We start from the raw sequence: 40,683 nt of genomic DNA on the forward strand, positions 1-40,683 counted from the left end.
GGACAAAATCGGGACCCCGGATGAAAAAATTTTCCTATAGAGTCACTTATGGACAAAATCAGCCTCCGTGACTAGAAAAAAGTCCTCGACCACCAAAAGTTTTCCCCAAGCAATAAAACCTTCTTAAACGAGGTCGTTTAAGAAGGTTTTATTTTTAACACTCTTCCGGCGTACCGGCATTTGTTGCTGTGCGGAAAGAAGAACCACAGCCGCATGAAGCGATAGCGTTCGGGTTGTCGATCGTGAAGCCCCCGCCCATCATGTTCTGTTTAAAATCAATCGTCGTTCCTTTTAATATTTTCGCGCTGTCTTGATCAATTACAACTTTAAGACCGTCAAAATCTTCCTCATGGTCCCCTTCATGGATTTCTTTATCGAATCCCATGCCATATGATAATCCGCTGCAACCTCCTCCTTTTACGCCTACACGGAGAAATAGCCCGTTTTCCTCTTCAGCCGCCATCATTTCTTTCACTCGGCTTACTGCCGCTTCTGTTAAATTGACAATCATGATTTTCACTCCTTCATTGAAGGTTTCCCTTATTTTTAGTATACAAAGCATCTCATTAATCCACAAGTTATTGAACTTCTTACCATATAATTAGTTTTTCTTTACGGTAAAAATAAATGCCAAAACCTTGAAATAAGGTTCATTCCTTGTCGTCCTCTAAAATTGGGCTTATAATATAGGAAGCATTTTGCCGTATAAGGAGGCATTTTCACTTTATAAATTGCGTTATGCAAGTTTCACTTGATAGAGCGTATGATTAGAAACGGGGGAAGAGAGCATGTCTATAATAACAAAAGACACAAAAATGGAAGAGATTGCCGAAAAAGTTCGACACGGAGAGCGGTTGTCGATAGAAGACGGTTTATACTTATATGAAACACCTGACCTTTTAAGCGTAGCCCAGCTGGCAAACGAAGTAAATTTACGCAAAAACGGGGATAACGTTTATTTCATTGAAAACCTGTACATTAACCCGACGAACGTCTGTGAGGCAACATGTAGCTTTTGTGGTTTTAAGCGTAAGCCAGGAGAAGAGGGCGCTTATACGATGAACGATGAGCAACTTCTTGAGTATGTAGAAAAACGCTGGAATGATAACATACGCGAGTTCCATATCGTTGGCGGCCATAACAATGAAGTTCCATTCGATTATTATGTCAATACCGTTCGTTTGCTTAAAAAGCATTATCCGAATGTGACCGTTAAAGCATATACCGGTGCCGAAATTGAATTTTTCTCACGTCTTGCCGGCATATCAATGAAAGAAGTATTGGAAGAGTTAATTAAAGCAGGGCTAAGCTCATTAACTGGAGGCGGAGCGGAAATTCTTACAGAGCGCTATCGCGAGAAAATGAGTCCGGATAAAGCGTCTACCGACCAATGGCTTGAAGCACACGAAACAGCCCATAGCCTCGGACTTAGGACTCACTCGACTATGTTATACGGTTCGATCGAAACGAAGGAAGAACGGCTAATTCACATGGACCGTGTTCGCCAGCTTCAAGACCGGACGAATGGCTTTATGGTGTTTATTCCACTCGCCATGCAACCGCGTTCAATTAATGCCGGTTTAAATCGCCGGACATCAGCCTATGATGATTTACGAACAATTGCCATTAGCCGACTCATGCTTGATAATTTTGATCATATTAAAGCATATTGGATCAACATCGGTGTTCAATTGACGCAAATGGCTTTGACATTTGGTTCCGATGATATTCACGGCACGCTTGTGGAAGAACGCATTTCACACTCCGTTGGTGCACTATCCTCACAGGGGATTACACGGAAAGAATTGATTCATTTAATCAAAACCGCCGGCAAAAAACCGGTAGAGCGTGACACGTTCTATAACATTATTAAAGAATATTAATCCTTTTTGGTCAGACATTTTTAGGTGTCTGACCATTTTTCGTATTTTTAAGCCCTTTTGTTGTGCATGTACATATATATAAAGTATACGCATAACGTTTGGAGGGAAATGCGATATCAAATAGTATTCTTACTTTTCTTGCTGCCTTATTTGCCGGCTACTTTTTATTAAATCTTCCGTTAGGCGGCACTTTTCTTGCCATCTTTGCCCCTGCCCTTAAAATTATTGCAATCATCGTAGTCATTGTTTTTGCCGCTGTCCTCATCTACAAAGGACTCTTAGCAATATTGGGCAAAGGTTAAAAAAATCCCCTTTAGAGGGGATTTTTTTAATAGTAAAATTTTCCTTCGCATATCACTTCCGCAGGTCCTGTCATAAAGACTTCCCCTTCATCCGTCCAATTAATGATCAGGTCACCTCCAGCCAGGTGAACGGTAATTTCTTCATTTCTTCTTGCTTTCTCATTAAGAATGGCTGCAACAACGGCCGCGCATGCTCCCGTTCCACATGCTTGTGTCACACCCGAACCCCTTTCCCATACGCGGAAATGAAGTTCATTGCTGCTGACCATCTCAATAAATTCTACATTCACTCCTTCAGGAAACATGTTATCTTTTTCTATAATCGGTCCTAGTGTCGTTAATGGAGCATCTTCAATATGATCGACAAAAAAGACGGCATGAGGGTTCCCCATTGAAACGGCTGTCATATACAGTTTTTCATTTGCAAAAGTAACCGGTTGATGGATAAACGGCTGATCCGAACCATTTAATAAAGGGATCTCTTTTTGTGCAAGATGCGGTTCTCCCATATTAACGGTTACCGTACGGACGGTTCCTCCTTCCACATGAACGGTTGCTGTCACAAGACCACCAAGTGTTTCAATCAAGAACGTCGTATCCTTTACCAGCCCATTTTCATAAGCGTATTTGGCTACACAGCGCAGGCCATTTCCGCAATTTTTTGCCTCTGATCCATCGTTGTTAAAAATGCGCATTTTGACAGGCGCGGCTTTAGACGGACAAATTAAAATCAATCCGTCTGATCCAATGCCTGTATGAACATTGGCGACTTTCACTGCCAGTTCGGACAAGCGTTCCTCTTCAATGTTTTCATTAAACGCATTTACATAAATATAGTTGTTCCCAAGACCGTGCATTTTTGTAAAACGAAATGATCCCATATCCGCTTCCCCTATCTTTCTCTTAATTTTTCTTCTGTCCAAAAATAATCGTCATCCGCTTTTAAGATCACCAGTTTTTCGCGGCAACATGGCATAACAAGCAGACGTTTAATCCCTTCTTTCGCAAGTTCAAGATCTTCTTGCTTCATATTGGTCAATACGTTTCCACTTTTGCAAAAAGGGCATTCATTAATATAAATATCATCCATCATCTTCTCGTAAGGCCATGTATATTCGAACGTAGACATAACGTTTCTCCCATCATATATGTGTTTTTGTTCACATTTTTTATTTTATCAAGTATAATGAATTTTGTAATCAAATACAATTTAGCGATTCATCTTCAGGGCGGGGTGAAATTCCCCACCGGCGGTAATTGAAGATTCCCTCTTCATCAGCCCGCGACCCAAGTAGTTTAGTGATTACTTGGCTGATCTGGTGAAATTCCAGAGCCGACAGTATAGTCTGGATGGGAGAAGATGTCGGTGCATCAGCTTTTGTTTTTCTTTAAATAAAAGCCTTTGTTTAGTATTGCATTTTTTAATTAAAATGTTTATTGATGATGCCTACAAGAAACTCCCTTAGCGCCCATTGCTAAGGGAGTTTCTTTACCTGGGATGCACTGCATACTTGAAATCAAAGATGGCGCTTAAATGCACAAAGGAGAGATTTCAAACATGCACAAAGGGAAAGTGTACCGAATGATCGCCGTTTCGATGTTAAGCGGCATCGCCTATGTCTTAATGGCATTTGATTTTCCATTGCCTGGTTTTCCAAAATACTTGCAAATTGATTTCAGCGAGGTACCCGCCTTGCTTGCGGCCGTACTTTTTGGACCAGGATCAGGCATTGTAGTTGAAGCAATCAAAAACTTGCTTCATTATTGTCTTCAAAACAGCCTGACAGGAGTGCCCATCGATCAAATGGCAAATTTCATTGCGGGTACAGCATTTATCGTTCCGGCTAGCTTTTTATTTAAGAAAAATAGAACGACAAAAAGTTTGTCAATGGGACTCGTAACAGGCACGATTTTAATGACGCTTTTAATGGGAATTCTCAATTATGCCGTCATCCTTCCGGCTTATACGTGGTTCTTGCATGCGCCGCAAATGTCATCACAGGCGATGCTAAATTTAGTTCTTGTGGGCATTGCGCCATTTAATATTATAAAAGGGCTCCTCATTACGATCTTATTCGTTCTGTTATATACACGACTTCGCCCAATGCTTAAAAGATACTCATATTAAATATGAATAAAAGCATCATCGATTTCGTTCGATGATGCTTTTTAAAACATCGGGTTTTCTTCCAAATATTGATATATATTTTCAATGAGCTGATCAGCCGTATCGCCTCGAACCACTTCGCCATTGACAAGAGCAAACAACGAACGTGCGCATTGGCCGCAATAGCCGAGACAACCGTACTCAATCACATCTAAATCGTAATCTTGCTCCAATTTTTCTAATGCTTTTTGTGAGCCATTGGCCAAATTGCTGACACAAAATTCAATAATCGGCTTCATCTTTTTCACCTCTTCACTTAACTTATCCTATCCTTTCAAATTTCAGCAGTCAACTAAAATATATTTTTATCACGCCATGGGAATTTTTGTGTTCCAGCAAATTTTCGACAAAAACGTTTTGTGAAAAGGGGTGAAAGTGCTATACTATGAATGAATAATTGCGAAATGGTTTCCTTATCTTAAATAGAAGAGGAGACTTATTTAAGTGCGGATTTTTATTTAGGTTGGGATTTTGCCCCCTGAATGATTTTTGATCCATCAAAGAGAAGGGGAAATGACACATGAAACACTTAGTTTTACTTGGCGGCGGATATGGCAATATGCGTATTTTAAAGCGCCTATTTCAAGCATCTGATTTGCCGGATGATCTGCAAATAACATTGATTGACCGACTGCCTTACCATTGTTTAAAGACAGAGTATTATGCTCTTGCTGCTGGTACCATCTCAGATCATCATATTCGTATTCCCTTCCCTGAACATTCGAAGTTAAACGTTGTTTATGGGGAGATTACTGGAATTGACTTAGAGAATAAGCAAGTCCATGTGGAAGGCCAGGCGCCGATATCTTACGATGATTTAGTTATTGGTCTCGGCTGTGAGGATAAGTATCATAACGTTCCTGGAGCGGATGAATATACATTAAGCATCCAAACCGTGGACAATGCCCGTCAGACGTACCAGGTGTTGAACAATCTGCCGCCGAAATCCATTGTCGGAGTGGTAGGCGCCGGACTTAGCGGCGTAGAAATAGCGAGTGAGCTTCGCGAAAGCCGGCCTGACTTGCACATCAAATTATATGACAGAGGCGAAATCATTCTTTCCGCTTTCAAAAAGAAAATGAGCCATTATGTTCAAAATTGGTTTATTGAACATGGAGTTGAAGTCATTAATAACTCCAACATTACAAAAGTCGAAAAAAATACGCTTTACAACCATGATGAGCCTACTCATTGTGATGCCATCGTTTGGACGGCAGGCATTCAGCCAAATAAGCTTGTTCGCGCCCTTGATGTTGAAAAAGATAATAGCGGCCGTGTAATTTTATCGCCCCATCACCATTTGCCAAATGACGAGCATGTATATGTCGTAGGGGATTGTGCGAGCCTCCCATTTTCACCTAGCGCTCAACTTGCTGAGGTACAGGGGGAACAAATTGCACTCGTTTTGCAAAAGAAATGGAAGAATGAACCGATCCCAGAATTGCCTGAATTTAAGCTAAAAGGGATCATGGGATCTCTCGGTAAAAAAAGCGGATTTGGAAGCATGGGAAATACAGCTCTTATTGGACGAGTCCCGCGGCTTTTAAAATCTGGAATCTTATGGTTGTATAAATACCAAAATTAAAAAGCCCATACCGGGCTTTTTAATTTTGGGAAATATATCCGTTTTGTTCCATTATGCTGTAGATGCTTTTCAATCGCGGATTTCCTTCGGCTACGATTTCACCATCAATCAAAACGACAGGATAAAATAAGTCTTCTTCCATTATGCGTTCAACAAATTGCCGGTCTTCTCCTTGCTGCGGTTCCTCGATATCAATATAGTGGATTGAAAACGGTTGATCGGGAAATTTCCTGGAGATGGCTGCCTCCAGCCATTCCATCGTTTCTTTCGATGAAGGTAAATTTACACAGCTTGGACATTTTTGTTCAGCACCATAAATTTTAATTGTTACTTCTTTACGCTCCACATTTTTCACCTCTAACTTTTGCGCCTTCTTAATAACTATTGTAGCCGATCTTCGTGAAGGATGGAAAGGAAGAAATTCAGGCAAGGACGTGGATTTTTTGAAGTATAATCAGTATAATATAAGTAAGTTGTGAAAGAAAAGGAGCGATAAAATGTCAGATACAACAATGCGTGAACAAGTTGAAGAAGTTCTTGATAAATTGCGTCCGTTCCTTCTTCGTGATGGAGGAGACGTTGAATTAGTGGATATTGAAGATGGAGTGGTTAAAGTCCGTTTAATGGGTGCATGCGGTAGCTGCCCGAGTTCCACAATTACACTTAAAGCTGGTATCGAGCGTGCCCTTCTTGAAGAAGTGCCGGGCGTAGTCGAGTTAGAACAAGTATTCTAAGGAAAAACGAGGTGGAGTAAATCCGCCTCGTTTTTTTATATTAAATCGATTTAGAAAGCAAATAATTTTGATCTTGAACAGAAACTCCTTGTTTATCCGGCACAACGATTAACGGCGTAAAGTCAGGAAATTGTTGTTTAAATTGCTGGCTCACTTTTGCCAAGATTTCACCAGGAGCAAAACAAACAATTGACGGGCCTGCGCCGCTAATTGCAACCCCGTAACATCCTAATTCTTTTCCTCTTTTTCGAATTTGATGAAAATGAGGGATTAAATTTTCTCGATACGGTTGGTGAAATTGATCCTGGTCCATCATTCGCCCTGCTTTTTTCCAATCATCTTGTAAAATCGCAGCGATCAAGACATTGCTTACTGCACTTGCCTTAACAGCCTCTTGAAACTTCAACTCTTTAGGCAGCAAGCTGCGCGCGTGCTCCGTATTAAGCGGATGTTTCGGAACCATTAGTATCATCCCTGCGGAAGGGGTAGGAACATGGACAATTTCCGTCTCCAGTCCATCATACAGGGCAATGATCAACCCGCCGTAAACAGAGGCGGCTACATTATCAGGATGGCCTTCAATCATCGATGCATAATGGGCTTTTTCCTTTTTGGCAAGCGAAAGTGCCAGTAGCGTATTAGCAATTTCAATGCCGCCAACGATGGCTGCGGCACTGCTTCCCATTCCTCTCTCAAGCGGCAATTCGCTTGACATTTCAACATGGAAAAATGGAAGTTCTTTTTTGAATTTTTTTGCCACAAATGACGCGGCTTGATAAACAAGATTATCTTCCCCCTGCGGAATTTGTTCAAGCCCATCGGAAACCCCTTTAAATTTAAATTCATTTGCAGGGGATACATGCATGGTTAAATACCGATTAATCGCAAGACCAACCGAATCAAACCCTGGCCCTAAATTTGCGGTGCTCCCCGGAACTTTGACTGTAAATGGAGAGAAACTCATTGGAGCACTCCTCTTCTAATGGTTTCTTTCAACACTTTTTCATCATTTGGAAGAATAACAGGATCAATTTTTACGCTATCGAGGGCGACATTTGGATCTTTTAAGCCGTTTCCGGTTAAGACAGCGACTACTGTTGCGCCTTTCGGAATTACACCGTTTTTTACTTGCTTCATGATCCCGGCAATGGAAGCGCATGAAGCGGGTTCTGCAAATACTCCTTCAGTTCTGGCTAAGAGCTGGTAAGCTTCCAAAATCTCTTCATCCGTTACGCTTTCAAAACGACCATCTGATTCTTTTGCAGCATCAACAGCTAAATGCCAACTTGCTGGATTTCCAATGCGGATAGCTGTTGCGATCGTTTCCGGATTTTCAATGACTTCGTTTCGAACGATTGCTGCTGATCCTTCAGCCTGAAACCCATGCATTTTCGGTAGTCCCGATTGCAGGTGGCTGTTATATTCTTTAAAGCCTTTCCAATAAGCAGAAATATTTCCCGCATTGCCGACCGGAATCGCAAGTATATCCGGCGCTTTGCCAAGAACATCCACAATTTCAAAAGCTGCTGTTTTTTGACCTTCGAGCCGAAAAGGATTGACTGAATTAACCAGGGTTAACGGTTCTGTTTCGCTTATGGCTCGAACCATTTTTAACGCATCATCAAAATTCCCTTTAATCGCAAAAATTTCTGCGCCGTACATTTTCGCCTGAGCCAGCTTGCCTAAAGCGATCTTTCCATCCGGAATGACGATCATACAGCGGAGGCCGGCTCTTGCCGCGTACGCAGCTGCAGCCGCGGAAGTATTTCCAGTAGATGCACAAATAATCGTATCGCTTCCTTCTTCGATCGCCTTCGCTACGGCCATGACCATCCCCCGGTCTTTAAATGAACCTGTAGGATTGGCTCCTTCATATTTGACATAAGCGTCAATTCCCCATTCGTTCGATAAAGACTTTAATTGAATAAGAGGAGTATTTCCTTCATGAAGGGAAAGTTCAGGTGTTTGTTCAGTGATTGGCAAAAAGTTTTTGTATTGTTTCAATAATCCTTTCCAGCTCATTGTCTTATTCTCCTTCTACCCGATAGTGGCTTTTAATTTCATGAACGACTGATAAATCCCGTAAGCGGTTATAAACGGCTTCATCATCCTTCTTACTAGCTTGATGTGTAATAATGACGATCTCCGCCAAGCCTTCTTTTGGAAGCTGATTTTGCAATAATTGCTTAAGGCTTAAATTATATTCAGCAAATAGCGTCGTAATTTGTGAAAGCGCGCCTTGCTCATCCTTAACATGAATACGATAGAAAAATTTGGATTTCATTTCCTCTGGCGATTTTAAGCTTTTGTCAAACTGTGGTGTAATAGAATGTTTCCCATTGACGCCAAGCCTCATGTTTTGAATGGATGCGACGAGGTCGGAAACAACTGCAGTAGCTGTAGGAAGCTGTCCGGCTCCCGGTCCGTAAAACATCGTCTCGCCAACTGCCTCGCCATAAACGTACACTGCATTGTATTCGTTATTGACGGAGGCCAGCGGATGAGATTTTGGAATAAATGTCGGCCCGACACTTACCTCCACTTTCCCATTGTCTTTTTGCGCCAGTCCAACGAGCTTCATTTTATAGCCGAACTGGTTACCGTATTCAATATCTTCTCTTGTGACCCCCGATATTCCTTCAACCGAAACATCTTCTAAATTGATTTTCATTGAAAAGCCAAGCGTCGAAAGTATTGCCATTTTCCGGGCCGCATCCAGCCCTTCTACATCAGAGGTCGGGTCAGCTTCGGCAAAACCTAACGCCTGTGCTTCCTGCAATACGTCATTGTAATCGCGGCCTTCTTGATCCATTTTAGTTAAAATATAATTTGTCGTACCATTAACAATCCCCATTAATTTTTTAATCCGGTCTGAAGCAAGACCGTCGACAAGGGATCTAATAATTGGAATGCCTCCGGCAACGCTCGCTTCATAAAACAAATCACAGCCATTTTCTAACGCCGCCTCTAATAATTCCCCGCCATACAATGCCATTAAATCTTTGTTCGCCGTAACGACATGTTTTTTATTTTTTAAAGCTTGTAAAATATATTTTTTCGTTTCTTCGATTCCGCCCATAACTTCGATGACAATATCAACATTTGGATTGTTTACGATATCATCGACTTGATCCGTTAATAACGAGCGGTTAATGGGGACAAGCCGCTCTTTATTGAGGCTCTGAACCAACACCTTTTCTATATGAACGGGACAGCCAACGCGGTGTTGCAGTTCTTCTTGATGGCCTTCAATCATTCGAATAACTCCGCTTCCAACTGTTCCAAGTCCTAAAAGTCCAACAGAAACGCTCTCTCTCATCTCTCTCCATCCCCTTTGTCTACTTAGAAAATACATTTGTTTTTATATAATGGACATTATAGACCTAAACTGTTTTTTAAACAAGGGGTTATTAAAAAAAAAATAAAAACAGGCGGACTGCGCCTGTTTTCGTATTCTTGATTTAAAGCAATTCATCGTTGACGACTGCCTTCGGTTTTTTATTTTGCAAGATTGCAGCAATATTATTAGCCGCCAGTTCCGCCATTTGCAAGCGTGTTTCCATGCTCGCGCTTCCGATATGCGGCAGGGCAACCACGTTGTGAAATTTCAAGAGTGGATGGTCGAAGGAAATCGGTTCTTTCTCAAATACGTCAAGTCCTGCTCCGGCGATTCTTCCCTGTTCTAACGCTTCGATAAGAGCCTTTTCATCGACAATCGCTCCCCGGCTTGCATTAATAAAAAAGGAGCTTTTTTTCATTAATGTGAATGCCCTTGAATTGAAAAGATGCTTCGTTTCATTAGACAGTGGCGTTAAATTCACAACAAAATCACTTTCAGAAAGCAAGTCTTCAAATGATCGATACTCTGCGCCAAGTTTTTCTTCAACGTCAGGTTTTCGGTTACGGTTATGGTAAAGAACTTTCATCTCAAAGCCTTTCGCCCGCCTTGCCACAGCTTCACCAATTCTCCCCATTCCAACGATGCCCATCGTTTTATGATGAATATCGGTACCGGCAAGAAGAAGCGGGCTCCAGCTCACCCATTTTCCATTCTTGATATAATCTGCCGCTTCCATCAATCTTCGTCCAACAGCCATCATTAAAGCAAATGTTAAATCGGCGGTCGTATCGGTAAGCACATCTGGAGTGTTGCAAATCACCACATTATGCCTTGTTGCCGCTTTTACATCGATATTGTCAAAACCAACTGCCATATTTGCAACAACCTTTAAGTTTTCAGCCTGCTTTAGCACCTCTTCATCAATTCGATCAGAGACCATTGTCAACAAACCATCTGCCTTTTTTGCTTCAGAAAGAAGAATCTCTTCTGGTACCGCTTCATCATCTTTTTCCCACATTTTAATTTCCGCTACTTCTTTTAACGTATGTAAGGCTTGTTCGGGAATTTTTCGCGTAATAAATACATATGGCTTCATCGTAGTCCCTCCCGTTTTTTCTTTTATTCTCTCATGTAAACCCTTTATATACAAAAAAAACGCGCTTTTTATGTTGAAAGCGCGGGATCGATCAACCAATCGACTACAGGAATATTCAATTGATCAACAGGCAAGCCAATCGTTGGGAAAAAAGAGCGAAGAAATCGTTCATTTCGGTCTTCGGCATTTATATACTCGAAAAATCGCTGCATATAAAGTTCTTTGCCGATGTCTCGTTCATTATTGTAATGCGCTTCAATCATTTCATAATAATGAACCGGGAAAAGTAGCCTTCCATAAAGCAACCGCCATGATTCTTTCGTAATCGGACTGATTCGTTCATAATCATCTAAAAACTGAAGCAAGCTCTCTGAACGATAGTCTTGATCATAGATGCGCGAACGAATATATTCTGCTAAATCTCTCATCGGGTGATCCACTACCCAGCTCGTAGGAAGTTTTACAAAACCACTTTCAGCCTCCTCAAGCGGAATCCACGACTGCTCAGTAAAACGGTCATGGCAAATGGAAGGTGCACTTAAACTGAATGGCCCGTTATCAATGTGATGATCAACCATATATTGAATCGCATTTTCGGAAAGGCCTTCGTAATAAGGAAAAGTAGTTAAAAAAAGCTCATCAAAATCATTTTTCTCTGTTTTTTCCTTAACCTGGTTATATCGGGCTTTTGTCTCTTCCACCCGTTTCATCCAGAGCTCTGCCCATTGACCAAAAAGAAAACTTTCTGTGGAATAAGCCGGGTACTCTTTTCCCCTCTCATGAAAGTTCGCCAATTCTATCCCTAAAGAAGCATGTTTTCTTGATCCTGAAGTGGATTTTGGAATTCGAAAAAGCAAAACAGGATCACCTTCAATATAGGCATTTGGCTGACTAGTTAACGTCGGATAAAGTTCCGCGATGCCTTCTTCCCCAACGTATTTCAAAAATTCGCTCATATGAATAATTTCTTGAATCCGGTTTTGCGTTATAGCTCTTTGCGGGACAATAAGATAGTGTTCACCATTTGAAATAAACGATCGAAATCCTCTTATCATTTGTGTCTCTTCACAATATAACTGGTAATGATGAAAAATATCCCTCTCTAACATGACATCACCCCAAATCTTCAATTACTACAGTCTATGACTTGAACGCCTTTCTTGTTATACTTAGTTTTACATTAAAAAAAGGTGTTGTTCATATCTTTTAAGGTATTTCATATACTATACAAAATTAAGACGATAAAGGAGATCAAGCAATGGAACAAAAAAGAGTGGCAAAAATAGAGGAGGCCGCCCGCAAACTCCTTGTGGAACGTGGCGTAACAATTGATGATATTGCAGAACTTGTCTATTTCCTTCAAGTAGCCTATCACCCTGATCTTACGATGGATGTATGTCGTGAAAATGTGGAAAGAGTCATTGCAAAACGTGAAGTCCAAAACGCAATCCTTACGGGAGTTCAATTAGATGTTCTGGCAGAACAAAAAAAATTGCCCGATCCTTTGCAAGCCATTCTCGAAAAAGATGAAGGTTTGTACGGAATTGACGAAACGATCGCGTTATCGATCGTCAACATTTACGGATCGATTGGGTTTACAAACTATGGTTTTATCGATAAACAAAAACCCGGAATTTTAGAGAAGTTAAATGATAAATCGACGGGCAAAGTCCATACCTTCCTTGATGACATTGTTGGCGCCATTGCGGCGGCCGCATCTAGCCGGCTTGCTCATCGCGCGGCGAAAGATGAAATATGACGGGAGACCCTTACTTGCGGGTTTCCCGTTATTCTAATTTTGTTTTTATAGTGCCCAATCATCTAAGCTGTCGACCACATACGTTGGATGTACTTCAACTTTTTCAAGATGTTGTTTGGTCGTTACACCAGTATGTACGAGCAATGTATCCAGCCCCGAGTTGATACCGGCCAAAATATCCGTTTGATAATTGTCCCCAATCATCAATGTCTCCTCTTTATTCGTGCCAATCTTTTCTAATGCCATTTCCATGATAATCGGTTCCGGTTTTCCTATAAACGTTGGCTTGACTTCGGTTGAAACAGCAACCACCGATGTCAAAGAACCATTCCCTGGCAACAATCCACGTTCGGTTGGAAGGGCAATATCGCCATTCGTTGATAAAAAGGTTGCTCCTTCTCTTACAGCAAGACAGGCAATGGCGAGCTTCTCGTATGTAATCGAACGATCAATCCCCATGACGACAAATTCGGGATGGTCTTCGGTTAGCTTGAATCCTTTTTCAAGTAACGCTTGCTTGAGCCCTTCTTCCCCAATACAATATACGCGTGCATTTGGATGCTTTTTTTCCATATACTCCGCTGTTGCCATACTGCTCGTAAATACATTGTCTGGTGTTGCCGGGATGCTAAAGCTTGTTAAAGTCTCTGTCACTTGTTCTTTCGTTTTTGAAGAATTGTTCGTCACAAACAAATAAGGCAACCCTCTTTGTTTCAATCTCTTCACAAAATGAACGGCAGCCTCAATCCTTTCCTTTCCGCGATACATCGTACCATCTAAATCAATTAAATAGCCTTTATATGATTTCATATTTCACTACCCCTTCTTATTAACTCTAGCTATTGTACCAAAAACCATTCATAAATTTCGAATTTTCTCTTTACAAATTGTCACCTTCTTTTTAATATATGAATATATAATCATATATTAAATATTAATCTGTTTTCCTGCTACCAATGGAAGGGAATGAAGTAAAATGCTACACAAAAAAGATAAGCCTTTGCATCAAGATACAAATGATCAAATTTACCGAATCGAAGGGATGGATTGTTCCTCATGCGCTGCATCATTAGAAAAGCATATGGCGAATCTCCCTTCTGTCCAAAAGGTTCAAGTTCACTTTTCTACAGGAAAAATGAAAATTGCCCATAGTTTACCGCCAGAATCCATTCAAAAGGAAATTAAAAAAGCAGGGTATACCGGCCAATTGCTTACAGGTCAAAAATCACTGCCTTCCACTTCAACTGCAAAAGGTAATGTTGCGGCTTTATTGGCAGGTCTTTTCATTGCATGTGGTTATATTTTATCCCATACAGGTTTATCTCAATTTACAACGGACATTTTTTACGGGCTTGCAATCGTAATCAGCGGTGCAAAACCTGCAAAAAGCGCTTATTATGCATTAAAAAGCCGTTCACTCGATATGAATGTCTTGATGGCAATCGCTGCTATAGGGGCAGCAATTCTAGGTGAGTGGTTAGAAGGAGCGTCGATCGTCTGGTTGTTTGCCATTGGCAATATATTGCAAAACAAATCCATTGATAAAACACGCTCATCTATTCGTGACTTAATGGACCTCACTCCACCACAAGCCTGGCTGAAAACAGCAAGAGGACTTGTTCAACAATCGATTGAAGCGATTAAAGTCGGGGAAACGATCGTCGTTAAACCAGGTGAACGGATTCCTCTTGACGGAACCATTCTTAATGGAGAATCGAGCGTTAATCAAGCGCCTATTACGGGTGAATCCGTTCCAGTCGATAAAAAAGAAGGAGATGCCGTATATGCTGGAACCGTAAATGAAAGCGGTGCGCTCGAAGTAAAAGTGATTTCATCAGCAAATGATACGACTTTATCACGGATCATCCATTTAGTTGAAGAAGCACAGGAGAAAAAAGCAAAATCACAAGCTTTTGTTGACCGGTTTGCTGCCATTTATACTCCAATTGTATTTCTGCTAGCCATCTTTACGATGATCATCCCTCCTTTATTGAACGTTGGTTCATGGAATGAGTGGCTTTATAAAGGGCTGGAGCTATTGGTTATCGCTTGTCCTTGCGCTCTTGTAATATCCACTCCGGTTGCGATCGTTTCTGCCATCGGAAATGCGGCAAAGAAAGGGATATTAATAAAAGGCGGAACCGCTCTTGAAACTGCCGGTAAGTTAAATGTTGTCGCTTTTGACAAAACCGGAACATTAACGAAAGGCAAGCCGACAGTTTGTTCCGTCAACGTATTGGCGGAAGTGGCAGAAAAAGATTTGCTTTCGATTGCACGGACCATCGAGGAACAATCGAAACACCCGATTGCAAAAGCAATTATTGAACATGCGGAAAAACGAAATATCATCGGTTTAAGAGGTGAGGCGTATCAAGCGATTCCAGGAAAAGGTGCAACGGCAACCATCAATGGTATTGACTATTTTGCCGGAAATGAAAAGCTTTTTGCAGAAATGAACCTTTCTCTCCAAAATGTTAAAGTCCTTTTTGAAGAATTCCAGCAAGAAGGCCATACTGTTGTCCTTATCGGTACCCGAACGAAAATTCTCGGGCTTATCGCTGTATCAGACCAAGTCAGGGAAAGTTCAGCTTATGCCTTAAAGCGGTTAAAAGAAATAGGCATGGCGGAAATCGTGATGCTAACCGGGGATAATGAAGGAACGGCGAAAAAAATCGCTAAAGAGGCACTAGTGAACCGATATTTTGCTGAATTACTGCCTGAGGATAAAGTAGCAAAGATCAATCAACTAAGAAAAGATGGAACAGTTGTCGGAATGGTTGGAGATGGGATTAATGATGCTCCCGCTCTTGCAACTGCTGACCTCGGAATCGCTATGGGCGGAGCCGGGACCGATACAGCCATTGAAACAGCAGACATTGTTCTAATGGCTGACCATTTAGAAAAACTGCCTCATGCGATTCAATTAAGCAGAAAAGCGATGACGATCATCAAGCAAAACATCTGGTTTTCACTTTTCACTAAGCTTACCGCCTTAGCCCTCATTTACCCGGATTATCTCACGTTATGGATTGCAGTATTGAGCGATACCGGAGCAGCCCTTATTGTCATTTTAAACAGTATGCGTCTTCTGCGATTTAAAGCCTAAATGAAAGATAGCCCTTGAATCTAAGCCAAGGGCCTTTTTTCTTTTCTTATTTCAAATAGAAATGGAATAAGCAAATACAAAACATAAGCAAAAATCATCCAAATGATAAATGAAATGAATTGCCCTTCCGATAAATGGGGAAAGAAAATATTGTGATTCCACACTGTGAAAGTATCTAGAAATAAACCTATAACCGTTCCAAAAATTCCAAACTTAATGCCTGCATATGAAGTTTTATCAAGTTTTTTGTAAATCAAAACGACTGTTGCTAACAGAAACGCCGTAATAGCTTCAAGAATGACGAACCGGGTTAGAAAACGCTTATCTTCAATTATTACGAGAACTGAATCACCGAAAAAGAGAAAAAAAAGGGTAGCACCAAACCAAACCATCAATGAAAATAAAACCGCTAATCCAAGTTTTTGTGTAAACATATGCCTTCCTCCCTTTAATTTTTTTTACCCAATAAATAACTCCCGCAAAATTAGTTCTAATTCGTTATAAATATCCTCTTCAGAAAAATGGTTTGATGTTAACGCTTGTATCGCAAGTCCATCAATTAAAGCATTGAGCAGAATTGCCCATGTTTTTATTGAAACTCCTTCAATTGGAGACTTTAATTGCCGGTCCATAAAAATACTTTCAATAGATTGATTTTCATAATCCAGTAGCTCTCCAAGTTCGGTTTTAATTTTTTCATTGGTAAAGCTTTTTACAATTAAAGAAAGAAATAACTGATGATAGAAAGAATTAGCTGTAGTTCTACTTCGGGCTGATTTTAAGGATTCGGTTATTAAATTTTGTTTAGACTGATTGGTTTTGTCTAACGATTCCCAGGAAGATTTACAAACATCTCGAACAATTTCAAGCAATAATTGTTCCTTTGATCGAAAATGATAATAAACAGTCCCCTGGGTTACATTAGCTCCGTTAGCAACCGCTTTTAACGTGAGTTTTTCAATTCCCATTTTAACAATGCATTCTTTTGCCGAGTTAATCAGGTCTTTCTTTGAAACAACATTTGGTTTCCCCATAAAGCTTCTCCCTTCAAGTTAGTTGGTTGAATAACTTACTTTTATTTATACAAAAATAGGTATAAATTGTCAACCAAAAAAGAACTGAAGGCTTAAAAAAGCCGTCAGTTCTTTTTAATCATGATTCACATGATGGATCATTTGATTTAATAGTGTAATGACATGTTCATCGTCAATAGAATAATAAAGGCTTGTTCCTTCTCTTCTGAATTTCACTAACCGTAAATTTTTTAAAAAACGAAGCTGATGGGAAACCGTTGATTGCATCAATGATAGTTCTCCGGTTATCTCATTGACCGAACACTCTCTCGTCGACAAGAGGTGCAAAATGCGGATTCGCGTTGGATCAGAGAGGGCTTTAAAGGTTTGTGAAACCATAAATAATGTTTCTTCATCAAGCCCTTTATAATGGTTGCATTCATTTTGCTCTTTATGCTCCACTTTCAACACCTCGTTTATATATGAGTATGTATTCATATTAAATAGTGTCGCTCTCATTGTCAAATAGATAAAGACAATTTTTAGAAAAATTTATTTTTTTTAATTGACAACTTAGATGTTTACCTCATAAAATGAATATAAACTAAAAGTTGCACTGAGGCAAAATAATCGACTAGAAACAAAACAATAGGGGGTATAAAACTATTATGGGCTTATCTAACAGCATTCCCTTATCTCAAGTGAAAACAGGTGAAATGTTTCAAATAAACAAAATTCAGTTAGAAGGTCCTTTAAAAAGGCGATTGCTGGACCTCGGGTTTATCCCCGGAGCAGTAGTAGAGGTGCTACAAAAGAGCCCATTAGGTGATCCAGTTGCCTATCGTGTAAGCAATACGACGATCGCATTAAGAAAAGAAGAAAGCCTTTTGATAACCGGATCATTAATCAGGAGTGAAGCGCATGAGTAATTTCAGAATTGCATTAGCCGGAAATCCAAACACCGGAAAAAGTACGTTATTTAATTTGTTAACAGGGCTAAGGCAACATACCGGCAACTGGCCCGGGAAAACGGTTATACATGCTGAAGGGGCATTGGACTATAAAGAAAAACACTACACGCTTATTGATTTACCGGGAACGTATTCCCTTTATTCGAATTCGGCCGATGAGGAAGTCGCCCGCGATCATATCATTTTTGAACGTCCCGATGTAACCATTGTTGTTCTTGATGCAACAGCGCTGGAGCGAAACATGAACTTAGCGCTTCAAGTATTAGAGATGACAAGCCGGGTGATTGTTTGCATTAATTTGATAGATGAAGCAAAGAAAAAAGGGATTGAAATTAACGAAAGAAAATTAGCGAGAAAACTTGGCGTTCCCGTCGTAAAAATTTCAGCCCGAAACAAAACCGGAATTAATGAACTGCTTGAAACGCTTGATCAAATGGCCGACGGAAAGATTGCGACAAACCCAATTCAAGTCACTTACAGTAATGATATCGAAGAAAAAATAGCACAATTAGAGCCTCTTGTTCAACGTGCAGTCGGAGATGCTTTCCCTGCACGTTGGGTGGCCTTACGATTGTTAGATGGTGACAAAAGCTTTCTCAATGCACTAAAGAAACGGCAAAACGGCGTCCAAAAGGAGGTTGCTGTTCATGGATACTCAGCATGCCACTAGTATTGAACAATTGTTTGGATACTCACAAACTTTAACCGATCAGGACGTTCGTGAAGAAATTGTCAGCAGCATTTATCAAACCACCCATTCCATTTGCAAGGATGTCGTCCACTATTCGAATAAAGAAAAACTGCAGCGCTCTGAAAAACTTGATAAAATTTTAACGTCCCCAATTTGGGGATTTCCGATTATGCTGGCAATGCTAGCGGTCGTCATTTATTTAACAATTGCGGGCGCAAACATTCCGTCAGATGCGATCGCCAGCTTTTTCAATTGGATCGAAGGATATTTAACGGCAGGTTTCAAAGCAATCCACGCCCCCGAATGGCTCTATGGCATTCTTGTTTTAGGTTTTTACAGGGGTACGGCATGGGTCGTTAGTGTTATGCTTCCGCCAATGGCCATATTTTTCCCCGTTTTCGCCTTACTTGAAAACTTCGGCTATTTGCCGAGAGTAGCTTTTAACATGGATCGTCTTTTTAAAAAGTCGGGGGCACACGGAAAACAGTCATTAACGATGGCCATGGGATTTGGCTGTAATGCGGCTGCCATCATGTCTACCCGGATTATTGAATCTCCAAGGGAGCGGATGCTTGCGATATTAACAAATAATTTTGTCCCGTGTAACGGAAGATGGCCAACTCTTATTCTCTTATCTTCTCTTTTTATGGCGGCTAGCTTTACAGGAGGGATGAAGACATTCATAACAGCACTTGTGGTTGTCTTAATGGTTGTATTTGGAATCATTGTGACATTAACTGTCTCATGGGTGTTGTCAAAAACGGCGTTAAAAGGCATCCCAACCCATTATACGCTGGAATTGCCTCCTTACCGGAAACCGAAAATTATAAATACGATTGTTCGTGCTACCCTTGATAAATCTTTATACGTTTTAAAACGTGCAGTAATCGTTGCCGCTCCCGCTGGAGTGCTAACATGGGTGCTTGCCAACCTTTATATTGGTGATACGAGTATTTTAATGTATGTTGTTCATTTCCTCGATCCATTTGCAAAAGCGATAGGACTGGATGGATTTATTTTAATGGCATTCATTCTTGGCTTACCTGCAAATGAAGTGGTTCTGCCGACATTATTGATGGGATATCTGGCGACAGGTGCGTTGACAGAAGTGGATAACATGAGCGAGCTAAGCCACATATTTACAAGTCATGGCTGGACGTGGCTTACCGCACTGAACATGATGCTTTTTTCATTGCTTCATTATCCATGCGGTACGACATTGATTAATATTTACAAAGAAACAAAGAGTGTGAAGTGGACGTTCGTCGCATTTATCCTGCCAACATCGTTAGCCATCATTGTCACTTTTTTAGTCAATCAAATCGTTCGTGGGCTCGGGCTCGTATAATATAAAAAGATGCCGAAGTGAAATTCTATTTCCTCCGGCATCTTTATTTCCAAAACAAATTAGTTGTAAATTTTTAAATCATGCCCGAAAATGGTACATAGACTTCATTTCATTAGGGGGCATGAGTCCATTGAATCCTTGGTTAGCAGTTGCAATTACGTTATTGTTTTGGTCTTCATCTTTTGCCGGAATTCGTGCCGGACTATCAGGAGGATATTCTCCTGGAAGCTTAGTATTGCTCCGATATTTAAGCGCATCGGCTTTTTTCATTATTTATGCGCTATTTGCGAAGAAACCTTTCCGAATACCGAATAAAAAAGATTTTCTAAAAATCTTCTTACTCGGCTTTATTGGAATTAGCGTCTACCACACATCACTTGCCTTTGGAGAAAAAACAGTGTCAGCTGGAACGGCAAGTTTATTAATTGGTGCCGCCCCTGTTTTCACAGCCATTATTGCCGCTTTCATATTAAAAGAGAAAATTTTGCCCATCGGCTGGGTCGGTCTGTTGATTGGCTTTGCCGGAATTTCTCTCATTACTTTTGGTGCGAGAGAAACGTCGATTGAAATTTCAAAGGGTGCCCTGTTGGTATTGCTTTCAGCGGTCTCTACATCCATCTTTTTTGTTTTTCAAAAACCGCTTTTTAAGAAATATAGTTCTATCGAATTGACCGCTTATTTTACATGGGCAGGCACGATTCCAATGCTCGTATTTCTGCCACGGCTTTTCTTAGATATGCAGCATGCCAGCGCCCCGGCGACTCTGGCCACGGTCTATATTGGCGTTTTCCCCGCAGCGATCGGATATGTCACCTGGGCGGTAGCTCTATCAAAAGTGAATGCTAGTTCTGTAACAAGTTCGTTGTACATCCAGCCCGTGCTTGCTATCTTTATTGCATGGATTTGGCTCGGCGAATTGCCGGAATGGCTGTCGATTATCGGAGGAGTCATTGCTATATCCGGAGTTATTGTTGTCAATGTTTTTGGAATGAGAAGACCGTCTAACCATAAAAGCTTAACATGACTTTATTGAAATAGTGCGCGATAGACAAATTCAGGTGCCGAGACTTCTGAGACAGGAAAAATGCCCAGCAGATCAGCCCTAAAGGACCATTTCGGGAAACGTGACGGGGAACTGTCCTATAGACCTTTTCTATTGGACAGTTTTGCCTCTCTTCACTTGAATCTTGTCTTATAGAGCGCTTCTATTGCACAGTTTTGCCTCTCCCCACTTAAATTTTGTCTTATAGAGCGCTTCTGTTGAACAGCTTTGACTCCCGTGACGAAAAAATGTCCATTACCGCAAAAAAAGTTTTCCACAAACTTTCCTAAATGCAAAAAGAACACCAACTTCATTTGTGTTGGTGCCTCTTCATCGTCGTTTTATTTTGCCATAACCGCCATAGTGTGTCCGCGGATGGGAGTTTTTCTTCGGATGAAACCATGAACCCCCTCCATCATCAGATTGTGAACGATTGATTTTACCCTTCGATTGATGCCCGGAAGTGCTTGTAGAGCTGCTTCCTGATGAAGTATGGCTTCCTCTTCGAGTGATGGAGCCTTTCTTTGATACAGTAACAGGCGGTGCCTTTTCTTTATCTGCTGCTGTAGGTTTATGATACGATCCGTTCGGTTTGTAAACATCCCTATCCCCATACCCGTGGTACGATCCACCGTGGCTCCCGTAGGAATGATCCAATAAATCAAAGAAATGATCTAAAATTTGCGCGGCAATAAATCCTTTTAGAAAAGAGGAATCATAATTGTTTTTTACAAATTCTTTATTATCGATTTCGATTAACGTATCGTTTGGATTTTTCGGATCCTTTTGAAGATTGTAAAGTTCATCCGAATAAACGATAAACATTTGATCCGAATTTTCTTCAGAAACTTGTTCAGGCTTACGGTCTTCCGTTATTTGTTTGGCTGTCTCCGGGACCGTCTGGTTTTTTGCCCGATAGACGTAAGATGTTTGATCCCCATTATTATTCACCGAGACAAGTGGATATTGGGCTTTGATTTCATCCGATTTTGAGCAGCCGGAAAAAATGCTTAACATTAAAATAGTAGCAATTCCGACCTTTAAAAGCAGGGAGAAACGTTTCAATATCAATTCCTCCTTATTTACGTCGCACGGACGACTTGCACATCCGCACGTATCGTTGGTTCGCCTTCATACATCATAAACCGGCCATCTTGCCATTCAATCCGCAACAACTTTCTTTGATCGGACTGAAATCTCCAGACGAATTGTTCTCCGGCCATTGAAAAAGGCGTTTTCCCCGTGGCGATCACCCGGCCATTGTATTCTTCTTCTAAATAATAATCGACTCCGTCTAATTCAATTGTAGAAGGGACTTCACGAATTGAATCGAGACGGCCATTAATTGTAGAATAGAGGGCAAACGATAATGTTTCCCGATCTTCCATATGCAAATAGCGAAGTTCATTCCCATCTCTCAAGGTTACCATCTGCTCTTTGCGGGCGTGATTTTTCACGGAGCCAATGACTTCATATGTAACTAACGAAACTTCTACCATGTCCCCTTCCCTTAGATCTAGCACAGTACGTTCTGGCTTAGGCGGTTCCGGTTTTGAAACAAGATTTTTGATTCGATTGAACAATCCCATTTTTTTCTCTCCTTAAAAACATTATAAGCCAATCGTGCAAAAAAGTTGAAAGAAAATCCTATGCGAACACAGGATTTTCTTCGTTATTTTTCTATTTTTGGTGTTTTTGCATAAGAGCCGCAAGTTCGTCCTCAATATCTTTATCTTTGTTTAACTCAGCAAATTCATCATCAAGCGATTTCCCTTTTGCATAAAACTCATTGGAGGCATCTGCTTGAGCTTCCATTTGCAATACTTTTTCTTCCATTCTCTTTAGCCCCGACATTGCAGAATCGGCGTTAAATTCAGCCATTGATTTATTGATTTGCGTTTGTGCTTTTGCGGCATTCGCTCTGGCAACAAGCGTTTCCCGCTTGTTTTTCATTTCCGTCACTTGTTTTCTCATTTCATCAAGCTTTTGACGAAGCGTTTCCGCCGTAGCTTTATTTTGTTCATAAGCCGCTTTAAACTCTTCCATTTTTTGCGTTGCAGCTTTCTTATCTTCCAAAGCGCGGCGGGCAAGGTCAAGCTTTTCTGCTTGAACCGCCATCTCTGCTTGTTCTGCACGTTTTTCAACAAGCGCCTTCTGTTCTTCATATTGCAGTTTAAATTTCTTTTCAAGGGCAATTTGGGCAGCAACAGCTTTTTCCGCATCTTCTAAATCTTCTACCATGTCACGAATATATTGATCCAGCATTTTCACAGGATCTTCCGCTTTTTCAATTAGCGCATAAACATTTGAAAGTGTTACATCTCTTAATCGTTTAAATAAACCCATTTAAAAATCCTCCTCAAGGTTTTGTTTCTTTTTTCATTATACAATTACGACTCAAGCGACAAAAAAGTTTCACCGTTAAACAAAAAAACTTTGCCCAAATCGGGACAAAGTTTTAAGCTTCTTTTTCGTTTCTTTTAATAATATAGTGACAATAGTCGCCGCCTTTAGCGAGACATATTTTTCTTTCAATATTGTCCGTGCCAAGCATTTTTTTAAACAGAGATAATTCACAGGAACATGCTTGTTGATACTCTTTTGCAACCATCGCAATCGGACAGTTATATTCTTTCAGTTCAAACGTGCCGTCGTCTTTTTTCTCCCAATCGACCATATAGCCTGCTTCATTTTGAATCGCGGCGAGTTCCGCGACTTTTTCCTCGAACGATTTATGCTCTAATCGTTCTTTATATTTATCATTTAAACGGTGTTCACGGCGGCTGAAGAGCTCATTCACCGTTTCCTCTCCCTTTAAAGCTTCAATGTCTTTAAGAAACTCAACCGTAATGCCTGAATAATTTCTCGGGAACTGTTCATCCCCTAAATCGGTTAAATGGTAGACATTAAGCGGTCTGCCCATTGCCTGGCGAACGAGAGTCGTTTGAACAAGATGGTCGCGTTCCAATGTATTTAAATGACGGCGGACCGCCATTTCTGTTATTCCTAATTGACTTGCCATTTCAGTTACAGTCAAGCGCTTTTGCTTTTTTAGCATATTGATGATTTCATCACGTGTCGAGGTGTTGTTTATCATACGATCACCTTCCTTTCCTTTATTTTAACGTAACTTCCTTAAAAAGTACATTATTAAACAAAAATGTTTAAAAAATAGACAAGTACGAACTTTAGTCGCACTTGCCTATTTTTCGTCCGGCAAAAAGGCTGAAACCGGCCCTAATTCATTTTCAAGATATTCGCGAACGTTTGCCGGGAAACTGGATACTGCATGAAGGTTCTCTTTTAGCGTTTGCATTAATTGACCATGGTCAATCTCACAAAAATCTTGAACTAATAATTTGCGTAAAGCGATGATTTGTTTTAAACTTTTTTCCGCTTGTTCATCAATGACGTTTTCATCATGTAAAATATCTATAATGTCCTCATAACTTCCTGGATCTCTCATAATAAACCCATCAATAATGCCATTGCCGACATCCAGAATACTCTCAATTAACAAATGCCCAATCCGCTCTAACGCTAATTGTTCAAGAGAAGTGCCCACGCTTTCTAAATTGGCGAAATCACCAGTCAATTTTTCAATATATTGGAGTTTTTGTTCAATTTTTTTTCGGTCTACAAAATACATTTTTTTCACCTATCTTTATTGTTCTTATTGTATAGTTTAGCATATTGTTGTAGGAAATGTCGGATTACGCTATGATAAAGTAAGCATTTTTACGTTTGGAGGAGAAGAAAATGACTGAGGAACGTTTCTTTTTGTATGATGATAAAGAAGAGTCCGAAACACGCTTTGTCGGTTTTATGGGGAAAAATAACCGTTTTGATTTAGCCATTGTAAAAACCAACCGCCATTTTGGGAAAAAGCTTGTCCTCAATATCCAGGGAAATCGGTTTGCCATCATTGGCCATGATGACCTTGAAGAAGAGGGCTATTTAGAATATGCATTCGGCATAAGCGAAGAGGATGCCGATGAATTACGACAATTCCTTTATGAAATAATATAAACAGGGACAAGGATCCTTTTTTTAAAAACTGGGCAAAAAAACCAGCGGCCATGATCACCTTTTTGGGCAGTTTAAAAGTAAGGATAATTTTCTCTATCCTTAAAAGCCTAAAGGGGTGATTTTTTGTCTAAAGAACGAAAATATACGGATTTCTCTAATGTGGAAACAGGCAGAACCTATATGATTCAAGAAGAATTTCCGGAAGGCCCGGTTGGCTCGCCCGTGAACATGAAACTCGGGAAATCAACACCGTGGGAAGGAAATGAGCGGCATTATACACCCTTTAACTATGAATACAAAAATCTTCATGAAGGACTCGAACGGCAAATGCCCGGAGCCCATGTTACGCACGATGACCCGGATACACATGTGCAGGAGCCATATGACGATTATCCTAACCCCTAGAATTTCTAGGGGTTTATTTTCTTAAGGACAAAATACGGACAGCCAAAATTGCAATATTCATAAATATACTCACCCAATGTGCTGATTTTCGTGTCAAACGTCGCTTTTTCGTGATGGTCTTCAAAAAATCCGCGTAATCGGAGCTGATTATACCCAATATCTCCAACAATATAATCATATTTATGTAAAATTTCACTGTAACGTGTTTTAAATTGTTCTTCATTAAAGGCGTTTTTTTCATTTTCTACTAGTTCATATACATATTCGCCAATCCGAATCATGAATGTCACCTCTCTTCCCTTTATTTTACCATGTACGACAAAAATTCAGCCAACAATTTCTTGTAAAAGATTGTTTAATTCAGGTCACTCTAACTAAAGAGGAGGTGAAAAGTATTGAAAATCAAAATCATACTAAGTCTGGCTGCTGTTCTTTTATTGTCAGCATGTGGCGGATATGACTGGCGTAACGACAGAGCCACTGAATATAAATTTTCAAGAGTGAACTATAAAGAAGCGAACCAGAGAAACCGAAATTATGCAGATTTTGGTTTTGAAAGGCACGAGCGCAAGGGCGAGCATGCCCGGGCTTTAAAGCAGCATGAAATTCCTTACATTGACAGGCAAAAATTGGCCCATACCGTAACTGATTTAGCGATTCGGATGCCTCAAATTAAAGATGCGGCAACCCTTGTAACTGACAAAGAAGTATTAATTGCTTACGTTACAACGAACAAAGACCGTATGGCTGCAGCCGACATGGTAAAAGATACGGCGATGTCCATTGTCCCGCGTTATTATCATGTCTATGTATCCGATGAAAAAGGGATGATTCCGAAACTGCAGCAATATCAATCGTTTAATACGCATACAGCTAATCGCAGAGTCGTTATCAATCATTTAATTAAAGAAATGAAACGATCTCCTCAAGGCTATCCTGTCGGCACTGAAAATGCAAACGGTGAGAAGCCGGGAGAAATGGAAATGGAGAAAAGCAGAGCCAAATAAAGAGGAAAAACCAGAAGCGAGTGGCATGCTTCTGGTTTTGTCTCTTATTTATTCTGTGCGGCTGCGTTTACTTGTTCGTCAGCATGGTATGAAGACCTTACAAGCGGACCGGATTCACAATGTTTAAAGCCTTTTTCAAGCGCGATTTTCTTGAGTTCTGCAAATTCATCCGGATGATAATACTTTTGTACTTTTAAATGCTTTTTCGTCGGTTGTAAATATTGGCCGATCGTCATAATGTCAACATCATTTGCCCGCAGGTCATCCATTGTCTCCAAAATTTCTTCCCATGTTTCGCCTACTCCGATCATTAAGCTGGATTTTGTAGGGATTCTTGGATTCATTTCTTTCGCTCTACGCAAAAATTCCAATGATCGCTCATATGTAGCACGTGCACGAACTCTAGGTGTTAAACGTCTGACCGTTTCGATATTATGGTTCAAAATGTCAGGCTTTGCATCCATTAGCGTTTTTAAATTTTCATAAACGCCCATCATATCTGAAGGAAGGACTTCGATTGAACAAAACGGATTTCGTTTTCGAACCGCACGAACGGTTTCGGCAAAAACTCCGGCCCCGCCATCTTTTAGATCATCACGTGCTACCGCGGTAATAACAACGTGTTTTAATCCCATTTGCTCAACAGATTCCGCTACGCGTTCCGGCTCTTGTAGATCAAGTTCAGTTGGAAGACCTGTTTTTACCGCACAAAAACGGCAAGCACGGGTACAAATATCGCCTAAAATCATAAAAGTTGCCGTTTTTCTTATTGCCCAGCATTCGTGAATATTAGGGCATTTTGCCTCTTCACAAACGGTGTGCAGCTTTTTCTCCCGCATCATTTTTTTCAAATCTTTATAATTTTCATTTGTGTTTAGTTTTATTTTAAGCCAGTCCGGCTTACGTAGATGTTCTTCTTTTTTTGCCAAATTCCTCAACTCCCATTTCACTTGGCTTCATGTTTGTTAAATTAGCCGTGATGATGAATTGTTTTAACTCCAAATTTTACTTTAACATACTCAATAAAAAAACACCAACCGACGATTTTTTCCAACATTTTGAGTTAATGATTTTCCATTGAAAAACCAAACTATTGATATATGCCCAGAAAGGAGTTGTTTCACTTTCATGAGGAAAGGGTTAATTCTCCTCACTTTGACAGCCTTTCTTTTTTCATTCTTGCCGTGTAAAGAAACAGAGGCCGAAAATTCCTCATTTTCTAAAGAAGAAATAGAGCGCATGGCATTGTATAAAAAAATGGAAGCACTTACGTTGATTCCATGGTATTATTTTGCCGGAGTCGATCAATACGAAAGAAGCGTAAGACGTGCAAGAAAAGATATAGAAAAACAAAAAGGGCTTGTCGGCATTTATTACGCTCCGAGACAATGGGTCGGGCCGTTAAATCCTGACCTCCATGATACAAATCCATCAAGTATTCAATTATTCGGGGGAGTAGGTTTAGATGGAAATCATGACGGAAAGGCGAGTCTTGAAGATGATGAAGATGTTCTTTATACGTTTGCTCATTTTATTCAAAAATATGGTTCCGATCCAGACGATTTTAAAATCGGATTATGGGAGTATTATAAACGCGATAAAGCGGTAGGGATTATTATGGGAAATGCGGCTATATATAAAGCATATGGCACGGTCGCACTTGATAAACATTGTTTCGTCCTGCCTTTAAGAGCAAACTACAGCTTTCGGGACACATGGGGAGACAGGAGAGGATACGGGGGATTACGTATTCATGAGGGAACGGATATTTTTGCCGGATACGGAGTCCCTGTCAGGGCAACATCATACGGTATTGTCGAAATGAAAGGCTGGAATCGTTATGGAGGATGGCGGATTGGGATACGGGATATTAACAATGTATACCATTATTACGCCCATTTAAGCAGCTTTAACAAATCGGTTGAAAAAGGAACGATCGTAGAACCTGGAATGATTGTCGGATATGTCGGAAGTTCCGGATACGGACCGCCGGGAACGTCCGGAAAATTCCCGCCACACCTGCATTACGGAATGTACCGCGACAATGGGATATTTGAGTGGGCATTCGACCCTTATCCTTATTTACGCGCCTGGGAGCGACAGGAACGAATATCCTTAAAAAAGAAATAAACAACGTGCACCATTTCACGTTGTTTATTTCTTTTATTTTTAATGTCCGCCATAAAAGGCCATCTCACCTGGTCACTCGCATTTAACCCGTCTACTCCCACCATTGCTCTTTGATTCCTAACCAAGAGCTTGTTAACCATTAAACCGGCTTCTTCATAATAGCCAGGAATAAAAATAAACGATGGCTTCTCATCTTTAATACGAGTTTCAAAATCCAGTTTATAACATCATTCCTCTTTTTTCTCTTTTGTTTGATTGGACTTTTTAGTTTTTTCAGCATCATACGGAACGGTAGGCTGAATCGGAGTTCCTGATTCGCTATAAAATTGAGGGACTTCTCCAGGGATGAATTTCCCAACGACTAGATAATCCCGATCAACTTCTTTCGTTTTTGTGGCAAATGGAATAACCGTCTGTACATCGACATTTACTTTGATGACCACTTGAATCCAGGTATTGTTAATTCCAACTTTCTTGACCGTTGGTTCTAATTTTGTTTTCACGTCGCCAACCATAACGAACTTTACGGGGATTTTTGGCCCCTCGTTCGCAAGAATTGAATTTTTCATCGCCTGGCCGAGCGGAATATATTCAATGACACCATCGCTTTTTTTATGTGAAGCTTTTTTGTCATTTAATTTCCCTTCCCTTAAATCCTCTACTGAAATTTCGCCATTCGAAATGCTATCTAAATAGCTTTGAACCATTTCGTTAGATTTTCTTTGTATTCGGTTAATGATGAAATAATTTAAATCACTCGATATGATATTCCCGTCTTTATCCTTTTCCAGGCTGACGATATCTTTCATCTCATCAATGCCCACAATCTTTTCCATCACGATTTCATTCAGTGCAAGTGTTGCAACTTCCTCTGTCTTTTTATCTGCTATTAACAGCAATGTCGGTTCAATCCCTTTATCAATAAATTCCAATGCAAGAATGGTTAATCCTATAAAAAGAATGAACGAAATAATAAGCACAGTCCGAAAGCGAAGCGGGCCTTTCCTCAGTTTCATCCTCCGCCGTTTCATCAATGAAAAACCCCCTTTCATGCTATGTTTATGCATGGAAAGGGGGAGCTATTTCACGATTTAGGACATTTTCTTGTCATAGACGATAAAATCATGAGGATATTTATTTTTCTCATCTACCTGTCCGGGAGTTTTTGAAACGATCTTCCATTCTTTTTCATTAAAGTCAGGAAAATACGTATCGCCTTCAAACGTCTCATGGATTTTTGTAATGTACATTCGGTTGACATATGGCATAAAAAGCCTGAAAACTTCCGCTCCGCCGATCACGCAAATCTCCTCATTATCCCGCTTAATAATATCCTCTACTGAATAAATAACCGTGCAGCCTTCCGCTTTATAGTTTCGGTCCCTCGTCAGTACGATATTTTCCCTCCCTGGAAGCGGCTTTCCGATCGATTCATACGTTTTTCTGCCCATTACAATCGGCTTATTCATCGTCACTTTTTTAAAGTATTTTAAATCAGCCGGCAAGTGCCATGGAAGCTTATTTTTACTTCCGATTAAATGGTTCTCGTCCATCGCGACGACATAAGAAATCATACGGATACTTCTCCTTTAATGTGAGGATGGTATTCATAGTTCACGAGCTCGAAGTCTTCGTATTTAAAATCGAAGATTGAAGTTACCGCAGGGTTGATTTTCATCGTCGGCAGCGGCTTCGGCTCGCGTGTCAGCTGCAATTTCACTTGCTCAATATGGTTCTTGTAAATGTGGGCGTCCCCAATCGTATGGATAAATTCACCCGGTTTCAGGCCGCAAACTTGCGCGACCATCATGGTCAGCAGCGCATAAGATGCGATGTTGAACGGGATTCCAAGAAAGCTGTCCGCTGATCTCTGATAAAGCTGGCAGGACAACTTTCCATTTGCGACGTAAAACTGAAACAGCAAATGGCATGGCGGCAGAGCCATCTTCGGCAAATCAGCCGGATTCCATGCCGATACAATGAGCCTGCGGGAATCAGGGTTATGCTTTATGTCATGGATGACGTTGGCAATTTGATCAATCGTCCCTCCATCGGGTTTTGGCCAGGAGCGCCATTGGTGTCCATACACGGGGCCTAAATCGCCGTTCTCATCAGCCCATTCATCCCAGATGCTGACGCCATTTTCTTTTAAGTATTGAATGTTCGTATCTCCTTTTAAAAACCAGAGCAGCTCATGAATAATGGACCGCAAATGCAGCTTTTTCGTAGTGACGACAGGAAATCCTTCTTCAAGATTAAATCTCATTTGACGTCCGAATACAGAAATCGTGCCAGTGCCTGTCCGATCCTCCTTTTCAACTCCGTTTTCAAGGATATCCTTCAGCAAATTCAAATATTGCTTCATCTTACCACCTCTTTTTTACCTTTGCCTTAATGGTATCATACATTTAATCAGAATAATCTTATTTCAATTTTTCATTTTTTCATCCAATTTGGATCATTTCTTGTTATACTAAGAGAGGAGAAAAAATAATAAGAAAAGAGGGAATGTCAATTGGACTTTAAAAAGCTAATCCAGGCCATTTATTATTTACAGATCAGCTTTTTTGTCAGCGGGCTTTACCTCCTTTTAATCTACATTTTCACAAACAATAAAGAGCGTATTCCAATCATGACCGGTGTGCTTTGCATTAATTTCATCGCGTTAAAATTAACACGAGACCGGTTTAAATATTAAAAACCGCACCAATGATGGCGCAGTTTTTATCAAACCATTTTCAAAAGAGCATCCTTCCCAGTCATTCCGACTTTAATCCCGATATTTTCCGCTTCATATGTGATCGATTCTAACGGTGCTTCTAATAGTTGTTCAATCGTCCGGACTCCAACAGCTCTTGCTGCAATAATTTTTCGATCGGCTAATTTTTCGTTTAAGAGCGAAACATCAAGTGCTCCACATGAAATGTATCCTTTTTCATTATAGATTACCATGAAATTTGTTTTGGGCAAGCGCAGTGTTACTGCTGTATATGGATGACCTTCAATAAAAATCGGATTCATTTCCAACATATTCCCACCTCTTTCCCCTATAAGTTTATGTTGTTAATCCAAAAATGCTAACGCAATTTTTTAGAGGCGAGAAGTGGGAATGTATGAACGTTTATGATTTCAATTTCCAGGCTAATAAATCCCGAAGCGTTTCAGGGAGCAAGTATTCTTTATGTTTACTTCTTGCAATCGATGGATAGAGATGCCCGAACGTGAACATATCTATCGTTGCAATTTCATAGATTTTCTCGTCATCTACCGGTACACCTTCAACCATTATTCTTTTCACATGAAAATGTCCGTCCTTCATTCTTTCTTTAATAACATCAATCCCGGAAAAAACCATGCAACCTATCACTTTCCCCCTGAATCCCAGACCTTTAAGCTGCAGATGAATCATTTCGTCTGTCAGACTGTGTCCGATGACTTCTTTTAGTTCATTCCCTTTTAAACGAATGATGCATGGATTGATTGGGTGGGGGCAAATGCGGTGTAAATCGCCCTTTGTGACAGGCCCTGCAGGTAAGCCTTCCAGGAGGACACCGCTATTGACCATTGCTAATTTCGTTTTACACCACTCTTTTAAAGTTTCTGCTAACAGCTTAGCAAACGGGGAAGGCGTTTCCCATGAAATCGTTAATGGCTCCTGTAAATAGGCAATTTCTTTGTTTAATAGGTCTCTCCCCTTTTTTTCAAGAGACATTATTAATTCTGACGTTCCTTCATCAGGTTCCAAAGTATTTGCTGGGATTAAATCAGCTTCAATGTGAATAATGTTTTTCGTCAATGGATGATAATCCACTTTTATCGAGCCCAGGTTATTTCCATATTTTCCAGTTTGGGCGATGAACGTTTTATTAATGATCAATCCTTTTTTCAGCTCATGATGTGTATGAGCCCCGAGAATCATATCGATTCCTTCAACCTCCTGCGCCAATCGCTTATCCTCATTTAACCCTAAATGGGATAAAACAATGACAAGGTCTGCATTTTTTCTTAAGTTTTCTATGATTGGGCGTACAGCGTCAAATGGATCCGTAACCTCCCAACCGAGCGGACTGTAAAAACCGGTAAAAGGGACTGTCACGCCGGTCACACCGATCTTTAAACCGTCTTTTGTTTCATAATAATCATATGGCTTTGCCCAGTATGGCCTCCGCCCTTTTTCATCTAATAAATTCGCGACATAAATAGGAAATTTCGCCTCTTTATAAAGAGCATTTAATTCGCTTTTCGTTAAGGTGATTCCCTCATTATTTCCAATCGTTACTCCACTTACATTGATATCATTAAGTAGTGCCGTATTCCCCTGACCGGCTGTTCCTTCGGTCAAAGGATGAAACTTATCAACATGATCGCCGCAATCAAAATAAAGAACAGATTCGCCCAATGATTCAAAACGTTCTTTTGCCAATTTCACTTCCCGGGCAATGCCGGGCCAATTTTCAAAATGACTATGCAAATCATTCGTATGGTAAATATGTAATGTTGACTTCACGAGATGTACCTCTCTTATAAAAAGATTCCTTTATAAATGAAACGTACCCCGAAACCCATGAGAACGAGAAGAAGGCTAAGAACAACCGTTTTATCTTTCATTTTTGAATGGATATACGTGCCAAACTTAGCGCCAAACCAGGCTCCTGGGACAAGCGCAAGCGCATATAACCAGATGATATTACCGTAATATAGATGAGTCGAAGAACCAACAACACTCGATAAAAAAATCATAAACATGCTTGTCGCAACCGCTATCGATACCGGAAAACCAAAAAGAAGAATCATCGCAGGCATCATTAAAGAACCGCCGCCGATTCCGAACAGCCCGGAAATCATCCCAACGACGAATGAGATAATGACAGCAAGAACAGGTTGATAGGAATACGTGACCGTCTCACCTTCATCATTCATTACCGTTCTTTTAAATCCTTTTTTTGCCGGGATCGGCTTTAATTTATCCCGAATCATCAGTAAGAACGAAACAAATATCATAAATCCGCCGAACAAACAGTAAAATGTACCCTGGCTGACGCCTTCATTTAATGCTGCGCCAATAATCGATCCGGGACCGCTCCCGATAAAAAAGATCAATCCGCTTTTATAATCCACTTTTCCTTTTTTTATGTATGAAAGTGTAGATGACAGGCCTGTGACGATCAATATGATAATCGATGTCCCAACAGCATGTTGAGGTGTAATATTAGGGAAGAGCCCATGTTCACCACCGTATAAAAGAGAAGGCACAACAATTATGCCTCCGCCAAGACCGATAATACTTCCAAATGTACCTGCAAGAAATCCTGTTATGATAAGTATAATCCAAAGCACCCATCTCCCTCGCTTTCTTTATTCATTATGTGTCCAATAAGGAGGTTTCCCGGACCATCCTCTAAAACAAATCTAGTTGTCTCGGAGCCAATCCCTTATATTCTATACCTAAATACTCGATCAATTGTTTCGCATTTTCTGCGGCATCCCCGCCTGAGTTGTTGTTAAACAAGACAACGATTTCTCTTGATTGTTTGGCAAGTTCCTCAATATTCTTCTTCCACTCAAGGAGCTCATCTTTATTGTAGCGATACAAATATCGGACTTCTCTCCAATTAGGCTGGCCATGATTGTTCCAGCCATACACATTTCGCCCGTGCATTCTGACGAGTGTAAGATTAGTATTTGTTGCTTGAAGTACGGTCGGAACCGATCCTGATCCCGCCTGCGGCTCATCACAAACCGAATGGATCCATCCTTCTTCTGTCATGAAGCGTAATGTCTTTTCTTTCATCTCAGGTGAAAACCATGATTGATGCCGGAATTCAAGAGCAACAGGCAGATTGCCCATCAATTCTTTCGTAACCCGCAGAATAGTAACGCTATCTTTCGTGCATTCAAACCAGGGCGGATATTGAAACAATACCATTTTTAATTTATTTGATTCAATTAAAGGTTGGATCGACTCTTTAAACGAATGGAACATTTCTTTTATTGATTTGAATTTCCGCTCTCCTCTTGAGTGACCGGTCATCTCCTGGTACGCTTTGACGACAAAAGAAAAGCATTCGGGCGTGTCTTTTGCCCACTTTACATAATTTTTTTCTGGTTGAATGGCATAGAAAGAAGAATCAATTTCAACAACTGGAAAATGGCCGCTGTATACTTGCAGCTTCTCGCTTGAAGGTGCCCCGTCTGGATACAATATGTCATGATCTCCCCACCCGGTTACTCCAATTAATATCATGAATTTGTCTCCTTATGTAGCTATAAATGTTTTGAACGTATTGCAAAAGCGAACTCACACCCCGAGTTCGCTTTGCAAAAAAGATATTAACCAATTGAGCCTTCCATCTCAAACTTAATGAGACGGTTCATTTCAACTGCATATTCCATTGGAAGTTCTTTTGTGAATGGTTCGATGAAGCCCATAACAATCATTTCTGTCGCTTCTTGTTCAGAAATACCGCGGCTCATCAAATAGAACAATTGATCTTCGGACACTTTCGACACAGTCGCTTCATGCTCAAGCGTGATATTGTTGTTTAAAATTTCATTGTATGGAATCGTATCGGATGTTGATTGATTATCCATAATGAGCGTATCACATTTAATGTTCGATTTAGATCGATCCGATTTGCGTCCAAAGTGGGCGATACCACGATATGTTACTTTACCACCTTGTTTAGAGATCGATTTCGAAACGATAGTTGAAGAGCAATCCGGCGCAAGGTGCAGAACTTTTGCTCCTGCATCCTGGTGTTGTCCCTTACCAGCGATTGCAATGGAAAGAATCGTGCCCTTTGCACCGCGGCCTTTCATAATAACGGCCGGATATTTCATCGTTAAACGTGAACCGATGTTACCGTCAATCCATTCCATTGTCGCATTTTCTTCTGCAACGGCACGTTTCGTTACAAGGTTATAAATGTTGTTCGCCCAGTTTTGAATCGTAGAGTAACGGCAATATGCGTCTTTCTTTACGATAATTTCAACAACCGCACTGTGCAGAGAGTTTGTTGAATATACAGGGGCTGTACAGCCTTCTACATAATGGACGGAACTTCCTTCATCGGCAATGATTAATGTACGTTCGAACTGTCCCATATTTTCCGAGTTAATGCGGAAATAGGCTTGCAACGGAGTGTCGCATTTTACGCCTTTTGGTACATAAATAAACGAACCTCCGGACCATACTGCCGAATTTAAAGCCGCGAATTTGTTATCCGACGGTGGAATAACCGTACCGAAATACTCTTTGAAAATTTCTTCATGTTCTTTTAGCGCTGTATCTGTATCAGTAAATAAAATGCCTAATTCAGCCAGGTCTTCTTTCATGTTATGATATACCACTTCAGACTCATATTGTGCGGATACACCGGCAAGATATTTTTGTTCTGCTTCTGGAATACCAAGTTTATCGAAAGTCGCCTTAATTTCCGGCGGAACCTCATCCCATGATTTCTCTGACTTCTCTGACGGCTTAACATAATACGTAATGTCATCAAAGTTTAGCTCAGATAAATCTCCGCCCCATTGAGGCATTGGCATTTTATAAAATTGTTCTAATGATTTTAAACGGAATTCAAGCATCCATTCAGGCTCATTTTTCATTCGTGAAATTTCTTCGACGATTTCTTTCGTTAACCCGCGTTTTGAACGGAAAATGGATACGTCTTTATCTCTAAAGCCATATTTATACTCGCCGATTTCAGGCATTTTTTTCGCCATCGTTCAGGTCCCTCCTTAAAGGATACGTTCTTGCGCTAATGGCATTTCTTGCATTCATTGTACGTGTTAAAGCACAAATAAACAACCACCTGCGCAAACATGGTAATTATTGTTTTTCTGTCTGGCTCCCTACGCCTTTCTCCATCGCTTTCCAAGCAAGAGTGGCGCATTTAATGCGGGCAGGGAATTTAGAAACACCTTGCAGCGCTTCAATATCACCTAAATCAAAGTTCTCTATTTCATACTCTTTCCCGAGCATCATATTGTAAAAAATGTGGGCAAGTTTTTGCGCTTCTTCCACCGACAATCCTTTGATCGCCTGCGTCATCATCGATGCGGAAGAAAGACTTATGGAACAGCCTTCACCATCAAATTTAGCGTCCATTATCTTTCCATCTTCAATTTTCAAGTGAAGCTGAATTCGATCTCCGCATGTCGGGTTGTTCATATGAATCGTTACTGAATCATCTGAGAGTTCCCCTTTATTGCGTGGATTTTTATAATGATCCATGATGACCTGCCTGTAAAGCTGATCTAAATTAGAAGACATGACCGAAATACTCCTTTGTTGTAATTAAGCCTTTAAGAAAAATGTCAATCTCTTCTTTTGTATTGTATAAATAAAAACTTGCGCGGGCGGTGGCAGTCACATTTAACCATTTCATTAACGGCTGCGCGCAATGGTGGCCAGCACGGACAGCAATTCCTTCTGCGTCAAGAACCGTTGCGACATCATGTGGATGAACATCATTAATATTAAATGTTATAAGTCCAGCACGCGCTGATGGCCCATATACCGTTAAGCCTTCTATTTCGTTTATGCGGCTCATTGCGTAATTAACAAGCTCTTGTTCATGGTCATGAATCGCATCTAAACCAATTTCTTCGAGGAAATCAATAGCCGCGGCTAAACCAATCGCACCTGCAATGATCGGTGTCCCGCCTTCAAACTTCCACGGCAATTCTTTCCATGTTGAATCATATAAGTCAACAAAATCAATCATTTCACCGCCGAACTCGACTGGTTCCATTTGTTCTAATAATGACTTCCTTCCATAAAGTACGCCAATTCCCGTTGGCCCACACATTTTATGAGCAGAGAAGGCAAAGAAATCACAGTCTAATTCTTGAACGTCAACTTTCATATGCGGAGTGCTTTGAGCACCATCAACAACCATTATCGCGCCATTTTTATGGGCGATTGCAGCAATTTCCTTAATCGGATTGACCGTTCCTAAAACGTTCGATACATGGGCAACAGAGACAATTTTAGTATGTGCCGTCACTGTGCTTTCTACATCTTTAAGATCGATTGTTCCGTCTTGTTGAAGCGGCAAATATTTAAGCGTTGCACCCGTTTTCTTTGCCACTTGCTGCCACGGAATAATATTGCTGTGATGTTCCATCGGTGTAATAACAATTTCATCACCTTCTGAAACATTGGCTAAACCGTAGCTTGATGCAACTGTATTAAGAGCGGTTGTCGTTCCGCGCATAAAAATAATTTCTTCCGTCTGCTTTGCATTGATGAAGCGCCGAACCTTTTCACGTGCTCCTTCATAGCCATCCGTGGCGCGCGTACCAAGGGTATGCACACCACGATGAACATTGGAATTATATTCACGATAATACTTGTCTAAGGCTTCAATAACAGCAATCGGTTTTTGAGAAGTCGCAGCGCTATCGAAATAAACGAGTGGTTTACCGTTAACTTGTTGATCAAGGATCGGAAACTGCTTTCTGACTTCCTGAATGTCCATTACTTAACTTTCCTTTCTATAACCTCGATCAACCGTGATTTAACAGATTCAAGCGGAATTTCTCCTACAACAGGAGCAAGGAAACCATGAATAATTAACCGTTCAGCTTCCGTTTTCGAAATACCGCGGCTCATTAAATAGAAAAGTTGAATCGGATCAATGGTTCCGACAGATGCAGCATGGCCTGCTGTTACATCATCCTCATCAATTAAAAGAATCGGGTTTGCATCACCACGCGCTTTTTCGCTTAGCATTAAGACACGTTCCGTTTGCTCCCCATTCGATTTCGTTGCGCCATGTTCAATTTTGGCGATTCCGTTAAAAATTGAACTTGCTGTATCTTTCATTACACCATGGGTCAAAATGTAACTTTCTGAATGTTTGCCATAATGGATGGCATGTGCGACGAAGTTTTGTTTTTGATCCCCGCGGCCGATCGATACCGTCTTTTTGTCCGTATATGAACCATCTCCGACTAAATGGGTTGTGTTGTCTGAAATGGTGTTTCCATCATTCAATTGGCCGAGTGCCCATTCGATTCTTCCGTCACGAGCTGCCCGACCACGGCGGTTTACATATGTCGTCATTCCTTTAGCGAAATTATCTACCGCTCCGTAAATCACTTTCGCACCGGCTCCGGCAAATACTTCAGAAACGATATTGGCAACAGATGGGCTTTCATCATTGGTAGACAAATAATTTTCCACATACGTTACGGAACTGTTATCTTCCGTGACGATTAAAACGTGGTTAAATATGCCCGTTTCTCCATCATCATTAAAATAAATCGCTTGAATCGGAATATCCACTTCAACATTTTTTGGAACGTAAACAAATGCTCCGCTGCTAACTAAAGCGGCATGTAGGGCAGTTAAACGATGCTCGTCTACATGCACTGCGTCTTTCATAAAATAATTGCGGACTAAATCGCCATGTTCCCGAACGGCTGTGGCAAAATCGGTAAAGATGACGCCTTTATCTTTTAACTCTTCCGTAACCGAGTGATAAGCAACCGCTCCGTTTCGAATAACGAGGACGCTTCCCGCTTCCTCTTCTTTCCCGATTAACGCTTGAATCGCTTCTGGAAGTTCATGGAAAGCGACTTGTTTATTCCCGCTTACTTCATGTTTGAATTCGGTAAAATTCCAATTGTCAATTTTTGTTTTTTCCGGTTTTGGCATTGGCAGGCTTTGCGCTTGTTCCAATGCTTGTAAGCGAAGTTCCGCCAGCCAGGAAGGCTCTTGTCTCTCACTCGAAAACTTGCTTACGTAATCCTTGTCGAATTTGAAAGAAGTATCAACTGACATGTATAGCCCTCCTTGCTACGCTTCTTGACCAACAGTTTCGTCTTCAATGCCTAATTCTTCTTTAATCCAGTCATATCCTTCAGCTTCAAGACGTTCAGCAAGTTCAGGACCGCCTGATTTTACAATACGCCCTTGCATCATTACATGTACTTTATCAGGTTTAATGTAATTCAATAGACGCTGGTAGTGTGTAATAATTAAGCAGCCGAAATCAGGACTGCGCATTTCGTTAACACCTTTTGCAACGATTTTAAGAGCGTCAATATCTAGACCTGAGTCAATTTCGTCTAAAATCGCAATTTTCGGCTCTAACATCATTAACTGCAAAATTTCATTACGTTTCTTCTCACCGCCGGAAAACCCTTCATTTAAATAACGGTGCGCAAAAGAGCTGTCCATTTCAAGGACTTCCATTTTCTTGTCTAGTTCGCGAATGAATTTCATTAAAGAAATTTCATCGCCTTCTTCACGTTTTGCATTGATGGCAGAACGCAAGAAGTCAGCGTTCGTAATTCCGCTTACTTCACTTGGATATTGCATCGCAAGGAAAAGACCAGCTTTAGCTCGCTCATCAACGTCCATTTCTAAAAGATCTTCGCCGTTAAAAAATGCTTTACCGCCTGTTACTTCATATTTCGGGTGACCCATAAGAGCCGCTGAAAGAGTAGATTTCCCCGTCCCGTTAGGTCCCATAACCGCATGGATTTCCCCGCCATTTATTTCAAGGCTAAGACCTTTGATGATCTCTTTATCGTCGATTGCAACATGTAAATCTTCAATCTTTAAGTTAGGTGTTGACATAGAATGACCTCCATCTTAAAATTCATACGTATCTAATCGTAATGAAAGTAATCTCGAGAGTGAAGTGCTTTTCCATTCTCAATTTATTCTCATTCTAATTTTATAACAAATGAAATGTATCTTCAACATTTCCGGTTATTTTATTTCTTCTGTCAAAAAATCAGTACCCCATTATTAGGATACTGATTTTTTCTTACATTATAATAGTTTGCCCATTATAATATCTTACGGTCCAATTCTGCTGTAACATCTAAACCTTTAACGTATTCTGCTTCACGTTTTTCCTCAACCTCTAAACGCTTCTCAAGGCTTCTTTCATACTCTGCGTATCCAATGCCGTGTGATTTCTGCATCGCTTTTTCCATCTCAGATGTATGCTTGACTTTAATTTGTTGGATAATGAACCATCCTTTCAATTTTAAATGTCCCTATCAGCTTAACAAATATCATATCCTCTTTCAACCGAAGCGATTCTTATA

49 protein-coding genes and 1 riboswitch are annotated in these 40,683 nt (G+C 40.6%); of the genes, 15 read left to right on the forward strand and 34 right to left on the reverse strand.

Translation table 11 applies throughout. The annotated features are described in order from the left end of the window. Nucleotides 1-154: 154 nt before the first annotated feature. Nucleotides 155-511, reverse strand: coding sequence for a HesB/IscA family protein (locus WD019_RS17590; RefSeq protein ID WP_425712323.1), 357 nt, complete (start codon nt 509-511; stop codon nt 155-157). 277 nt (nt 512-788) lie between these two features. Here WD019_RS17590 and mqnE point away from each other — a divergent pair, with 277 nt between their 5' ends. Further along, on the forward strand, nt 789-1,883 hold the full coding sequence (gene mqnE, locus WD019_RS17595; RefSeq protein ID WP_026678779.1) for an aminofutalosine synthase MqnE: 1,095 nt from the start codon (nt 789-791) through the stop codon (nt 1,881-1,883). Nucleotides 1,884-2,211: 328 nt separating this feature from the next. Here mqnE and dapF read toward each other — a convergent pair whose 3' ends face one another. Together dapF and WD019_RS17605 are read right to left on the reverse strand one after the other, a co-directional pair. Then, nucleotides 2,212-3,066 carry a diaminopimelate epimerase gene (gene dapF, locus WD019_RS17600; protein ID WP_425712324.1) on the reverse strand — a complete coding sequence of 285 codons (855 nt, stop codon included), beginning with the start codon at nt 3,064-3,066 and terminating at the stop codon, nt 2,212-2,214. Between the two features lie 11 nt (nt 3,067-3,077). Continuing rightward, a complete protein-coding gene (locus WD019_RS17605) occupies nt 3,078-3,314 on the reverse strand; it encodes a hypothetical protein (RefSeq protein WP_026678487.1) in 237 nt (78 codons plus the stop codon). Nucleotides 3,315-3,401: 87 nt separating this feature from the next. Further along, nucleotides 3,402-3,551, forward strand: a riboswitch (FMN riboswitch). Between the two features lie 192 nt (nt 3,552-3,743). On the opposite strand from WD019_RS17605, the gene WD019_RS17610 reads away from it, so the two are divergent. Next, the gene (locus WD019_RS17610) at nt 3,744-4,313 is read left to right on the forward strand and encodes an ECF transporter S component (protein ID WP_026678486.1); all 570 of its coding nucleotides are present in this window, start codon (nt 3,744-3,746) and stop codon (nt 4,311-4,313) included. Nucleotides 4,314-4,354: 41 nt separating this feature from the next. Here WD019_RS17610 and WD019_RS17615 read toward each other — a convergent pair whose 3' ends face one another. Further along, nucleotides 4,355-4,591 carry a YuzB family protein gene (locus WD019_RS17615; RefSeq protein WP_026678485.1) on the reverse strand — a complete coding sequence of 79 codons (237 nt, stop codon included), beginning with the start codon at nt 4,589-4,591 and terminating at the stop codon, nt 4,355-4,357. A 281-nt stretch (nt 4,592-4,872) separates the two neighbouring features. Between WD019_RS17615 and WD019_RS17620 the strand changes: the two genes are divergently transcribed. Further along, nucleotides 4,873-5,937, forward strand: coding sequence for an NAD(P)/FAD-dependent oxidoreductase (locus WD019_RS17620; RefSeq protein ID WP_425712325.1), 1,065 nt, complete (start codon nt 4,873-4,875; stop codon nt 5,935-5,937). Between the two features lie 19 nt (nt 5,938-5,956). Here the strand turns inward: WD019_RS17620 and WD019_RS17625 are convergent, their stop codons facing one another. After that, nucleotides 5,957-6,283 (reverse strand): YuzD family protein, encoded by a 327-nt coding sequence (locus tag WD019_RS17625; protein ID WP_026678483.1) that lies wholly within the window; start codon nt 6,281-6,283, stop codon nt 5,957-5,959. A gap of 151 nt (nt 6,284-6,434) precedes the next feature. Here WD019_RS17625 and WD019_RS17630 point away from each other — a divergent pair, with 151 nt between their 5' ends. Continuing rightward, nucleotides 6,435-6,671, forward strand: coding sequence for a NifU family protein (locus WD019_RS17630; protein WP_026678482.1), 237 nt, complete (start codon nt 6,435-6,437; stop codon nt 6,669-6,671). Between the two features lie 40 nt (nt 6,672-6,711). On the opposite strand, the gene thrB is transcribed toward WD019_RS17630, so the two are convergent. The 5 genes from thrB to yutH form a co-directional block, all read right to left on the reverse strand. After that, nucleotides 6,712-7,635: a homoserine kinase gene (thrB, locus tag WD019_RS17635; RefSeq protein ID WP_026678481.1), complete on the reverse strand. Its 924-nt coding sequence runs from the start codon at nt 7,633-7,635 to the stop codon at nt 6,712-6,714. Continuing rightward, nucleotides 7,632-8,693: a threonine synthase gene (thrC, locus tag WD019_RS17640; protein ID WP_425712326.1), complete on the reverse strand. Its 1,062-nt coding sequence runs from the start codon at nt 8,691-8,693 to the stop codon at nt 7,632-7,634. The genes thrB and thrC overlap by 4 nt, the downstream gene beginning before the upstream one ends. Before the next feature lie 4 nt (nt 8,694-8,697). Next, the gene (locus WD019_RS17645) at nt 8,698-9,990 is read right to left on the reverse strand and encodes a homoserine dehydrogenase (RefSeq protein ID WP_026678479.1); all 1,293 of its coding nucleotides are present in this window, start codon (nt 9,988-9,990) and stop codon (nt 8,698-8,700) included. Nucleotides 9,991-10,132: 142 nt separating this feature from the next. After that, nucleotides 10,133-11,107, reverse strand: a complete 975-nt coding sequence (locus WD019_RS17650; RefSeq protein WP_425712327.1) for a 2-hydroxyacid dehydrogenase — start codon at nt 11,105-11,107, stop codon at nt 10,133-10,135. 68 nt (nt 11,108-11,175) lie between these two features. Next, nucleotides 11,176-12,216 carry a spore coat putative kinase YutH gene (gene yutH / locus WD019_RS17655; protein WP_026678477.1) on the reverse strand — a complete coding sequence of 347 codons (1,041 nt, stop codon included), beginning with the start codon at nt 12,214-12,216 and terminating at the stop codon, nt 11,176-11,178. Between the two features lie 149 nt (nt 12,217-12,365). Here yutH and WD019_RS17660 point away from each other — a divergent pair, with 149 nt between their 5' ends. Continuing rightward, nucleotides 12,366-12,866: a phosphatidylglycerophosphatase A family protein gene (locus WD019_RS17660; protein WP_425712328.1), complete on the forward strand. Its 501-nt coding sequence runs from the start codon at nt 12,366-12,368 to the stop codon at nt 12,864-12,866. Nucleotides 12,867-12,911: 45 nt separating this feature from the next. Here WD019_RS17660 and WD019_RS17665 read toward each other — a convergent pair whose 3' ends face one another. Continuing rightward, nucleotides 12,912-13,676: a TIGR01457 family HAD-type hydrolase gene (locus WD019_RS17665; RefSeq protein WP_026678475.1), complete on the reverse strand. Its 765-nt coding sequence runs from the start codon at nt 13,674-13,676 to the stop codon at nt 12,912-12,914. Between the two features lie 166 nt (nt 13,677-13,842). Between WD019_RS17665 and WD019_RS17670 the strand changes: the two genes are divergently transcribed. Then, nucleotides 13,843-15,972: a heavy metal translocating P-type ATPase gene (locus tag WD019_RS17670; protein ID WP_425712329.1), complete on the forward strand. Its 2,130-nt coding sequence runs from the start codon at nt 13,843-13,845 to the stop codon at nt 15,970-15,972. A 20-nt stretch (nt 15,973-15,992) separates the two neighbouring features. On the opposite strand, the gene WD019_RS17675 is transcribed toward WD019_RS17670, so the two are convergent. The 3 genes from WD019_RS17675 to WD019_RS17685 form a co-directional block, all read right to left on the reverse strand. Continuing rightward, nucleotides 15,993-16,406: a DUF5367 family protein gene (locus WD019_RS17675; RefSeq protein ID WP_026678474.1), complete on the reverse strand. Its 414-nt coding sequence runs from the start codon at nt 16,404-16,406 to the stop codon at nt 15,993-15,995. 24 nt (nt 16,407-16,430) lie between these two features. Next, nucleotides 16,431-17,006 carry a TetR/AcrR family transcriptional regulator gene (locus WD019_RS17680; RefSeq protein ID WP_026678473.1) on the reverse strand — a complete coding sequence of 192 codons (576 nt, stop codon included), beginning with the start codon at nt 17,004-17,006 and terminating at the stop codon, nt 16,431-16,433. A gap of 114 nt (nt 17,007-17,120) precedes the next feature. Beyond that, the gene (locus WD019_RS17685; protein ID WP_051291518.1) at nt 17,121-17,384 is read right to left on the reverse strand and encodes an ArsR/SmtB family transcription factor; all 264 of its coding nucleotides are present in this window, start codon (nt 17,382-17,384) and stop codon (nt 17,121-17,123) included. A 269-nt stretch (nt 17,385-17,653) separates the two neighbouring features. On the opposite strand from WD019_RS17685, the gene WD019_RS17690 reads away from it, so the two are divergent. The 4 genes from WD019_RS17690 to WD019_RS17705 all read left to right on the forward strand — a co-directional run bounded on the left by WD019_RS17690 (nt 17,654) and on the right by WD019_RS17705 (nt 21,019). Then, on the forward strand, nt 17,654-17,914 hold the full coding sequence (locus WD019_RS17690; protein ID WP_026678471.1) for a FeoA family protein: 261 nt from the start codon (nt 17,654-17,656) through the stop codon (nt 17,912-17,914). Next, nucleotides 17,907-18,626 (forward strand): FeoB small GTPase domain-containing protein, encoded by a 720-nt coding sequence (locus WD019_RS17695; protein ID WP_425712330.1) that lies wholly within the window; start codon nt 17,907-17,909, stop codon nt 18,624-18,626. The genes WD019_RS17690 and WD019_RS17695 overlap by 8 nt, the downstream gene beginning before the upstream one ends. Further along, on the forward strand, nt 18,604-19,995 hold the full coding sequence (locus WD019_RS17700) for a nucleoside recognition domain-containing protein (protein ID WP_425712331.1): 1,392 nt from the start codon (nt 18,604-18,606) through the stop codon (nt 19,993-19,995). The genes WD019_RS17695 and WD019_RS17700 overlap by 23 nt, the downstream gene beginning before the upstream one ends. A 130-nt stretch (nt 19,996-20,125) precedes the next feature. Next, entirely contained in the window at nt 20,126-21,019 is an 894-nt protein-coding gene (locus WD019_RS17705) for a DMT family transporter (RefSeq protein WP_425712332.1), read from the forward strand. 348 nt (nt 21,020-21,367) lie between these two features. On the opposite strand, the gene WD019_RS17710 is transcribed toward WD019_RS17705, so the two are convergent. The 5 genes from WD019_RS17710 to WD019_RS17730 form a co-directional block, all read right to left on the reverse strand. Further along, nucleotides 21,368-22,102 (reverse strand): DUF4247 domain-containing protein, encoded by a 735-nt coding sequence (locus tag WD019_RS17710; protein WP_026678466.1) that lies wholly within the window; start codon nt 22,100-22,102, stop codon nt 21,368-21,370. 17 nt (nt 22,103-22,119) lie between these two features. Beyond that, a complete protein-coding gene (locus tag WD019_RS17715) occupies nt 22,120-22,626 on the reverse strand; it encodes a DUF4178 domain-containing protein (RefSeq protein ID WP_425712333.1) in 507 nt (168 codons plus the stop codon). Between the two features lie 91 nt (nt 22,627-22,717). Further along, entirely contained in the window at nt 22,718-23,383 is a 666-nt protein-coding gene (locus WD019_RS17720) for a PspA/IM30 family protein (RefSeq protein ID WP_026677874.1), read from the reverse strand. Between the two features lie 112 nt (nt 23,384-23,495). Then, nucleotides 23,496-24,134 carry a helix-turn-helix transcriptional regulator gene (locus WD019_RS17725; protein WP_425712334.1) on the reverse strand — a complete coding sequence of 213 codons (639 nt, stop codon included), beginning with the start codon at nt 24,132-24,134 and terminating at the stop codon, nt 23,496-23,498. A gap of 105 nt (nt 24,135-24,239) precedes the next feature. Then, nucleotides 24,240-24,686, reverse strand: coding sequence for a DUF86 domain-containing protein (locus tag WD019_RS17730; RefSeq protein WP_425712335.1), 447 nt, complete (start codon nt 24,684-24,686; stop codon nt 24,240-24,242). Between the two features lie 110 nt (nt 24,687-24,796). Here WD019_RS17730 and WD019_RS17735 point away from each other — a divergent pair, with 110 nt between their 5' ends. Continuing rightward, entirely contained in the window at nt 24,797-25,066 is a 270-nt protein-coding gene (locus WD019_RS17735; protein WP_425712336.1) for a DUF3055 domain-containing protein, read from the forward strand. A 180-nt stretch (nt 25,067-25,246) separates the two neighbouring features. After that, nucleotides 25,247-25,471, forward strand: a complete 225-nt coding sequence (locus tag WD019_RS17740) for a hypothetical protein (protein ID WP_051291464.1) — start codon at nt 25,247-25,249, stop codon at nt 25,469-25,471. A 5-nt stretch (nt 25,472-25,476) separates the two neighbouring features. Here WD019_RS17740 and WD019_RS17745 read toward each other — a convergent pair whose 3' ends face one another. Then, complete coding sequence (locus WD019_RS17745) at nt 25,477-25,752, reverse strand: YutD family protein (RefSeq protein WP_026677869.1); 276 nt, start codon at nt 25,750-25,752, stop codon at nt 25,477-25,479. A gap of 114 nt (nt 25,753-25,866) precedes the next feature. On the opposite strand from WD019_RS17745, the gene WD019_RS17750 reads away from it, so the two are divergent. Continuing rightward, nucleotides 25,867-26,478, forward strand: a complete 612-nt coding sequence (locus WD019_RS17750) for a YhcN/YlaJ family sporulation lipoprotein (RefSeq protein ID WP_051291462.1) — start codon at nt 25,867-25,869, stop codon at nt 26,476-26,478. Between the two features lie 44 nt (nt 26,479-26,522). On the opposite strand, the gene lipA is transcribed toward WD019_RS17750, so the two are convergent. Beyond that, on the reverse strand, nt 26,523-27,407 hold the full coding sequence (gene lipA, locus WD019_RS17755; RefSeq protein WP_026677868.1) for a lipoyl synthase: 885 nt from the start codon (nt 27,405-27,407) through the stop codon (nt 26,523-26,525). A gap of 199 nt (nt 27,408-27,606) precedes the next feature. Here lipA and WD019_RS17760 point away from each other — a divergent pair, with 199 nt between their 5' ends. Further along, complete coding sequence (locus tag WD019_RS17760; protein WP_026677867.1) at nt 27,607-28,608, forward strand: M23 family metallopeptidase; 1,002 nt, start codon at nt 27,607-27,609, stop codon at nt 28,606-28,608. A gap of 227 nt (nt 28,609-28,835) precedes the next feature. Here the strand turns inward: WD019_RS17760 and yunB are convergent, their stop codons facing one another. The 3 genes from yunB to WD019_RS17775 are packed head-to-tail and all read right to left on the reverse strand — an operon-like array spanning nt 28,836 to nt 30,973. Next, nucleotides 28,836-29,639, reverse strand: a complete 804-nt coding sequence (gene yunB, locus WD019_RS17765) for a sporulation protein YunB (RefSeq protein WP_051291461.1) — start codon at nt 29,637-29,639, stop codon at nt 28,836-28,838. A 60-nt stretch (nt 29,640-29,699) separates the two neighbouring features. Further along, complete coding sequence (locus WD019_RS17770; RefSeq protein WP_026677866.1) at nt 29,700-30,182, reverse strand: dihydrofolate reductase; 483 nt, start codon at nt 30,180-30,182, stop codon at nt 29,700-29,702. Beyond that, nucleotides 30,179-30,973 carry a thymidylate synthase gene (locus WD019_RS17775; protein ID WP_026677865.1) on the reverse strand — a complete coding sequence of 265 codons (795 nt, stop codon included), beginning with the start codon at nt 30,971-30,973 and terminating at the stop codon, nt 30,179-30,181. Before WD019_RS17775 ends, WD019_RS17770 begins: the two co-directional genes overlap by 4 nt. A gap of 150 nt (nt 30,974-31,123) precedes the next feature. On the opposite strand from WD019_RS17775, the gene WD019_RS17780 reads away from it, so the two are divergent. After that, nucleotides 31,124-31,306, forward strand: coding sequence for a hypothetical protein (locus tag WD019_RS17780; RefSeq protein ID WP_026677864.1), 183 nt, complete (start codon nt 31,124-31,126; stop codon nt 31,304-31,306). Between the two features lie 29 nt (nt 31,307-31,335). On the opposite strand, the gene WD019_RS17785 is transcribed toward WD019_RS17780, so the two are convergent. The 10 genes from WD019_RS17785 to WD019_RS17830 form a co-directional block, all read right to left on the reverse strand. After that, entirely contained in the window at nt 31,336-31,638 is a 303-nt protein-coding gene (locus WD019_RS17785) for a YunC family protein (RefSeq protein ID WP_026677863.1), read from the reverse strand. 91 nt (nt 31,639-31,729) lie between these two features. Next, a complete protein-coding gene (locus WD019_RS17790) occupies nt 31,730-33,115 on the reverse strand; it encodes a bifunctional metallophosphatase/5'-nucleotidase (protein ID WP_026677862.1) in 1,386 nt (461 codons plus the stop codon). Nucleotides 33,116-33,129: 14 nt separating this feature from the next. Further along, nucleotides 33,130-33,945 carry a sulfite exporter TauE/SafE family protein gene (locus tag WD019_RS17795; RefSeq protein WP_425712337.1) on the reverse strand — a complete coding sequence of 272 codons (816 nt, stop codon included), beginning with the start codon at nt 33,943-33,945 and terminating at the stop codon, nt 33,130-33,132. A gap of 61 nt (nt 33,946-34,006) precedes the next feature. Beyond that, the gene (locus WD019_RS17800) at nt 34,007-34,852 is read right to left on the reverse strand and encodes a DUF72 domain-containing protein (protein ID WP_425712338.1); all 846 of its coding nucleotides are present in this window, start codon (nt 34,850-34,852) and stop codon (nt 34,007-34,009) included. 86 nt (nt 34,853-34,938) lie between these two features. After that, nucleotides 34,939-36,336, reverse strand: coding sequence for a Fe-S cluster assembly protein SufB (gene sufB / locus WD019_RS17805; protein WP_026677859.1), 1,398 nt, complete (start codon nt 36,334-36,336; stop codon nt 34,939-34,941). Nucleotides 36,337-36,442: 106 nt separating this feature from the next. Beyond that, nucleotides 36,443-36,886: a Fe-S cluster assembly sulfur transfer protein SufU gene (gene sufU, locus WD019_RS17810; RefSeq protein ID WP_026677858.1), complete on the reverse strand. Its 444-nt coding sequence runs from the start codon at nt 36,884-36,886 to the stop codon at nt 36,443-36,445. Continuing rightward, nucleotides 36,876-38,096 carry a cysteine desulfurase gene (locus WD019_RS17815; RefSeq protein WP_026677857.1) on the reverse strand — a complete coding sequence of 407 codons (1,221 nt, stop codon included), beginning with the start codon at nt 38,094-38,096 and terminating at the stop codon, nt 36,876-36,878. Before WD019_RS17815 ends, sufU begins: the two co-directional genes overlap by 11 nt. Further along, nucleotides 38,096-39,403 (reverse strand): Fe-S cluster assembly protein SufD, encoded by a 1,308-nt coding sequence (gene sufD / locus WD019_RS17820; protein WP_425712339.1) that lies wholly within the window; start codon nt 39,401-39,403, stop codon nt 38,096-38,098. The genes WD019_RS17815 and sufD overlap by 1 nt, the downstream gene beginning before the upstream one ends. A gap of 15 nt (nt 39,404-39,418) precedes the next feature. Further along, the gene (sufC, locus tag WD019_RS17825) at nt 39,419-40,204 is read right to left on the reverse strand and encodes a Fe-S cluster assembly ATPase SufC (protein ID WP_425712340.1); all 786 of its coding nucleotides are present in this window, start codon (nt 40,202-40,204) and stop codon (nt 39,419-39,421) included. 215 nt (nt 40,205-40,419) lie between these two features. Continuing rightward, nucleotides 40,420-40,620 carry a hypothetical protein gene (locus WD019_RS17830; protein ID WP_425712341.1) on the reverse strand — a complete coding sequence of 67 codons (201 nt, stop codon included), beginning with the start codon at nt 40,618-40,620 and terminating at the stop codon, nt 40,420-40,422. Nucleotides 40,621-40,683 lie beyond the last annotated feature (63 nt).

Origin of the sequence: Fictibacillus sp. Mic-4 (assembly GCF_049843615.1) — a bacterium.
Lineage (GTDB): Bacteria > Bacillota > Bacilli > Bacillales > Fictibacillaceae > Fictibacillus_A > Fictibacillus_A gelatini.

Bases quoted from the DNA above. Each gene is read 5' to 3' on its own strand.
- WD019_RS17675 (WP_026678474.1), bottom strand. From the start codon at position 16,406: ATGTTTACACAAAAACTTGGATTAGCGGTTTTATTTTCATTGATGGTT.
- WD019_RS17650 (WP_425712327.1), bottom strand. From the start codon at position 11,107: ATGAAGCCATATGTATTTATTACGCGAAAAATTCCCGAACAAGCCTTA.
- WD019_RS17695 (WP_425712330.1), top strand. From the start codon at position 17,907: ATGAGTAATTTCAGAATTGCATTAGCCGGAAATCCAAACACCGGAAAA.
- WD019_RS17645 (WP_026678479.1), bottom strand. From the start codon at position 9,990: ATGAGAGAGAGCGTTTCTGTTGGACTTTTAGGACTTGGAACAGTTGGA.
- sufB (WP_026677859.1), bottom strand. From the start codon at position 36,336: ATGGCGAAAAAAATGCCTGAAATCGGCGAGTATAAATATGGCTTTAGA.
- mqnE (WP_026678779.1), top strand. From the start codon at position 789: ATGTCTATAATAACAAAAGACACAAAAATGGAAGAGATTGCCGAAAAA.
- WD019_RS17775 (WP_026677865.1), bottom strand. From the start codon at position 30,973: ATGAAGCAATATTTGAATTTGCTGAAGGATATCCTTGAAAACGGAGTT.
- WD019_RS17685 (WP_051291518.1), bottom strand. From the start codon at position 17,384: ATGGTTTCACAAACCTTTAAAGCCCTCTCTGATCCAACGCGAATCCGC.
- WD019_RS17785 (WP_026677863.1), bottom strand. From the start codon at position 31,638: ATGTTGGAAATGAATCCGATTTTTATTGAAGGTCATCCATATACAGCA.
- yunB (WP_051291461.1), bottom strand. From the start codon at position 29,639: ATGAAACGGCGGAGGATGAAACTGAGGAAAGGCCCGCTTCGCTTTCGG.
- WD019_RS17670 (WP_425712329.1), top strand. From the start codon at position 13,843: ATGCTACACAAAAAAGATAAGCCTTTGCATCAAGATACAAATGATCAA.
- WD019_RS17770 (WP_026677866.1), bottom strand. From the start codon at position 30,182: ATGATTTCTTATGTCGTCGCGATGGACGAGAACCATTTAATCGGAAGT.
- WD019_RS17620 (WP_425712325.1), top strand. From the start codon at position 4,873: ATGAAACACTTAGTTTTACTTGGCGGCGGATATGGCAATATGCGTATT.
- WD019_RS17800 (WP_425712338.1), bottom strand. From the start codon at position 34,852: ATGATATTAATTGGAGTAACCGGGTGGGGAGATCATGACATATTGTAT.
- WD019_RS17615 (WP_026678485.1), bottom strand. From the start codon at position 4,591: ATGAAGCCGATTATTGAATTTTGTGTCAGCAATTTGGCCAATGGCTCA.
- WD019_RS17660 (WP_425712328.1), top strand. From the start codon at position 12,366: ATGGAACAAAAAAGAGTGGCAAAAATAGAGGAGGCCGCCCGCAAACTC.
- WD019_RS17630 (WP_026678482.1), top strand. From the start codon at position 6,435: ATGTCAGATACAACAATGCGTGAACAAGTTGAAGAAGTTCTTGATAAA.
- WD019_RS17590 (WP_425712323.1), bottom strand. From the start codon at position 511: ATGATTGTCAATTTAACAGAAGCGGCAGTAAGCCGAGTGAAAGAAATG.
- WD019_RS17720 (WP_026677874.1), bottom strand. From the start codon at position 23,383: ATGGGTTTATTTAAACGATTAAGAGATGTAACACTTTCAAATGTTTAT.
- WD019_RS17760 (WP_026677867.1), top strand. From the start codon at position 27,607: ATGAGGAAAGGGTTAATTCTCCTCACTTTGACAGCCTTTCTTTTTTCA.
- dapF (WP_425712324.1), bottom strand. From the start codon at position 3,066: ATGGGATCATTTCGTTTTACAAAAATGCACGGTCTTGGGAACAACTAT.
- sufD (WP_425712339.1), bottom strand. From the start codon at position 39,403: ATGTCAGTTGATACTTCTTTCAAATTCGACAAGGATTACGTAAGCAAG.
- WD019_RS17690 (WP_026678471.1), top strand. From the start codon at position 17,654: ATGGGCTTATCTAACAGCATTCCCTTATCTCAAGTGAAAACAGGTGAA.
- WD019_RS17745 (WP_026677869.1), bottom strand. From the start codon at position 25,752: ATGATTCGGATTGGCGAATATGTATATGAACTAGTAGAAAATGAAAAA.
- WD019_RS17605 (WP_026678487.1), bottom strand. From the start codon at position 3,314: ATGTCTACGTTCGAATATACATGGCCTTACGAGAAGATGATGGATGAT.
- WD019_RS17665 (WP_026678475.1), bottom strand. From the start codon at position 13,676: ATGAAATCATATAAAGGCTATTTAATTGATTTAGATGGTACGATGTAT.
- WD019_RS17735 (WP_425712336.1), top strand. From the start codon at position 24,797: ATGACTGAGGAACGTTTCTTTTTGTATGATGATAAAGAAGAGTCCGAA.
- thrB (WP_026678481.1), bottom strand. From the start codon at position 7,635: ATGAGTTTCTCTCCATTTACAGTCAAAGTTCCGGGGAGCACCGCAAAT.
- WD019_RS17740 (WP_051291464.1), top strand. From the start codon at position 25,247: ATGATTCAAGAAGAATTTCCGGAAGGCCCGGTTGGCTCGCCCGTGAAC.
- WD019_RS17715 (WP_425712333.1), bottom strand. From the start codon at position 22,626: ATGGGATTGTTCAATCGAATCAAAAATCTTGTTTCAAAACCGGAACCG.
- WD019_RS17730 (WP_425712335.1), bottom strand. From the start codon at position 24,686: ATGTATTTTGTAGACCGAAAAAAAATTGAACAAAAACTCCAATATATT.
- thrC (WP_425712326.1), bottom strand. From the start codon at position 8,693: ATGAGCTGGAAAGGATTATTGAAACAATACAAAAACTTTTTGCCAATC.
- sufC (WP_425712340.1), bottom strand. From the start codon at position 40,204: ATGTCAACACCTAACTTAAAGATTGAAGATTTACATGTTGCAATCGAC.
- WD019_RS17680 (WP_026678473.1), bottom strand. From the start codon at position 17,006: ATGGGGAAACCAAATGTTGTTTCAAAGAAAGACCTGATTAACTCGGCA.
- WD019_RS17725 (WP_425712334.1), bottom strand. From the start codon at position 24,134: ATGATAAACAACACCTCGACACGTGATGAAATCATCAATATGCTAAAA.
- sufU (WP_026677858.1), bottom strand. From the start codon at position 36,886: ATGTCTTCTAATTTAGATCAGCTTTACAGGCAGGTCATCATGGATCAT.
- WD019_RS17610 (WP_026678486.1), top strand. From the start codon at position 3,744: ATGCACAAAGGGAAAGTGTACCGAATGATCGCCGTTTCGATGTTAAGC.
- WD019_RS17700 (WP_425712331.1), top strand. From the start codon at position 18,604: ATGGATACTCAGCATGCCACTAGTATTGAACAATTGTTTGGATACTCA.
- yutH (WP_026678477.1), bottom strand. From the start codon at position 12,216: ATGTTAGAGAGGGATATTTTTCATCATTACCAGTTATATTGTGAAGAG.
- WD019_RS17815 (WP_026677857.1), bottom strand. From the start codon at position 38,096: ATGGACATTCAGGAAGTCAGAAAGCAGTTTCCGATCCTTGATCAACAA.